The following is a 57022-nucleotide window of genomic DNA, read 5'->3' on the forward strand; positions in this document are numbered from 1 at the left end:
CTACGACCAGTGGCCCAGGCTGCTGGAGACGATGAAGGTCGACAAGAAGTCCCGCGGCGACCGGCTGCGCTTCATCGTCCTGGACGGCCTGGCCAGGCCGACCGTCCTGGAAGGACCCGACCCGGCCGTCCTCCTCGCCGCCTACGGCGAGGTCGGGCAGTGAGCCGGTCCGCGGACATGGCGCCGTCCCCGGCCGTTCACGGAACGACGGCCGGGGACGGTACGCGGCCGGTCAGGGCCGACGCCGTATCGCGATCTCGGTGAGTTCCTCTATGTCGAACTCCAGACGGCCCGGTGTGCCGTAGCGCGTTATCTTCCCGCGGGTCACCCATTTGCGGATGGTCGCCTCGGTCACGCCCACGGCAAGGGCGGCCACGTTCGTCGGCACCAGCCTGTGGCGCGGTGGTTTGTTCACGCGGCACGCTTTCGTCGGCGATCCATGAGGTGCCGTAGAGTGAGCCATTCGCGTATCTCCCACTTGTGTCCGGAAGAACAGCTGATGCTGCTCTTCTCCCCGTTTCCGGTCTTCTGCGGTGTCGCGTTGATCGTCCCGGTGCAGCCGTCCATGACGCACTCGACGAGGGGTGACCGGGGATCACTCGGTTCATGATCGATGGCGCGCTGCAACTCGCCGTGGAGGTCCTCGATCTCGGCGGCGAAGTCGGCAGCCGGAGGCTGCGTGGTGAGCCACTCCAGGTGGCGTACGAGGAAGCGTGCCAGCTGGGGAACGGAGCGCGCAGGGGCAACCGCTCCGAGCTTTTCCGCGACGAAGTCCGACCACGACTCCAGAATGGCGAGTACGTCACTCCGGGCGTCGAGGGCGGACATGTTCAGGTAATCCCGCCTGCGGCTTCCCGACACCTTTGTCGGGTTCCTCAGCCGGGTTGTCGTCAAGATGTCGTGCAGGCACTCCTGGTGGAGATCAGGAAGTGCGCGCAGACGGCGTTCCAGCTGCCTGACATCCATGGGTTCATCTCCTCGTCATGCTGCGGAGTCCGACGGGCTGCTGAATGCGGAAATCGATGAACTCGGCCGGGCGCACGGCGGCGAGGCCGACATCGAGGGTCACCGTGCCGTGTGCCGTGGCCCCGGCGGTGTCGTCGCCGGCGTCGCACACGAGCCGGAACGCCTCGTCGGCGGACCGGCCGTGCAGTGCTCCCCGGTGCCACAGGTCGGTCAGGAACGCCGTGGCGGACCGGTGCACCCTGGTCCGCACCGGGGTGCCGGCCGGCTCGGCGGCGGCCCGCCGGATCCCCTGTTCGAGGGCCGCGCGGGCGTGGTTCACCAGGCGTCGCACGCCGAGGTGCGTCCAGTCGGGCTCGGTCGACAGCGTGCGTGCGCCCACCACCCGGGTGCCCTCCCCGGGGAAGAACCGCAGACAGTTCACCCCCAGGTCGCCGAGGGCCGCCTGCTCCGCGTCGGAGAGCTCCCGCTCGTGCTGGAGGGCGGTCCGCAGCTCGCTCGCGGGCGCCGTGTGCACGCCCTGCTCGGCTTCGAGGCGGTGGCAGAGCCCGGACACGTGACCCGACGGCGGTACCGGGCGCTGTGTCCCGTCGGCGTCGGTGACGACGATCCACGGGTAGTAGACGGCGGCGAACCGGGCGGCCGGCTCGGCCAGCCGGAACGGCCTGCTCGTCACCTCGGCGGGGGCGAGGCCCTGCCGGGTGTGCAGGAGGGCGACCCGGTTGCCCAGGTGGCCGCAGTGCTCGGCGATCGCCTGGGCGATGCCGTGGGCGTCGGTCTCCACCCGCCACAGATCCGGCGCCACCACGAGGGTGATCTCCGGGATGCGCGCCAGCCCGGCGAGCGCGGACCGGTAGGCGGCGACACGGTCCGCGTCCGGGGCCGTTCCGGTGATCCAGACCCCGCCACCGCCGTTGCGGAAGTGGCCGAGCACGGCGTCGCGGACGAAGGAGGGCGCGTGTGCGGGGGTGCCTCCCGGCGGGACGGTCTCCGACAGTTCGCGCGGGTTGCGGACGAAGACCGGCTCGGCCGGAAGGCCCGGCGCGTCACCGACGAAGGCGGTCGCCGACGCACGCGGGTGGGGGATGACGGGCGGTTCGTTCAGCGGCTGGTGGGACATGCGACTCCTCGGTCACGACAGGAAGGCAGGGCTCCGGCCTCGGGCGTCAGCACCGGTGCCGGAGCCCCCATGGGCAGGGGCACCGGGCGCTCGACGCGGCACGGACCGGAGCGCGCGGCCCGTCAGGAGGGGATCCAGTCCCGCTTGATGTGCGGTGTGTCGATGCTGAGGGCGCGCATGTGCTCGATCGGGTTGGTGTACTCGCGGCTGGAGGCGATGCGCCCGTCGCTCAGCGTGAAGCCATGGATGAAGTGGTTGCGGTAGCGGCCCTCGGGGTAGCCGGGGAACCGGATCGTGCCCTCGCCGTCGCACTCGACCCAGATGACGGCCGGGTCCTGCGTCTCGTAGATGTGCACGTCGAACCACTGCCAGTCGGGCAGCACCTCCAGGGAGAGCTGGCCGTGCCGCTTCAGCTTCTCCCGGCCCTTGACCACGATGGGCCGGCCGATGTCGGTGTTGAACAGGGACGCGGTGCCGTCCTCGGTGTAGAGGGTGTACCTGCGCAGCCGGGCCTCCGCACCGGTCTCCATGTACTGCTCCACCGCGCGCCGGTTGCGCTCCCTGAGGTCGTGGTGGTCGGTGAACACGGGAGCGGGGGTTCCCGGATCGGTGAACAGGGGCGGGGTCATCAGCTCTCCGGCAGGGTGAGGGTGAGGGCGGTCACGGCTGGAGCCGGCTGATCGCCCAGCCGTCGCCGTCTCGGTCGTAGCGCAGTCGCTCGTGCAGCCGGTCGGTGCCGTTGCCCCAGAACTCGACGCTCGCGGGTTCGAGCCGGTAGGCCGCGAACGTCTCGGGGCGCGGCAGGGGCCGTTGCGGCTCGCCCAGCTGCCGGGCCCTGGCCCGCAGTTCGGCGACGTGGTCGAGGCCGTCCAGCGGCGTGCTCTGCCGGGAGGCGGCGCTCATGGCGTGGGTGAAGACGGGCCGCGCGGACCAGAGGGCGTCCGCCTCCGCGTCGGGCAGCCGGTGCACGGGGCCCGCGAGCGTGATCTGCTGGCTGGTCTCCCTCCAGTACAGGACACCGGATGCCCAGGGGTTCTCGGCCAGCTCCCGGCCCTTCTGGCTGTCGGCGTGGGTGATGAAGACGATCCCGGCGTCCGACACCGAGTTGATCGCCACGATGCGGGAGGAGGCGCGCCCCCTGGCGTCGGCGGTGGCCAGGGCCAGCGCGCGCGGCTCCCGCACCCCGTGGGCGACACTGCTGTCCAGCCACGAGGTCAGCAGCCCCATCGGCTCGGGGGGCGGTGCGAGGAACTCGGGGAAGGCCACCTCGACGGTGCCGGTGAGCGTCTCCGAACGGCGGCCGGAGCCGTGGCCGTTCAGGGTTCCGGCCGGCTGGGACGGGTCAGACATGCAGCACCCCTTCGAGCGCGACGGCACCGTGGCCGAAGACCTCCACGGAGTCGACCCGGTCGCCCTCGCCGTGCACGAGTGCGCCCATCGGCGAGGGGCGGCCGATCTCGACGCCCTGGGTGATCTCCATGTCCTGCCCGTAGGCGGCGAGGCCGTGCCGGGCCAGGTGGATCGCGATGGGTCCGGCGGCGGAGCCGGTCGCGGCGTCCTCCACGACCCCGTAGGCGGGCGAGAACATGCGGTTGCGCCAGGTCCTCCCCGATCCGGCGATGCAGTTGGTCGCCATGTCCGGGAAGCGGGCGAGAGCCCGGTGGTCGGGGTCCACCTTCGACAGGGCCTCGACGCTCTCGAAGCCGACCAGGACGTGGCGGGGGCCGTTGCGGTAGATCTCCACCGGGAGCGTCGACTCGCTGACGCCCAGTGCCTCCAGGAGTTCCTCGGCGCGGTCGAAGGGCTCCCACACGGGCACCGGCTGGCGCATGCGCGCCGAGACGGCCTTGCCGTCCTCGCGTTCCAGCTCGAACGGGATGACGCCCATGGCGGTCTCGATCTTCAGCCGGTCCGCGTCGGTGCGGCCGCCCAGCGCGATGGCGGTGCCGAGCAACGGGTGCCCCGCGAAGGGGAGTTCGTTGACCGGGGTGAAGATCCGTACGTGGTGGTCGCCGTCCTGCTCGGCGCGGCGTACGAAGGTGGTCTCCGAGAGGTTCATCTCCCGGGCGATGGACTGCATCTGCTCGGCGGTCAGGTCGTCGGCGTCGAAGAACACCGCCACCGGGTTGCCGGTCAGGGGCCGTCTCGCGAACGCGTCGACGACGACATACGTGTGCATGGTCTCTCCCACTCGTGTAGAGGGCTTCGCCGTGCCGCACTCCGGATCGGAGGGCGGGCAGGCGGGAGGAGCCGGGCCGGCGCGCGGGGGATCGCGCCGACCCGGCGGTCTTGGGGGCGGAGCCGGATCAGGCCGGGCCGGGGGTGCGGGCCGGCGCGAGCAGGCCGGCCAGGGCCGTGCCCACGATGCGGGGTCCTTCCCGGGTGAGTACGGACTCGGGGTGGAACTGCAGGGAGGCGAAGCCCGGACCGAGCAGCGCGTGCACCTCCCCGGTGGCCGGGTCCCGGCTCACCCGGACCGGGCCGATGCCGTCCGCGTCGAACGCGTCCTGCTCGCTGACGGCGGCGAAGGTGTTGTAGAAGCCGACGCGTTCGGTGGCGCCGAACAGGTCGATCTCCTTCTGCACCCCCTGGTTCGGCACCGCCCTGCGGCGCAGGGGCAGGCCGAGCCTGAGCCCGAGGACCTGGTGGCTGAGGCACACGGCGAGGAACGGCCGGCGTTCGCGCAGCAGTGTGCCGACCGCCGTGTGCAGGTGCCGCATCTTGGGGTGCGCGGTCTCCTGCGGGTCGCCCGGACCCGGCCCCATCACGACCAGGTCGTAGCCCTCGAAGTCGTACTCCTCGTCGTAGCGGCGGACCGTCGCCCGCAGTCCCAGGGACCGCAGCTGCTGGTCGATCATCGACGTGAAGGTGTCCTCGGCGTCCACGACGAGGACACTGCGGCCGGCCAGTTCCGGCAGCGACGACGTGCGTGCCTCGGCGTCGGACAGCCAGAACCCGGCGATGGACTCGTTGCGCAGTTCCAGGGCCCGGCGCACGTGCGGATGCTCCGAGAAGCGTTCCTTCGTGTCTCCGTTGAGGGCGGCGACGAGCCCGGCCGCCTTGGCGCGTGTCTCCGCGGCCTCGGAGGCGGGGTCGGAGTGGCGCACGATGGTGGCGCCCACACCGATGCCGATGTGTCCCTCGTTGGTGATGTCCGCGGTGCGGATGAGGATCGCGGAGTCCATGACCCGCTCCCCGTCGGCGTCCCGCCCGATGAGCGCGGCGACGCCGCTGTAGTAGCCACGGCCTCCCGGCTCGTACTGCCGGATGATGCGGCAGGCGCTCTCCAGCGGGCTGCCGGTGACCGTGGGGGCGAACATCGTCTCGCGGAGGATGTCGCGGACGTCGCGGTCGGTGCGTCCCTCGATGAAGTACTCGGTGTGCGCGACCCTGGCCATCTCCTTGAGGTAGGGGCCCACGACGCGGCCGCCCGCGGCGCAGATCCGGGCCATCATCTTGAGTTCCTCGTCGAGGACCATGTAGAGCTCGTCGGTCTCCTTGCGGTCGCCGAGGAACTCCAGCACGCCCGACAGTGTGGGGCCCGAGGGCGGATACCGGTACGTGCCGCTGATGGGGTTCATGACGGCCGTACCGCCCTGGAGGCTGACGTGCCTCTCGGGCGAGGCGCCGACCAGGGTCCGGGTGCCCGTGTGGATCAGGAACGTCCAGTGGGCACCCGACTCGCGCTCCAGGAGCCGGCGGAACAGCGCGGGAGCGCTGTGCGGTCCGTAGCCCGTGATGTCGGCGACGAAGGTGCGCTTGATGACGAAGTTCGCGCCCTCCCCCGTGCCGATCATCTCCTTGACGATGCGGCGCACCACGTCCTCGTACGCCTCGTCGTCGACGTCGAAGTCACCGCCCGCCAGCGGGGTCGGCACATCGGGGATGCGGGCCAGTGCCTCGCCGAGCGGCAGCCGTTGCTGGCCGGTGACGGTCATCGCCACCAGCGGCGTGCCGTCGTCGGCGCAGGCGAAGCCGCGCTCGGTGAGCTGCCGGTAGGGGACGACGACGAGGACCTCGTGGTGCGCACCGGCGCCGGGGTCCGGTGCGGGGGGCAGCGGGATGTCGGCCAGCGTGGCGGGCTGGGACACCGAGCCGGTCAGGACCTCGACGACGCCGGGGCCGGTCGTGCCCGGCCGGTGCAGCAGGGCGAACGCCTCGGGCCGGCCGTTCACGACCTGGTCGAGCAGGTCGGCGGCCATGTCGTGCCCGGGGGTTCCCGGTGGGCCGTACGTCATGAGAACAGCGCCTTGGACGTGGTGACGAGGGCGCACCGCTCGGCGGCGTAGGTGAGCGCCGAGCGGTGGTAGTCCTCCGAGAAGTCAGCCGTGGCGTCCGCGACGAAGAACGGCTGGATGTCGTGGGTGAAGGCGTCGACGGCGGTGGCCAGTACGCCGACGTGGGCGTAGACGCCGCACAGGACGAGCTGGTCGCGGCCTTCGGCACGCATCCGCTGGAGCAGGTCGGTCTTGAAGAAGGCGCTGTAGCGCCACTTGGTGAGCTGCCAGTCGTGCTCGGCCGGCGCGAGGTCGTCGACCACCTGGCGGTCCGCGGGCTCGGCCCGCATGCCGGGGCCCCAGAAGTCCTTGAGCAGTCCGCGCTCGGCGTCGGTCATGCTGCCCGGCTGGGCGGTGTAGGCGACCGGGATGCCGAGTGCGGCGCAGCGGTCACGCAGTCGTGCCGCGTTGCGGACCAGCTCCTGGCGCAGGTCGCTCGGGAAGGGCTTGAGGAAGTACCGCTGCATGTCGTGGACCAGAAGGACGGACCGGTCGGGCTCGGCGTTCCAGGGCACGACAGCCGGAGGGAGGTCCCCCTCGGCGGGCAACGGGTAGGAGGATATGGGAGGTATACCAGCCATGGCTCCAGTTCCTGGCTTGGATGCGCGTGTGCTTCGTGCGCAGAGCGGAGCGGGGAGAAAAGGGCGGCGAAGCCGTCGGATCAGCGGTTCAGGCTGTTCAGGCGCTCAGGCGGTCCAGGACGAGACCACGGAGAGGGCCTGCGACGGGTTGAGGCGGGGATCGCAGAACGATGTGTAGCGGTCCCCGACGGAGTCCAGGTCGGCCACGGTGAAGGCGCACTCGGTGACGTCGTCCGGCGTCGTCTCCAGGTGGAGTCCGCCGGGGACGCCGCCGCCGGCGCGCACGGCCTGGACGAAGCGGGAGACCTCCAGCGAGACGGTCTCCACGAGCCGTGTCTTGTAACCGCCGGGCGCGGTGACGGTGTTGCCGTGCACCGGGTCGCTGAGCCAGACGACGGGGTGACCCGCGCCGCGTACGGCGTCCACCAGGCGGGGCAGCCGGTCACCGACGGCGTCGGCTCCCATCCGTGCGATGAGGGTGAGGCGCCCGGGGTCGCGCCACGGGTCGAGCTTCTCGCACAGGGCGAGCAGCTCGTCGGGCTCCATGCCGGGGCCGACCTTGCACGCCACCGGGTTGCTCACCTCGGCGAGCAGGGCTACATGGGCGCCTTCGACCTGACGGGTGCGCTCGCCGATCCACGGCCAGTGGGTCGAACCCAGGAACATCCGGCCCTTGTCGTCCATGCGCAGCATGGGCATCTCGTAGTCGAGCAGCAGCGCCTCGTGGCTGGTCCACACCAGCGGTTCCACGACCTCACGTCCTGCGGCGCGGTCGCGCCAGCCCATGTGCTCGACGATGTCGGAGGCGGCCATGTAGCCGGTGAGGATGCGGAGGGGATCGGGACGGCGGCTTTCCGGGTCGGGCTCCGGGCCGTTGACCATGTGCCCCCGGAACACGGGGAGTTCAACGCCGTCGATCACTTCGGTGGGCTTGGATCGGGGCTTGGCGAACTGCCCCCCGATACGTCCTGCCCGCAGGACGGGTTTGCCGGTGATCAGGCCGAGGGACCCGGCGAGCAGGTCGAGCAGCGCGATCTTCCGTGCGACGTGGTGGCGTGTGCATTCCTGCGGATCTTCGGCGCAGTCCCCGGACTGCAGCACCATGGCCTCGCCGAGCGCCACCTTGCCCAGCAGAGTCCGCAGCGTGGCCAAGTCGTCGGCCTGTACGAGGGTGGGGCGTGTGGCGAGTGACTCGCCTACCCGGCTGACCTGTAAAAGGTCAGCCCAATCGGGCTGTTGTAATGCCCCGCGGATACGAATCTCCCGTTTTACGTCTTCCAAGACGTACTCCGATCCAGCGGTGTTGATTTATATGTCAGGTAGGTATTCCGGTGCGCTTGATTTCCGGGACCGGAATACCGAGCGCCCGCAATTGCTGGAACGGGTTCATAAACTCCCGCTCCCGCTTGATCTTGCCGTTCTCCAGCTCGAACGAGTGCAGGAAGTGATTCTCGTAGTATCCCTCGGGGTAGTCACCGAAGAGAATCTTTCCGCGTCCGTCGCACTCCACCCAGAAGTGATTGGGGTCCTGGGTCTCGAAGATCTGGATGTTGTACCACTCCCAGTCCGGGAAGCACTTCAGCGACCAGACGGCGTGTTCGGCCAGCCGGTCCCGGCCGTGGGTGGCGACGGGCTGACCGGTGTCGGTGGTCCACAGACCGCCGATGCCGTCCTCGGTGAAGAGTTCGTGCCGGCGCAGCCGGTCCTGGCCCCTGGTGTTCATGTAGCGCTCGACGGTGGCGCGATTGATGCGACGCAGCTCGGCCTCGTCGCTGAATCCCTGAGAATTGACGGATTCAGACACAGCATTCCCCCGGTCTCTGATTGCCATAGCGGCTGAACCAATGACATCACGATCATGGCAAAATCTTGTGCAGGATGCAAGCGGTTCCAGTGACAACCTTTGAATCATTTACGAAGCCCTGGCACCGGCAAGCGGTTCGGGTTTGGCCGAATCGCGATCAACGATCGGAAAAACTGTTGACTGCCGGGTGAAACTAACGGTGACAAGAGTGGAAAACGCACCCGACACACGACGCCCCGCCCCGCTGAGGAGCGGGACGGGAGCGTGCTCAGCCGGCGGCCACCACGGGGCCTTCCCGCCGACGCGAGAGATGGCCCTTCAGTGTGAAGTCCGGTGTGCCCGCCTCGTCGGGACTCAGGCCGATGCCCTGTTCGAGAATCCGGCGGGCCGCCAGGTGGTCCATGGAGCGGTTGACGGACTCCACCGCCTGCAGCTCCTCCCCGCGGAAGAGGAGCACCGAGAACGCGTCGGGCTCGTCCCCGACCACGATCTCCGAGTCGTGCCCCTCGTCAAGACCCGCGATCTGGACAGTCGTGGTGAACTGGTCGCTCCAGAACCACGGCAGCTCGTCGTAGGAACGGGACTCCCCGGTCAGCCGCTCGGCGACCAGCCGGGCGTGGCCGACGGCGTTCTGCACCGATTCGAGCCGCAGCCGGTTGCCGAAGCGCACATGCCGGAACGACGCGCAGTCGCCGATGGCCGAGATGCCCGGATCGCTGGTCAGCAGGCGGGAGTCGACCGTGATGCCGCCGTTGACCGGGAGGCCGGCCGCGGCGGCCAGTTCCGTGCGCGGGACGACACCGACGCCGATGAGGACCAGGTCGGCGGGCAGCCTGCGGCCGTCGGACAGTTCCACGGCCGTCACACCCCTGCGGCTGTCCCCGTGCAGGGCGACGACACCCTGGCCGAACAGCAGCTCGGTGCCCGCCCGCCGGTGCAGCCGGGTGAAGTAGTCGGCGGTGGGCGCCGAGACGACGCGTGCGAGCGGGCGGTCGAGCGCCTCCACGACCGTCACCTCGCAGCCCGACTCCCGTGCCGTCGCCGCGAACTCCAGACCGATGAACCCGGCCCCCACCACCACCGCGCGCCGGGCGGTGGCGAGCGACGCCCGCAGCGCGGCGGCGTCCTGCGCGGTGCGCAGCGTGTGCACGCCGGGCAGCCCGGCCCCCGGCACGTCGAGCACCCGCGGCTGAGCCCCGGTGGCCAGGACGAGATGGCCGTAGCCGTACCCGGAGCCGTCGGTGAGACGGACCGTGCGGGCGCTCGGGTCGATCTCCCGCACCGTGCCCCTGACCAGGTCGATCGACTGGCGGGTGTAGTACGTCACGGGCCGCAGCCACAGCTGTTCGTCGCTGAAGTGCTGCTCGCCCTTGAGGTACGCCTTGGACAGCGGCGGGCGCTCGTACGGCAGGGCGTCCTCGTCGCTGATGAGTGTGATGCGCCCCGGGTAGCCGCGTTCACGCAGGGCCGCCGCCGTCTCGTAGCCGGCCTGTCCGGCCCCCACGATGACCACGGACGCGGGCTGTGCGCCGTCCGCCATCAGTTCTGCCGTTCGGGGAGGTGGACGATCAGGCCGTCCAGGGCCTCGGTCACCTTGAGCTGGCAGCTCAGCCGGCTGGTGGGCCGCCGCGGGGAGGCGGTGAAGTCCAGCAGGTCGTCCTCGTTCTGCTGCGCCGGCTCCAGCTTGTCGAGGGTGGTCTCGTCCACGTAGACGTGGCAGGTGGCGCACTGCGCGTTGCCGCCGCACTGGGCGACGATGCCGTCGATGTCGTTGAAGACGGCGCCGCGCATGACGCTCGTGCCGAGGGGGACGTCGACCGAACGCTCGGCCCCGTCGACGGCGACGTACGTGATTTTGGGCATGGCGGAACTCCTCGATGGCGTCCGGGTCGCGCGCGAGGGCGCGCCGTGGCACGGATGCCGGTCAAGTGGGAAGCGGAAGATACGGATGGCGCCGCCGATGGTCGGTGGGGGACGCGACACCCCTGCCAACTCGCCATCGCACGCGGACCGTTCGGACACGCGACGTCCTCGGCCAGAGTTTGCGGCAGCGCGCTGGAGCGTAGCAAAGGAGCTCCCCGGCGCGCCAGACGGATCCTAGGACGGATGGCGGGTGCGGCGCCGGTCGGGCAGGCGGTGGGTCATGAACGGCTTGCTGGTGACGAACTCCCGGAATCTGCGGGCCGCTTCGGACAGGTGGGTCTCGCGGTTCCACACCAGGCTGAGCACCCGGTGGCAGTCGGGCGCGTCCACGTGCACCCACGCCAGCCGCATACGCGTACCGACCTGGCGGGACATCGCCGGGATGAGGCCGATGCCGAGGCCGGCGCTGATCAGGTCCCCGCTGGCGCCCGGTTCGTCGCCCTCGCAGGACAGCACCGGCGTCAGGCCCTCCGACGCGAACAGCCGGTCCAGCAGGGCGCGTTGCCAGCCGTGCCGGGTGGTGACGAAGGGCTCGTCGGCGACCTCGCGGACGGTCACGCTGTCGCGTCCGTCGAGCCAGTGCCCCTGCGGCACGCCGAGCAGCACCTCCTCGCGGACGAGTTCGATCGACTCCAGGTGCGTGCCGGTCAGCGGCTGCGATGCCACGCAGAAGTCGACCTCCCGGGCCCGCAGCTGGCGGTCCATCTCGTCCGCGTCCGACTGGAAGAGCCGGACGTCCGCACGGGGATAGGCGGCCCGGAAGCTGCCGAGCAGCGAACTGATCGTCAGCAGCGTCTCGGAGGCGACGCTGACCCGGCCGAGGCCGGTGTCACGCGCCTCGTTGACGGCCCTGCGGCCGTCGTCCAACTCGCTGAGGGCGCGGTCGACATGGCGCAGGAACACCTCGCCGTACTGGTTCAGCCGGATACGGCGGCCCTGCCGGTCGAAGAGCGGGGAGCCCAGCTCGGCCTCCAGGCGCGCGATGGCCCGGCTGAGCGAGGGCTGGGCGATGCGCAGCTCCTCCGCCGCGCGGCTGATGTGCTCGTAGCGGGCGACGGACTGGAAGTAACGCAGCTGCAGCAGATCCACGGTCCACCTTCGTTCATGCCTTCCGGGTTATCTACACATAGCAAAACCGGTCTTGGAATGCATAAGCGATTGTCTCTACGGTCTTCCACGGGGTCACCGCACAGGTGACGGGCAACGGCGCCCGGCATCTGCACACGCGAAGCGAGGGCCCCGCATCCGTCCGACACCCACCCGGCCACCGTCCCTCAGGAAGGTCGCAACATGAGCGCTGCGGATCTGGCCCGACTCCAGTTCGCGGCCACGACCAGCGTCCACTGGCTGTTCGTGATCCTCACCATGGGGCTCGTCCCCCTCGTGGCGATCATGCACACCTGGGCCGCGTTCACCCGTGATCCCGCCAAGAGAGCACTCCGGGAGCGCATGACCCGCTTCTGGGGCCAGCTCTACGTCATCAACTACGCGGTCGGCATCGTCACCGGCCTCGTCATGGAGTTCCAGTTCGGGCTCAGCTGGAGCGGCCTGAGCAAGTTCGCGGGCAATGTCTTCGGCGCCCCGCTGGCACTGGAAACCCTCATCGCCTTCTTCGCCGAGTCCACCTTCCTCGGCATGTGGATCTTCGGCTGGGGCCGTATGCGCCGAGGCGTGCACGTCACGCTGATCTGGCTGGTCACGCTGACCGCGTACGCCTCCGGCTTCTGGATCCTGATCGCCAACGGCTTCATGCAGCACCCCGTCGGATACCAGGTCCGCGACGGCGCCGCCTATCTGACCGACTTCGGTGCCCTGCTCACCAACCCCAACGCCCTGATAGCCCTCGGCCACCTCACCCTCGGTGCGCTCACCACGGGCGGCGTCTTCGTCGCCGGGGTCAGTGCCTTCCACTTCGCCCGGGGCACCAAGGAGACACAGCTGTTCCGCAGTTCCCTGCGGCTGGGCGTCTGGGTGGGCATGCTCGCCTCGTTCTTCGTCATCATCGTCGGCCAGCTGCAGATCCCGGTGCTGAACCGGACGCAGCCCATGAAGATGGCCGCCCTGAACAACGACGGCGTCGCCCATCTGCAGGCGCAGCTCGTCAGGGAGCACGGGCCCGGCAACTACGTACCGCCGCACGACTGGCTGCGGATCGCGATGGACACGATGACGATCATCGGCAACACCGTGTCCACCATCACGTTCGTCGCCGTCTTCCTGCTGTGGAAGGACTGGCTGGTGCGCTGGCGTCCGCTGGCGTACCTGATGACCGCCGTGATCCCGTTCCCCTTCATCGCCGCCGTGGGCGGCTGGGTCTTCCGCGAGGTCGGGCGCCAGCCCTGGCTGGTGTACGGCCAGTTGACGGTCGACGACGCGCTCTCCCACGTCAGCAGGGCCTCGCTGGCCGTGTCCTGCGTGGTGTTCATCGCCATCTTCGTCGCACTCGCGGTGACGAACTGGACCCTGATCGCCCGCTTCGCCCGCCGCGGCCCGGACGCGACCCAGCTCGGCGCCACCGAGCCGCTCGCCGACGACGTTCCCGGCAGCGGCGCCGACGGCAGGCAGGCGGTCCCGGCCTTCTGAGCCGGTCCCACCGGTCCGGCGCACAGCGAACCTCCCCGCTAAGACGGAAAGTTGAACGACATGAGTCTGGAGACCCTCTGGCTGGGCCTGCTCGGCCTGCTCCTCGCCGGATACTTCGTGCTCGGTGGCTACGACTACGGCGTACAGATGCTGCATCCCTTCCTCCGCGCCCCGGACGGCGAGAAGGCGGAGCGGACCGGCCGGAACGCCGCCCTCGACGCCATGGCACCGTTCTTCCTGGGCAACGAGGTCTGGCTGGTGGCCTTCGCCGGTGTCCTGTTCGGGGCCTTCCCGCACCTGGAGGGCACCCTGCTGTCCGGCCTGTACCCGCTGATCGTGGCGATCCTCGTCGGACTCGTCCTCGGCAACGCCGCGGTCCAGCTGCGCGGCCGTGCGCACAGCGACCGCGGCCGCCGCTGGTGGGACGCCCTGATCGTGTTCGGCGGCACGCTGCCCGCGCTGTGCTGGGGCCTCGTCCTGGGCCTGCTGCTGCACGGCGTGCCCCGGCGGGCCGACGGCAGCTTCCACATCGGGGCCGGTGAGGTGTTCTCGCCGTTCGTGCTCGGCTGCGGGGTGACCACCGCGCTGCTCTTCGCCGCGCACGGGGCCGCCTTCGTCGCCCTGCGCTCGGCGCCCGGACTCGCCGCCACGGCACGCCGGCTGGGCGCGGCGCTCGTGCGCGCGGCCGGCGCCGTCGGCCTGCTCCCGCTGCTGCTGACGTTCTTCGGAGCGGGCGCCTCGATGACGAACCGCGCGACCTCGGCGGTCATCGCCGCCCTGTTCGCGGCGGCGCTGGCCGGTGCCTGGTGGTACCTGACCCAGGGGCACCACGTCCGGGCGTTCGCGGCCACCTGCTGCGCGGCGCTGCTGCCCGTGCTGCTCGTGGGGGCGGGCCACTACCCGTACCTCCTGATCAGCTCGGCCGGGGCGGGCCTGACGATCGACCAGGCCGTCACCGACAGCGCCACCCTGAAGATCCTCTCCGTGTTCGGCGTCGCGGTGGTCCCGACGATCCTGGCGTACCAGGCCTGGAGCTGGTGGGCCTTCCGGGGGCGCACGGGCCGGCGCCATCCCAGCTACTTCTGAACCGTACCCAGCGACGAGGGGGACCCCGGGATGAAGCCGGTCGAACGCCGTCTGATGCGGGAAATCCCGGCCCTGCGGCGGCACATGACGTACTCCGCGGTGCTGGCGCTGCTGGGCGCCGGGCTGGTGGTCGGCCAGGCGGCCCTGCTGGCGAGGGTCCTCGCGGAGGGCTTCGCCGGACACCCGGTGCGGGGCGCCTCGCTCGCCGCGCCGGCCGCCGTCATGGCGCTGCGCGCGCTGCTGACCTGGGTCCGCGGGACCCTCGCCCAGCGCGCCGCGGCCGACGCCAAGGACACGCTGCGGGACCGGATCACCGGCCGGCTGCGGCACACCGGCCCGCTGCGTCTGACGGCCCGCCGCCACGGCGAGACGGCCACCCTGCTCACCCGCGGCCTCGACGCCCTGGACCCGTACGTCGTCGGCTACCTGCCCACGATGACGGCCACCGCGGTGGTCCCCCTCGTCGTCGTCGCGTGGCTGTGCTGGACCGACTGGACCTCGGCTCTGATCATCGTCGTGACGCTGCCGCTGATCCCCGTGTTCGGCGCCCTGGTCGGCATGCACACCGCCCAGCGCACCGCCCGGCAGTGGCGGTTGCTGGCCAGACTGGGCGGCCACTTCCTGGACGTGGTGGCCGGACTGCCGACGCTGCGCGCGTTCGGCCGCGAGGAGCACCAGACCCGGGTGGTGGGCGAGATGGCCGACGCCCACCGGCGGGCCACCATGCGGACGCTGCGAGTGGCGTTCCTGTCCTCCCTCGTCCTGGAGACGGTCGCCACCCTCTCCGTGGCACTGGTGGCCGTGCCGGTGGGCCTGCGGCTGCTCGGCGGCGAGCTGGACCTGCGTACGGCCCTGACCGTCCTGTTCCTCGCCCCCGAGGCGTATCTGCCGCTGCGGGCCGCGGGCGCGGCCTTCCACGACAGCGCCGAGGGCATCGCGGTGGCCGAGCGGGTCTTCGCGATCCTCGACGACGAGAGCGGCGAGGACGGCATGGGCGGCCGGCGCGTGATCACCGGGCGCACCGCCGGCCGCGCCCCGGCCCCCGACGGCCGCACGGCGCAGCTGCGACTCGACGAGGTGACGGTCCACTACCCGGACCGCCCCGCTCCGGCCCTGCGGAACGTCTCCCTCACCGTCCGGCCGGGCGAACACGTGGCCCTGGTCGGCCCGAGCGGCGCGGGGAAGTCGACGCTGCTGTCCCTGCTGCTCGGCTTCACGGCCCCCGGTTCCGGCCGGGTCACCGCCGACGGCACCGACCTCGCGGACGTCGATCCCGACGCGTGGCGCGCCCAGGTGGCGTGGGTGCCCCAGCGCCCGCACCTGTTCGCGGTGTCCGTCGCGGACAACATCCGGCTCGGCCGCCCCGACGCCGACGACGCCGCGGTGCGGGCGGCGGCCCGGGCCGCCTCGGCCGACCGCTTCATCGAGGAACTGCCGGACGGGTACGGCACCGTGCTCGGCGAACACGGTGCCGGGCTCTCCGCCGGCCAGCGCCAGCGGATCGCGCTGGCCCGCGCGTTCCTCAAGGACGCGCCCGTGCTGCTCCTCGACGAACCGACCGCCCATCTCGACCCCGAGAGCGAGGCCGCCGTCACCCGCGCCACGGTCGAGCTCATGCGCGGCCGGACCGCGGTGGTGGTCGCCCACCGCACCAGCCTGCTGCCCCACGCCGACCGGATCGTCACGGTGCGGGCGGGCAGCCTCGTCACGCCTCGACCGGCCGTCACCGAAGGGCTGTTGGCCTCATGACTCCGCACAGCCGGGCCGCCGCGCCCGTCCGTGGGCGCGGGTCCCGCCCCACCGTCCGCCTGCTGCGCCACCTCCTGCCGTACTGGCGCAGGCTGCTGCCCGCCGCGCTCGCCGCGGCCGGCAGCGAACTCGCCGCCGCCGCGCTGATGGCCACCGCCGCCTGGCTGATCACCCGCGCCGCGCAGCAGCCGCCGCTCGCCTCGGTGAGCGTCGCGATCGTCGCCGTACGGGCCCTGGCCCTGGGGCGCGGAACGCTGCGCTACACCGACCGGCTCCTCGGCCACGACGGCGTGCTGCGGGCGGTCGCCGGTTTCCGCACCCGGGTCTACGAGACACTCGTGCCGCTCGCCCCGGCGGGCACCCCCGCCTTTCGCAGCGGCGACCTGCTGACCCGCCTCGTCGACGACGTCGACGCCGCCCAGGACCTGCTGCTGCGCGTCCTGATCCCGGTCGCGGCCGCCTGCGCGGTCACCACGACCGCCACCGCGACGGCGGCCCTGCTGCTTCCGCAGGCGGGCGCGCTGCTCGGGCTGCTGCTGGCCGTGGCGGGACTCCTCGTGCCCGTCCTGGTACTCGCCCTGTCCCGCCGTGCGGGCCGCGCCGAGAAGGCGGCGCGCGCCGAACTCGCCGTAGCCACCCTGGATCTGACCCAGGGGGCCGCCGATCTCGCCGCGTACGGCGCCCGGGACCGCGCCCACGAGCGGGCCCGCGGGGCCTCCGCCCGGATCGCGTCGCTGGAGCGCCTGGGGGCCCTGACCACCTCGTCGGCCTCGGCCGTGGTGCTGCTGCTCCAGGGCGCGGCGACGGTCGGCGTCACCTGGCTCGCGCTGCGCGCGCACGCGGCCGGCACGCTGCCCGCCGTGCACCTCACCGTCCTCGCGGTCCTCGCGCTGGTCTCCTTCGAGGCTCTCGTGCCCCTGCCCGGCGCGGCCCGCCGCCTCGTCGCGGTGCGGGCCTCCGCACGCCGGCTGGCGGACCTCATGGACACACCGCCCCCGGTCGCCGACCCGCCCGCGCCGGCCCCGCTCGCCACCGACGAGCCGCTCGGGGTGGACATCACCGGCCTGCGGGTACGACACCGCCCCGGCGGTCCCCCGGCCCTGGACGGGGTGAGCCTGCGCCTGCCGCCCGGCCGCCGGGTCGTGCTCCTCGGCGCCAGCGGGTCCGGCAAGTCGACGCTGATCGCGGCGCTCATGCGGTTCGTCCCGTACGAGGCCGGCAGCATCCTGGTCGGCGGGCGCGAACTGCGTGACTGCGCCGGGGCCGACGTCCGCCGCGTGATCACCGGCATGACCCAGGACGCGCACGTCTTCCACACCACGATCCGCGCCAACCTGCTCCTGGCCCGCCCCGACGCCACGGACGCCGACCTGCGCGAAGCGGCCCGCAGGGCCCGGCTCCTGGACTGGATCGAGTCGCTGCCCGACCGCTGGGACACCCTCGTCGGCGGGGACGGCGCCACCATGTCGGGCGGCCAGCGCAGGCGCCTGCTCCTGGCCCGCGCGCTGCTCGCCGACCCGCCCGTCCTCGTGCTGGACGAACCCACCGAGGGACTCGACCCCGACACCGCCGCCGCCGTACTCGCCGACATCCTCGACGCCACCCGCGGCCGCACCACGCTCCTGGTCACCCACGAGCGGTCGGGCCTCGCCGCGGCCGACGAGATCGTCACCCTCGACCGCGGCCGCGTCCGCCCCGTCCCCCGGGACGGCCTCGCCGCCCTGGCGCTCTGACGGCGCTCGACGACGGACGCGACGGACCGGCGAGCCCTGCCCCTCCTTTCGGCCGGGCAGGGCCGGATCCGCTCAGTGCACGGGACCGCAGCACGCGGTGCGCAGCTTGTGGCCGGTCCGCGCCCAGTGCTTCCGCTCCGCCGCCACCGCCGCCACCGCCGGCACGGACGAGACCAGCTCCGCCTGCTGGTACAGGACTCCGCCGCGCATCATGGACACGGTCCGCACCAGCGAGTCGAAGTCCTCGAACGGGTCACCGTCGATCACCACCAGGTCGGCCAGCTTGCCCGTCTCCAGGGTGCCCAGGTCGCGCTCCACGCCGAAGATCCGGGCGGGCAGCGCGGTCGCCGTGCGCAGGGCCTGCGCGGCGGTGAAGCCGCCGCGCCGCAGGGCGCGCAGGCCGAGGTGGATGCCGAGGCCGGTCGGGATGATCGGCGCGTCCGTGCCGAGCGCGAGCAGCCCGTTCGCGGCCGCCACCCGGCGGTAGATCGCGATCTCCCGGTCCAGTGTGGCCAGTTGCGGCGCGGTGGGCGGCGTCCCCGCGACCCGGCGCACCTCGTCCGTCTCCCACGGGGGCATCAGCCGGGTGACCCGCTCGTCCTGCGCCAGCTCCGGATCGGCGCCGAGCAGGGGGCCGGCCGAGAAGGGCGTGATGAGCAGGTGGAAGTCGCCCGTGGCGGTGTAGATCTCCGTCACGTCCTGGTAGGCGAGTTCACCGGCGGTGGTGGCATGCCCGTACTCCGCGCGCTGCGTCGCCTGCAGGTGCGTGGTCATGTCCTGGCCCACCTGGATGCCGGGAGACAGGTTGTGACTGCCCGAGCGCACGCCCAGCTCCTCGTGGGCGAAGCGCGTCGCCTCGCTCATCAGCCAGCCCGGCGCCCGTACGTACGTCTTGACGAAGTCCCAGTCGAGCGCCTTCGCCCGGGACAGGGTGCGCCGAAGCCCCTCGGACGTCGTGTGGACGCGGTTGTCCCAGGCCACGCGTGTTCCGTCGAGGACCTCGCCGGAGGTGATCAGCCGGGGCCCGGTCAGTTCCCCGGCGGCCGTCGCCTCGCGCAGCCGGGCGCCCTCGTAGGCGTAGCCGCCCATCGACACGGCGGTGGTGATGCCGTAGGAGAGCAGGATCGCCGCCTGCCGCCCGCCGTAGAGGGCGGACTGCGGGTGCATGTGCGCGTCCCACAGCCCCGGGATCACGGTCTGGGCCGAGGCGTCGACGCGGCGGCCGGCCGGGCGCCGTGCGCTGTGCGCCTCGACCGCGACGACGCGCCCGCCGCGGATGGTGATGTCGACGTCCTCCCGGACGGTGTCGTCGCCTCCGGTGCCGTCCCAGAAGCGGCCGGCGTGCACAACCGTGTCCTCGGGGGCCGGCCTGCGGTAGTCGAGCGGCATGGCGACCGTGCGCGCGGTGCCGCCGGCGACGTCGAGGAGCCTGAGCCGGCCCGCGGACAGGTACAGGATCCGGCTTCCGTCCCCCGACCAGGTGGGGTGGTCGGCGGCCTCGTCGGACACGCGGCGCGGTGCGCCGTCGGGGCTGCCGTCGGCCCGTACCGGCAGCAGCCACAGCGCGGACTCGACGACGACGGCCATGTACCGGCCGTCGGGGGACCAGACCGGTCCGTTGCTGTTCCGGTCGGATATCGACGTGTGGGGTGCGACGGCGTAGGTGCGCGCCGTACCGTCGGCGGTGTCGATCACCCGGATCAGGTTGTAGCCCTCGCGGAAGCGCTGGTTGATCCGGTTGCGGAAGCTGACGGCCACATGACGCCCGTCGGGGGACCAGCTGGGCCGGCCCGACAGCTCCCCGCCGGCCGGGCTGGCGGCGAGGACCTTCTCCTGGCCGGTGCCCAGGTCGCGGACGAGCAGGTTGGCGGACAGGTCGAAGCAGGCCAGCCGGCTGCCGTCGGGCGAGAGCACCGGCTGGATCCGCCCTCCCGAGGCGAGCACGCTCTCCTCGCCCGTGGCCAGGTCCCGCCGGCGGACGGCGGGCAGTCCGTCGCGGTCGTCGCTGTACAGCAGCGCCTTCCCGTCGGGCGTCCACGCGGGGGCGTACACATAGCCGGTGCTCTTCGCCCGGGCGATCCGGCGCGGCGCCCTTCCTCCCGAGACGTCGCCGGTCCACACGGAGTTGAGCGCCATGAACGCCACCTGCGTGCCGTCGGGCGACAGCGCGGGCAGGTCCAGCGCCCGTACCGACCGGGTGTCGGTGCCGTCCAGGTCGAACGTCTTGACCTGGTAGTCGGGCCGGTCGACCGGCAGCGGCGCGGTGAAGGGGATCTCCTGCCGGGTTCCGGGCGCGTCGACGGCCACGACGGTGAAGCGGCCGTCGATGGTCAGCAGCAGTTCCTTGGCGGACACCCAGCGCGGCGGTACGGGCGCGACGTCACCCTTGACCGCCACCGGTTCGCCGGCCACGACGAGGGTGCACGAGGCCTGGGGCGCGGGGGTGGTGCGCAGGTAGGCCAGTGTTCCGGTGGTGGAGACGGCGGGCACGAGGAGCTGGGCACCGCTGGAGTCGGTGTGCTCCGTGGTGACGGCACCGCTGCCGTCGGCCGCGACGGACGCGATCGTGTGTGCCGTGAAGACACCCTTCTGCACAGCGGCCCGGACGAACAGCACGCGCTTGCCGTCCGGCGACCAGACGGGGTCGAAGTCCTCCCACATCTCCTCCTGGGCCGGCCCGCTCTGGCCCGGCAGCCCGGTCAGCCGGGTGAGCTTGCCGGTGCTCAGCTCCAGCACCCAGATGCGGTAGGAGGCGCCCGCCACCGGGTCGCCGTCGCGCTCGGAGGCGAACGCGATGTACCGGCCGTCCGGCGACCAGGCCGGGCCGCGGTCGTCCCACGGCCCGTCGGTGCGCTGGGTCAGCTCCGTGCCGTCCGGCTTCAGCGTCCAGATGTGATAGCAGCCCGAACGGTAGGCGGAGACCGCGATCAGCCTGCCGTCGGGCGCGTGCACGGGCCGCGTCGCCTCCAGATCCGCCGGAGTGAGCGGTACGGCTGCGCCACCCCCGCGCGGCACAGACCACAGCACGTCCTGCACGTCGGCCACCAGCCGGTCACCGGCGGGCGCGAGAGAGGCGGCGCCGTTGGTGGCGGCGGTGAAGGTCAGTGTCTGTCTGCCGGCCGGCTGCGCGCGGGTGCCGGCGGCCCCCGCCCGGGTGCCGGTCCCGGCGGCGTGGGCACCGGTGCCGGTGGCGAGGCCGCCCGCCGCAGCCGCGCCCGCCGTCGCCGCGGTCTGCAGCAGCCGGCGGCGCGATATGTGAGGGTTGGTCATCTGTCCTCCTGTACATGCCTGGTGGCCTCCTGCGGGCAGGAAGCCACGCGTGATCTTCATGCGAACGCCGCCGCTGGCAGCACTCCGTGCAGGATCCGGTCCGCGCTGGGCATTTCTTTGCAGGAACGCGCGCTGAGGAAGGTGTGGAGACCAACATCGACAACCTGGACCGGCAGATCGTCAACGCCCTGCAGATCGAGCCACGCGCCTCATGGGCAAAGGTCGCCGCCGTGCTCGGGGTGGACGCGGCCACCGTCTCACGCCGCTGGAACCGGTTGCGCGAGGCGGGTCTGGCCTGGGTGACCGCATACCAGCCAGGGCCCGGCGAGTGGCGCACGGCCGCCGTGGAGGTGGAGTGCGCCGGCAATCCGCTCGAAGCGGCCGCGGCCGTGGCGGGTGACCGGGAGTGCTTCGCCCTGGACGTCACCTCGGGCGCACGCGACCTGCTGCTGTGGGTCCGATGCGACAGCGAGGTCGCCCTCGGCGACTACCTCCTGGCGCGCCTGGGCGCCCGGCCGCAGATCCGGGCGGTCCGCGCCCACCTGGTCACGTCCTTCCTGAGCGAGGCCAGCGACTGGCGCCTGGGAGCCCTCAGCCCGGCCCGGGCCGAACGCTTCACCGGCCGCACCCGCCACACCGTCTCCCCGGCTCCCGCGCTCTCCGCACTGGACCGCGCCGTCCTCGCGGCCCTGCACGAGGACGGGCGCATGCCGTCCACCGAGATTGCCTCCCGCACCGGCATCTCGGTACGCCGGGCCCGGGACACCGTGCAGCGCCTCCTCGCCGACCGGCGCACCGTGCTGCGCACGGACGTGGCCGTGCCGGTGTCCGGCCGCCCTGTCCAGGCCTGGTACTTCATGCGCGTGCCGGCCGGCCGGGTGGCGGCGGCAGCCGCGCAGCTGACCCGCCTGGCACAGACCCGCCTGGTGATCACCACGGTCGGCACCTACAACCTGATCATGGGCGTCTGGCTGCGGGAACTGTCCGACGTCAGCCGCCTGGAGGCCCGGATCGAGGACCGCCTGGAGGGCGTACGCATCCCGGACCGCTGCGTCACCCTGCGCACCGTCAAGCGCGCGGGCCACCTCCTCGACCCGCACAGCAGACACCTCACGTTCCTACCCTGACCTGCGGTCCCCACCGGGCCAGCCGTGACCTGCGGTCCCCATCCGGCCTGGCCTGACCTGCGGTCCCCACCCGGCCAGCCCTTACCTGCGCTCCCCACCCGGCCAGCCCTTACCTGCGCTCCCCACCCGGCCAGCCCTTGCCTGCGCTCCCCATCCGGCCAGCCCTTACCTGCGCTCCCCATCCGGCCTGGCCTGACCTGCGCTCCCCACTCGGCCTGCCTGACCGGCATCCCCGGACAGCCTGCCGATCCGGCTTGCCTGGCCGGCCCTCATTGGGCCTGGCCGTCTGGCCTTCATCCGGCCTGCCTGTCTGGCCTGTGCAGCTGGCCCCAGCCGCCCTGCCCGGGTGACCAGCCCAGCCAGTTCCCCATCCAGCCTGCCCAGCCGAACTGCCCGTCTGACCTGCCCAGCCGACCGCCCATCCGGCCTGCCGAGTCGGCCGCCCCATCCGGCCCGCCGGGTCCCCCCGGCCGGTCTCCCTAGCCGACGTCCCCGCCGATGTCCCGCCGATCTCCCCAGCCGGTCCGCCCTGCATGCCTCCCCAGGCAGCGGCCACCGCACCGGGGCGGCGTGCCCGAACCCCTCCTGCCGCCGTGGCCTCCTGCCCCGGCATGGCGATTCATCGGCTTCTCAAGTGGCGACCGCGCGCGTGCCTACGCCCAGTCTCGCGCTTCACCAGGCCCACCCACACCAGCGCGTCTTCCCGCCCACGCCACCGACGCCGGCCTGCTGATTCCCCTCGGCGACCTGCCGCCCGGCAGCCAAAACGACCAACCCTCCAGCCGCCACAGCGCCAGCCGCTACACTGTGGGCGGTGGCACAGCTGCACGCCAGCTCTGTCACCGCAGCACTGCCGGAGACACGTTTTCCGACAGATCCCCGCCTTCGTAGCTCAGGGGATAGAGCACCGCTCTCCTAAAGCGGGTGTCGCAGGTTCGAATCCTGCCGGGGGCACCAGGTCAAAGGGCCTTCTCCCACGGATTTCCGTAGGTGAAGGCCCTTTGACGTCTACTTCTGACATCAACGGTGGCGGTCACTGACGGCCGGGGCGCCTCCGTAGCAGGCGGTCCATGTGGCTCATGGCCTCGCGCTGAGTGTCCTGTTCACCACCCACACCGGCCGCCCCCGTGTCATTCAGTGTCCGTCGTCGGGATCACCACACGCGAGGACAACGGGATCCTCGCCATCCGCAGAGCAGACAGCGACACCTGGGAAGCACCTGGCGGCGCCGTGGAGCTGCACGAGGACCCCCAGACCGATGTCATCCGCGAGGTCTTCGAGGAAACCGGCATCACGGTGCGCGTACGCCAACTGACCGGCGTCTACAAGAAGATGAAGCTGGGCGTCGTGGCCCTGGTCTTCCGCTGTGAGCCAGTGGCCGGCACGGGGTGCACTTCCATTGAGACAACGGCCGTCGACTGGCTCACGCTCCACGAGGTCCAAGAGCGCATGTCCGAGGTCTTCGCGATCAGAGTCCTGGATGCCCTGGACGACCACGGCCCCCACGTTCGGAGCCACGACGGCAAGCACCTCATCCCAGCGGGACAAGACTTTCCCCACTTCATCAGGGCGGCTCGCTCCGCTCCCCGCGCGCGGCACGGCGATCAGACGCCTGCCCCCAGAGAAGGGGTACGTCGTGGCTGGGGCGGTCGGCTCCACGGCTTTAGGCAGCCCCTTTGGTGCGAGCCTTGAAGATCATGGCCCCAACGTCGTGTTTTACCGGGCAGGTCCACAGACTGCCCGACGCGCCGGAAGCTTACGGGACCATGATCACTAGCGCCAAAGCAGCTCCAGCCCAAAGCCCGCTCCACCGACCTTTCGAAAAAAGGCCCTCCGGCTTTCGCCACCTAGCTAGTCTCTTCTCATGCCTTGGGACGAACGATACTCATTCCGAGACTGCCCGTGGTGTGGTCTCACGAATACCCGGTTGACAACCATCAACGTCGACCAGCAAGTGGTTGACAAGTGGGGCGAGCGTAAGTTTTGGGCGACTCTCGGATGCCCAGCATGCGGAAACGCCGTTCTGGTGCGTCACGGCGCCCCCGGCAGTGACGACACCAAAGTGTACGAGGTAGTGCCGACCTCCTCTCACGCCAAGACAGACATCAGCCACCTACCAGAGGACGTGGCACGCTACTACAATGATGCCCTACTCGTGCTTCGCGTAGGCGTGCCAGACGCCGCCGCCGTTCAACTCAGGCGCACGCTGGAAGCCGCCGCGGCTCACTACGAGATCAGAGAAAAGATCCTCATGAAGAGTATCGAAAAGCTGATCGCCGACGGTCACGTCACGCAATCGTTCGGGCCGCTCCTGCATCACATCGGATCCATCGGCAATGTGGGCGCCCATGCGAGCGATGAACGAGTGGACCAAGAAACGGCAGAGCGGGCGCTTCGCTTCACAACCCAACTTCTCCGAAACCTCTTCGAGGTGCCGGGTGAACTTGACGAGCTGACGAAGAACGGCACCACAGTCGCGAAGTAAGGGCGACTCGGCTACAAAGGCGTGGATTACGGCCCCTGTTGCGCTATGCGGCAGCAGGGGCCGATTCACTCGCGCAATGGCGACGACTTGAACTCGGAAACTGTCACCCTTTTCGCGACGCGAATTCGACGAGCCTCTGACTGACAGCTACTACGGCCCCCGACATTTCAAGCTCCCGGAGCTGAGGTCGTGAAATCCCCAGCTTGGCGAACTCCGCGAGGTCGAGCAGATACATGCTGTTTCGTACCTCCACGCAGCCAATGCTTTGCAAAAAGTCCAGCGCAGTTCGTGCCCGCCGATTCTCGCCGATAATAAGGTTGTCAACGAATGGCTGAAAGAGGGCAGCTTCCCCCTTCTTTGCGTCTTTGAATCGCAACACAATGCGCCGCAATTCCAGATACAGGGCTGACGCCTCGCGGGCATTTGAATGCAGCTTGGAAGGGCTCAGCTTCTTCTGATATTGCGTCCAGGGGTAATACAAGTCATCACAGAGCACGTGAAGCTGTGCGGACTCGACCCGGATCTTCACGTTCTCGCTGATGAGATTGGCAACATTCAGCAGGACCGGCATTTCGGCCTCATCCCCCGCGCCGAACACCTGGACGTCTTTAGCCACGACGAGCAGGTCGTGGCAAGCTACGTAAACACTCGGCCCGAATTTGAAGGAGCTTCCTTCGCCTCCGAGCATCACCTCTGGCACCTCGTAAATCTCCGCGTTGCTCAACTCGCGCGGAAACGTCAGAGTCAGGCTGCCCTCGTACGACGCAAAGCCGAGCGGCCCCATAGTAAGAACCATCTCACCTCGCGGCTTTGACGATACGGCGTAAGACGCCAACAGCCTGTTACCAGTCCTCCCTACAGTGAAGTGCAGGGTGTCACCTGCGAGGCACATCGACTTGAAGGATTCGTAGAGGGCTCCGAATAGCTCAGAGTGGCAAGTACTGACAGACACCCCCTTCACTCGCGTGAGAGCATGTGTGAAATACGCAAACATCGGCGAATGCTTCCACTCAGAAGAGAGCAGTCGACTCCGAATTGATGCCCCAGCGTCACCTGCGGTAGTAACGCTAGCCAGAGATCGCGCCGTCACGTAATCGCGAAAGATTACGTTGAACCATTCAGAACCACGCAAGAAGGGGTGGTTTACCAGCTGTGCCGTAACGGCCACTTCGTAGGGCTCCCGCAGGCGCTCAGGCAGATGGGCTGGCAGCTCTACCGATGTTGGAATGTTCTCTACGTAGTCAAGGAGGCGTGTGCACTGCTCCTCGGGGGCGTACAGGGCAGCCGACAGCCGGCGATCCCCGAACGATTCGAACTCCATAGTTTCAATGAACTGAGTTACAAACTTGTCTTGTTCTCGAACTAGGAGATGATCAATTACCTGCGCGACCAGGTGCCAATGCGCTGTTCCCTCTGCCGCTTCGGATGACGAGAAGTCTCGATGCAGCGTTGTGAAGTTATCCACCGCCAGAAATTCCGCAGCAACATCCAAGACCGGTGCATATCCGAGGAAATCTCGGACAGATGGATCTTCCCAGATATCCGAGCTTCGGTTAGAGATGACAGAAGCCAATAGGGAGAACAGGGTATCGCGAGCTTTTTCGTAGGGAACGAGGTAGCGACGGTGCACAGCTTCTTTCCCCGAAGCCGCGTACACTTCGGCCATGCGAGCATCCAAGTATGTTTCAGCTTGAGCGCGCCCGAAGGGAAGAATCTCGAAGTGGGAGTATTGGAGATTCCGCTTTTTGAATAGTTCGGTCAAGGACCGCGCGCTCTCAGCTCGGGAGAGCATGATCATGGCAGGGTTGCCCGACATGTCGGATGCAGTCTCGGCCACGTCTCGAAGAAAGGCCTGGAAGTTCGCTTGGCCGGATCGGATCTCCGCCTCGTCGAGAGCATCAATAATCAGGGTCGCGCGCCCACCCCTCATTTCTTCGACAAAGTTCCCAGCTTTTCCTGGGCTCATTGATTTCCACAACGCCCCTTCGAGTGCGTTGCTTCCTACATGAAGAGTCGAAAGGTCGACGATAGGCGCCCTGAGTGTGTTACTCAGGTAGCGTGCTGCTGTCGTTTTCCCTACGGCAGCTGGCGCCGTAATAAGGATCAGCGAGGGAGTCACCGGGTCGCTGACATGCGTAATACGAATCTCAGGAATGACATAGTTTTCCTTCGGTTCGCGTTCCTCTCGTACACCCTTTGAGTCTGAAATCAAACCGACCCAGGACGCTTGCACGCCGCAAAGCTTGGCCAGATCGCTAAGAAGCACGCCTTCTCCCCACCCGCAGATCACGTGAACTCACATGCATAACATGACAAGCCACCCCCTGTCCTCGGATCCGTTCTTTTGCCTGCCTGGCTTGACTACGCAGGCGATATGTGACTGAGGCGTCCTCTAACCAACGGCTGCTAGCGGCGTGCCAGACCCGTGATGAAACCCAGGTCAGCGGCCTGGGGTTTGTTTTGTTCCGGTCACTCGGCGCCCCGTCGTTCCCTGAACCGGGCGGCGGCCGCGGCGAGGTCCACGATCGGGGCGGGGTAGTCCAGGCCCGTGCGGCCGGCTGCGTCGAGGTGGGGGACGCGGTGGACCGCGGTGGCGTCGAGGTGGCGGAGCTCGGGGAGCCAGCGGCGTACGTACTCCCCGCCGGGGTCGTACCGCCGTGCCTGGACGAGTGGGTTGAGGAGCCGGTTCGGGCGGGTGTCCGTGCCGGTCCCGGCGACCCACTGCCAGTTGAGCTGGTTGTTGGCCACATCGCCGTCGACGAGGAGGTCCAGGAAGTGGCGGGCTCCCGTCCGCCAGTCCACGTACAGCGTCTTGGTGAGGAAGCTCGCCGCGAGCAGGCGGGCCCGGCCCGGCATCCAGCCCTCGTGGCGGAGCTGTCGCAGGGCGGCGTCGACGACGGGGTAGCCCGTGCGGCCGTCCTGCCAGGCCTCGAACTCCTGTGGCGCGTGACGCCAGCGGTCGTGCCGGGGGCGGTAGTCGTGGTCGGCCGCGTCGGGGCGGGCCGCCAGGACCTGGTGGTGGAAGTCCCGCCAGGCGAGCTGGCGGACGAAGGCACGCGCACCGGGATCGTCCCGGGCGCGGACCCGGTGCAGCAGTTCGGTGGGTGAGAGGCAGCCGAAGTGCAGGTAGGGGGAGAGCCGGGAGGTCGCGTCGGCGGCCAGGTCGTCGTGCCGGTCGTCGTATGCGGACAGCGGACCCGCCAGCCATGACCGCAGCCTGCGGCGGGCCTCGGATTCCCCGCCGGCGGGCAGGTCCGGCGACGCGGAGCCCGACGCGAGGGACTCGGCGCGGGGAAGGCCTGCCGAGCCCACGTCCGGCAGCCGTACGGCGTGCGGTGCCGGCAGGACCCCGCGCACGGAGAAGCCCTCCCACCGGCGGAAGTACGGGGTGAAGACGGCGAAGTGGTCCGTGTCCTTGCCCGCGGGTGTCAGCGCCCCCGGCGGGACGACCGTCAACGAGGCTTCGTGGACGCGTAGTTCGCGCCGGTCGCCGGCCAGCTCCGCGCGCAGCCGGTCCTCGCGCCGGGCCGCGTAGCGGCTCACCCCGCCCGCGATGTGCACCACGGCCGCCCCGGTCTCCGCCGCCACCCGGCAGGTCTCCTCGACCACGTCCCCGACGCGCACCACCAGCCGGCCGCCCCGAGCCCGCAGGGCCGCGTCGAGGTCGGCCAGGCTGCCGGCGAGGAACGCCGCGCGGTTGGGTACGGCGAAGCCGGTGCGGCGGATGCCGCTGTCGACGACGAAGAGCGGGACCACACGTTCCGCGTCCTTCAGCGCGGCCTGGAGGACCGGGTTGTCGTGCACCCGCAGGTCGGCGGTGAACAGGGCGACCGAGACGCGCACGGTTCCCCGAGCCCCCTCAGCGGGCACGGGCCGGTTCGGGGGCGGCCGATTCGGCCGCGGCGGCGATGTTGCGGACCATGCCGCCGAAGACCGCGGCATGAAAGGGGGCCACGCCCCACCAGTAGGCGTGCCCGGCCAGGCCGTGCGGATGGAACAGCGCCCGCTGCCGGTACACCGTGCGCCCCTGTGGGTCCTGGTCGACGGCCATCTCCAGCCAGGCCAGGCCCGGCAGCCGCATCTCGGCGCGCAACCGGAGCAGCCGGCCCGGCTCGATCTCCTCCACTCGCCAGAAGTCCAGGCTGTCGCCGGCCCGCAGCCGGGTCGCGTCCCGGCGGCCCCGGCGCAGGCCGACACCGCCCACCAGGGTGTCCAGCCAGCCCCGCAGGGACCAGGCCAGCGGCGAGGAGTACCAGCCGTTCTCGCCGCCGATCGCCTCCACCACCCGCCACAGCGCCTGCGGCGACGCCGCGACCGTGCGCTCGCGGTGATCCGTGTAGAGGCTCCCGCCCGCCCAGTCGGGGTCGGTGGGCAGCGGGTCGCTGGGGGCGCGGGGAGTCGAGGCGGAGGACCACCTGGTGGCCACCTCCGCGTCCTGCACGCGCCTCAGAGCCAGCCGGATCGCCCGGTCGAGACCGACCGGTCCCTCCGGCGGTTCTGGCACGTAACGGACGATGTCCCGCTCGGCGCAGACCACCTCGTGCTTCAGCGACTCGACCAGTGGGCGCGCGAGAGCACCCGGAACCGGGGTGACCAGGCCGACCCACAGGCTGGACAGCCGTGGGGTGAGCAGCGGAACAGGGACGATGACGCGTTTCGGCAGCCCGGCGACGACGGCGTACCGCCGCATCATCTCCTCGTACGTGACGATGTCCGGTCCGCCGATGTCGAAGGCGCGGTTCACGTCGTACGGCAGCGTCGCGCATCCCACGAGGAAGCGGAGCACGTCGCGGACGGCGATCGGCTGGATACGGGTGCGCACCCAGCTCGGGGTCACCATCACGGGCAGCCGCTCGGTCAGATACCGCAGCATCTCGAACGAGGCCGAGCCCGACCCGATGATCACGGCTGCCCGCAGTACGGCGGTGGGCACGCCCGAGCTCAGGAAGATGCGGCCCACTTCTGCCCGGGACCGCAGGTGGGGCGAGAGCGCGTGCTGGGGTACTCCGGAAGGGCTCAGACCGCCGAGGTAGACGATCCGACGGATTCCGGCGGCCCGCGCCTGCTCACCGAAGACCCTGGCCGCACGCCGATCGGTCTCCTCGAAGCCCCGACCGGTGCCCAGCGCGTGCACCAGGTAGTACGCGACGTCCATGCCCTCCATGGCCGCGCGCACGGCCCCCTGGTCCGTCACATCCCCGCGCACGGCCTCCACCTGCCCAGACCACGGATGGTCCCGCAGTTTGCCGGGCGAGCGGGCCAGGCAGCGCACGGAATGCCCGGCGGCCAGCAACTCCGGCACCAGTCTTCCGCCCAGGTAACCGGTGGCGCCGGTGACCAGACAGCGCAGCGGCCGGTCGTCGTCGGTCATGCCGGTCGCACGCATGCCCGTCGAGTGCGCCTTGTCCGGCGACGGCCGGCGGACCGGGGGGCAGGAATCGTCATGGCTCTCATGTCCTCCTGGGAGGTGCCTTCTGATGTGCCCTATCGCTGTTCCCTGACCCCCATGCTTGGGGGCGCGGACGAACACCGCAACCTCGCCGTCCCCGGCCGGAGGGTGGTGACAACGGGTTCGGCGCACGCCTGGGTGCCAACCCGTCCCGGGGCACGCCGGTATCGCGTGCCCTGTCCGTGCCCGTAAGCGCGGACAACCACGGTCGACTACGGGCGCCCGGCACCTGTACAGGGCAAGCGAGGCGTTTGGGAGAGCCGGACCGACGCCAAGGTGCCGGCGCCGGTGGACATCGCTGCGGGGCTCGGGATCGCCGAAGGAGACCTGTGCGTCCGGACGACGTACGAGTTCCTGGCCGACGGCAAGCGTGTGCAACGGTCTACGAGTTGGGAGCCGTACGACCTCACCGCCGGTACTCCCGCCGCGCACTGCGAAATCGGGTACGAGATCCCGATCAACCGCCAGGATGTGTGCCCGTTTTGACACCCCTTGCCCTCGGAGAGACGCTGAAGGGCAGGGCCGAAGGGGGGCGAGCCACGTAGGAGGCTTCCCGTGAACGGTCGATGCGTACGCCTGGCGGTGCTGGTTCCCCTGGTGGTGTCGTCGTTGACAGCGGGGGCAGTGGAGCTTGCCGCCTCGCCGGCCGCGGCGGCGTCGCCCACCTGCGGTGTCTCGCGGGCCGACGGTCCGGCGAGCCTGGCGGTCGTCGGCGAGGGCTTCGAGCCGGACAAGGCCGTCTTCATCGAGTCCGCGCACGGGGCCCAGGGCACCGAGCGGACGGACGTCGGCGGAAACTTCTCCGCGACGATCACTCATGCCCGCGGCACCATCACTGCCCGGCAGGTCGGCGGCCCCGAGGTCAGGTGCGGCACGGCCGAGCAAGGGGCACGCCAGAACGCCCAGGAGCAGTACGCGGCAGGCTACAAGGCGGGTTACGCGGCCATGAAGAGCGACTGCGACGTGCGGGGGCTGCAGCGCGTCACGGTCAACGAGAACTTCCGGAGAGGGTTCAGCGACGGCGCGGCCGCGGCGGCGAAGTTCTGCGGGGGCTAGATGTATTGACCCGTTCGGACAGCTCACGGGCGCAGATCATCCGTGCCGCTGGTGCGTGCGCTGTGGACAGTCGCATCGTCACGCCTTTCACTGGTGCGTACCCGGTCGTCGAAGGTGGGTGACGGCCGCGCCGAGGCGGCGGCGCGGGCCGGAGGAGTCGTACGGGCGGCAGGCGAGCAGGACGGCGGCCGTGACCAGGGACGTGACCAGCCCCGCGCCGAGTGTGAGGGCGGCCAGAGCCGGTACGGACGTCAGCGCGCCCGTCCCGAACACGGGCCACAGGGCGTCACGGAACGCCGTCGCCGCACTGATCGCGACGCATCCCGTGACCACCGACGCCTCGGCGATGCGGCGGGGCCGGGTGCGCGGCGGCCGGGCGATGAATCCCGCGACCGTGTTGCTGATCACGCAGAACGCGAGGTGGGAGGTCGCGACGACGATCAGCATCCAGGCGGTGAGCAGCGGGTCCGTCCAGCCTTCGCCGATGGCCTGTGCGCCGGTGATGGCCGCCGCGTCCAGCGTGCTCAGCGTGACGAACAGCGTCATCGCGCGGCGGCGCACCGTCGTCACGGCGTCCGGACCGGCCCAGGCCCTCAGTACGGGTATCCGCCGGCAGACGAAGACGGCATCGCCGAGCCAGTCATGCCGCCGGCCGCCGGACGGGCCGCACCCTCGGTGGCATCGCACGAGCAGCACCGCGATCGCCGCGGCGAGTACGGAGTTGACGACCAGTCCGCCGATCAGCACCGGTCTCCACGCCCCCGAGGACGCGGCAGGTGCGCCGGCGACGACCGCGGCCCACTCGGACACCACCGTGAGTCCGACCAGCGTGACCATCGCCGCCGCCGCACGCACCGTCTGCCGCACCCGGTCCGCGCCTCCCGGCGCCCGCCACGCGAGCAGCCGTAACGCGATCACCAGCGCGAGTACGGGCACGGTGAACTGGGTCAGGGACACCACCACGTCGTACGGGTCGTCCTGCCACGGGCTGGCCGCCCGGACCGTCTTGTCCTGGGTCTCCAGCACCGTCAACGCCTCGAACACACCGGCCGCGCCGAGGCTCGCCCACACCACGGCCGAGGAGGCCCGGCCGTTCTCCTTCACGTGTTCCATGGCCGTCATAGTACGCGCCTCGTACTACGTGACAAGTAGTATCGCGGCTCGTACCATGTGGGACTGGAGGCAAGGAGACCCATGCACAGCAACGACGCCCAGATGCTCGTGCTCACCGTCCTCGCGGACGGGCCGCGGCACGGATACGCCATCAACACCGCGATCGAAGAGCTCACCGGCCGCCGGCTCGGCCCCGGCAGCCTCTACGGCGCACTGTCCCGGCTGGAGGGGCGCGGGCTGATCCAGCCCGCGGACGACGCGGCCGGAGACCGGGAACGCCACCGCACCATGCGGATCACCGACGCGGGCCGCGGCCAACTGCGCGCCGAGCTCCAGCAGATGGCCCGGATCTCCGCCGCCGGCCTGCGCGCGCTCGGGGTCAACCCGGCATGAACGCGGCCACGCTCCTGACCCGCCTCTACCCGCCGGCCGTGCGCGAGCGATGGGGCGAGGACATCAGGCACGAGGTGTCCGCCTCCGGAATCCGCTCCTGGCCCGACACCCTGGCAGGGGCCGCGCGGCTCTGGTTGCACCCCGGCGACTGGCCCGAGACCTTCAGCGGCCAGACCCGCCGGGTGCTGACCGTCGCCCTGTTCGCGCTCACCGCGGCCACCGGGCTGCTGCTGCGCTCCACCGAACCCTCCACCACCCTCACGGCCGATATCCACCACCCCGCCACCAGCCTGTGGCTCGCGCCGCTCCTGCTCGGCACCGGTCTCGCCGCACCGCTTCCCCCGCTGAACGGCGCGGCGCTCCGCAGCCTGACCGCCGCGGCGTTCCGCACCCTGGCAGCCCCGGTCGCCGCGGTCGCCGCCCTGTGCCTGACGGCCTGGAGCGGCCTGGGCGAACACCTCACGGGCTGGGCCGACGCCGCGATGGTCCTCTCCTACTGGCTCACGCTCGGATTCGTCGCGCTCCGCCTGTGTGTCCTCGTCGCCCGCGCCTCCCGGACCGCCGCCCTGCCGACCACACGCCGGCTGTCCACGGCTCTGCTGCACATCGGCGCAGGGCTGGCCCTCGCCGCGGGCCAGAGCCTCCTCGGCGTCGTCCGTACCGCTCCCCTCCCCGGCTCCCTCACCGAAACCGTGGCGCTGGGGCTCCTGGCCGCCACGGCCCTCAGCACCGGCCACGATCTGCGGCGGAAGAGGGCATAGGCCCCGGCAAGCGCGCCGCAGCGGGACTGCCCGATCGGCGAGACGGCGGTCACGGTCACCGCCGAGTACCCGGGCCTCACCCTGCGCCGTGACCCGATCACCAAGTGCGCGGACATCAGGCAGTGGGCGGTCACCTTCACCGACCGCGGTCACCACCAGGGGGCGCTGGACCCCGCCGCCGGTCTCGCCGGCCTCGGCCGCGACGCCCCTTTCGGCTCCAGGCAAGTGAAAGATCATCGTCCGCTAGGATCGCCCCCCGTCATGTCATGAACACGGGGGAGTTGATCCGTGAACCACAGGAGCGGGACGCGTCCGCGGGCGCGCGGCGCGGTCGTCGGGATATCGGCCGCCGGGATGTCGCTGTCCCTGGCGCTGCTGACCGGATGCGGCGGCGGTGGCGGTCACGGGACGGCCGGCGGTGGCAGGGCGACGGCCGCCGGACCGGCCGCCGCGGACACCGTGAAGGGCCCCGCCTACCGGGGGCCCGCGCTGCCCGGCTTCGCCGCCCGGCCCGCCTGGAGCCTGCCCGCCGGAGGCAGCTCGGCACCCGGCGTCCTCGACCTCGGTTCCACCCTCCTGCTGGCGAAGGACGCGCAGGGCGGCTACACGAATACGTCGGCCGAGGGCATGCTGTCCGACTACGACGAGGCCGAGCCGCTCACGCTGGAGTTCCGCGATGTGAAGACCGGCGCCGTCCGCAAGGCGCTGAAGGTGAAGGCCAAGACGGTCGAGGCGGTCACCTGGCGCGGCGGCGCCCCCGCTGTGGCCGTGACCTCCTCCACGACCAGCGCGTCCGACGGCCTCACCGAGGCGAAGACCACCACCACGGCCACCCTGTACGGCGCCGACGGCGGCGAGCTCGCCAAGGTCCCCTCCTACGAGCGGGGCACCCTGCTGGACGGCTACCGCGTCGAGAAGAGCGGCGACACCCTCCGCCTCACGCCCGTCGGCGGCGGCCCGTCCCGCACGGTCACCTGCACCGGCACCGCCGCCAGCTGCACCTACGACGCCGAGACCGGCACGGCGGACGCCTCCGTCGCCCATGCCCCGCTCATCAGCGGCGGCTACTACGCGGGCTTCCTCAACGCCAGCAACTACCAGACCGAGCCCGAGCAGATCACGCTCAGCGAACTCGCCACCGGCAAGCAGGTGTGGAGCACCGCCGACGCGAAGATCCCCAAGGGCGTGGCCCTGGACGACAAGGGCCATCCCAAGAGCGAGGAGAAGCGCATCCTGCGGATCGCCGGCGGCAAGGTCCTCGTCGGCTGGAAGGCCGGCCTCTCCCTCTCCTCCGGCAGCTGGATCCACGCCTGGTACGACCTGAAGAGCGGCGCGCTCCTCACCTCGTACCAGGGCCCGGCGGAGGTGCTGTTCTCGCCCTCCGGGGACCTCGCCGCCCGGGACGTGGTCAAGTTCGAGGACTTCCCCGGCACCGCCGTGTGGCAGACCGCCGACGGCAAGCGGCTGTGGGAGCAGCAGGACGGCGAACACGCCCTCGACCCGGTCCGTTTCACGGCCGACGGGTCGGTGCTGTACGGGACGACGGACGACAAGAGCGCCACCGACACCGGCATCGCGGTGGACACCCGGACGAAGAAGGTGCTGGCGAAGAACCTGCCCGAGGACGGCATCCCGTCCGTCGACACGGCCACCGGTTACGGCTACGTCGGCACGCAGGCGGGCCTGTTCGTCTTCGCGCCCGCGTGACATGGCGTGCCCCGGCCGGGCCGGGGCACGCCACGGGAGAAGCGGCGACGGGTGTTCAGAGCACCTGCTCCCCCGGCGCCAGCTCCCGTTCCAGGGCGCGTTCGTACGCGGTCAGGGGGACGTCGGGGCGCAGGCGCTCGGGGTGGAGAGGCGGCGGGTCGCAGGGGCCGGGGATCGGGTCCGCCGGCGGGAGCCAGACGTACATGCGGCCCGCCGCCACCAGGGTGCCGTAGATCGCCTTCAGGACGCGCAGCGCCTTCGTCGCCGTGCCGCGGCTCATCCGGTCGCCGCGGCGAGCTGGGGAGCGGCGGCGGGCCTGGCACCCGGGTGCGGGGCGGCGCTCCAGGTCCAGAGGGCGGACAGCGCCACCGGGGAGGGGGCGTGGCCCTCGGTCCACAGCCTGGCCGCCGCGGTGAGGACCGACTGGCGGTCGGCCTCCGCCGTGCCGGGGCGGCCCGGGAGCAGCGGTACGGCGGCGCTGGCGCCGAGGCGTACCGCGCGGTGGCGGCGCGCGAAGGCGGTGAGGGTCTGCCGGGGGCCCGCCTCGATCAGGAGCATGTCGTCGGCGGCGAGCAGGGACTCCAGGGCCTGTTTGAAGTACACCGTGTCGGTGATCTGGCGGGCCCAGAAGCGGGGGCTGAGCGCCTCCTCGGGGCGCAGCAGCTCGCCCGTGTAGCCGGAGTACAGCGGCAGCGTCGGCGGGCGGAGCGGGATGTCCCGGTAGGCCGCCTCCACGGCCTCGGACGCGGGGGCCATCGCCGGGGAGTGGAAGGGGCTGGTCGCCGGTACGGTGACCACGGTCAGGCCGTCGGCGCGGAGGGCCTGGGCGATCTCGGCGAGCGGCTCGGCCGGACCCGCCAGCATGGTCTGCTGGTTGGCGTTGACGGCGGCTATGGCCACGTCGTCGCGCAGGTAGGGGCGCAGGCGGTGTTCTTCCGCGGCGACCGCGAGCATGCCGCCGGGCGGGATCCTCACCGCCTCGCGGACGCGTGCCATGACCATGGCGACCGCGTCGGGCAGGGCGACGGCACCGGCGATGGTCGCGGCGACGAGTTCGCCCGCGCTGTGGCCCAGCACCGCGGTGGGGCGCACCCCCCAGCCGATCACCATACGGCCGAGCGCGTAGTCGACGGCGAACAGCAGCGGCTGGGCACGGCGTACGTCGTCGACGGGGATCAGCGGGCGGCCGTCGGTGAGCCAGTCCGCGCGGATCCGCGGGCCCTCGTCGCCCATGTGGGACAGGGCCGCGTCGAAGGCGGCGGTGAACACCGGCTCCCGCCCGTACAGGCCGGCCGCCATGGCGTGGTGCTGGGAGCCCTGGCCCGGGAAGAGCAGGGCGACGGGCCGGGGTCTGGCGGCGGTGACCGCCTTCGCCTTGTGCACCGTGGCGGCGGACAGCGCGGCGACGGTGACGGCGGCGCCGCGCACCGGTCCGGGCTCGGTGCCGCACGGCACCACGGTGGGCAGGGCGGGGAACGCCTCGTGGTGCAGACCCGAGAGCAGGGGCAGCAGTTCGCCGCGCACCCGCTGCTCGTCCCGCTCGTCCCGGCCCGACCACAGCAGCAGCCGGTGCCGGCCCGGGTCGGTGGCGCGGTGGCCGTGGATCAGGGCGTTCAGCTCCGGCGCGGTGTCGGGGTCCGCGGCGGTGACGTCGAGGACGCCGAGGACGGTGTCGCCGTCGGCGACCGCCTCCGCGGCGCGTTTGACGGCGTAGACCGTGATGGTCCCGGCCTCGGGCTCGTCGAATCCGGCGACGAGCGCGAAGTCCGCGGTGCCGTCGTGGAGTTCCTGGTGCGCGAGGCGCAGGGCGCGGCCGGGCGCCGAGGCGGTCCGCACCGCGAAGCCCTCGTGCTCGGGGGCGAGGGCGGGGTCGGGTGCGTGCGCACCGACGTAGACGACGGTTCGTACGGGCAGGTCGCGCGGGGAGCGGCCGAAGGCCCGCAGCACCGCGGAGACCGCGGCGGCCGACGCCGGCACGGGTGCCCTGTCCTCTCCCGCGGGGCCCGGACGGACCATCAGCCTCCGGATCACCGCGCTGTCAGCCGTCAGCGGCATGGGTACCTCCTCGTGGGCCGCGGACCGCCGCGGCCGGTGGGGCAAGGATCGACAGGAACCAGGGGGTGGGGGGAGGGGTCGGGCAGGGGGTGGGGGGAGTGCGGGCCGGCCCTTGCGGCGGGGGATCCGGGATCGGGGCGGCCCGCACTCCGGCTCAGGCCGCGTCGGCGCCGGCGGAGTTGATGAGTTCGAGCAGCGCGCGGGGGGTCTCGGCGTCGACGACCGCGTCGTCCGGGACGCTGATGCCGTAGGTGCGCTGGACCTCGCCTATGACCTGGAGCAGGGCCAGCGAGTCGTAGCCGAGTTCCAGGAAGGGGGTGTCGAGGACGTCGCCGTCCAGGTCGACGCCCTCCTCCTCACCGGCGCTCTCCCGCAGCATCCGGGTCAGGTCGGCCAGGGTGACGGTGGTGCTCGTGGTGGTGGTCACGGTGGGTCCTCCGTTGGGTGTTGGGTGTGGTGCCCGGCTCAGGGTGGTGTGCGGGCGGTTCAGGCCGCGCGGCGTACGACGAGTGCCGCGTTGAAGCCGCCGTGGCCGCGGGCGAGAACCAGTGCGGTGCGCAGGTCCGCCTCCCGGGGCGCCCCGGTGACCAGGTCGATCGGGTGGCCGGCGGCGGGGGCGTCGACGCCCGCGGTGTGCGGGATGACCCCGTCGCGCAGGGCGAGCAGGGCGGTGGCCGCGTCGAGGGCCGCGCCGCCGGCGAGCAGCCGCCCGGTCAGCGACTTGGGGGCGGTCACCGGTACGGCGTTCGGGCCGAACACCTCCGCGAGGGCCTCGGCCTCGGCCCGGTCCAGCTCCGGGACACCGGCGGCGTCCGCGAAGACGACGTCGATGCCGGCGGGGGCGAGTCCGGCGTCGGCGAGGGCGGTGCGGACGGCCCTGGCCAGGCCCGGCGGGCGCCCCGAGCCGGGGGCGGGGTCGAGCGTGGCGGCGTACCCGGCGATCTCGCCGTAGACGTGGGACGCGCCGCGCTCGCGGGCCGCCGCGAGGTCCTCGGCCACCAGGATGGCGCCGCCCTCCCCCACCACGTATCCGCTCGCGTCGGCGGAGAAGGGCAGGTAGGCGCGGGCCGGGTCCTGCTCGGTGCTCATCAGGCCGGTGGCGAGCTGCGGGACCCAGCCCCAGGGGCAGATGCCCGCGTCGACGCCGCCGGAGACGACCGCCTGGAATCCCTTGCGGACGTGGCGGCGGGCCTGGCCGATCGCGTCGATGCCGCCGGCCTGCTCGGTCAGCAGGACGCCGCTGGGGCCGCGCAGCTTGTGCCGGATGGAGATCTGCCCGGTGTTGACGGCGTAGAACCAGGCGAAGGACTGGTAGGCGCTGACGTGCTCCTTGCCCTTGCTCCACAGGTTCTGCAGCTCGCGCTGGCCGAACTCGACGGCGCCGCCGGACGCCGAGGTGACTGTGCCCATGCCGTACTCGGGCACCTCCCCGGTGTCGATGCCGGCGTCCTCAAGGGCCCATTCCGCGGTGGCCAGGGCGAGGCGGGTCATGTGGTCGGTCTGCGGCATGAGCCGGCTGGGGATGTGCTCCTCGGCGACGAACCCGGGCACCTCGCCGGCCAGCCGGGACGGGTAGCGCGTGGCGTCGAACCGGGTGACCGGACCGATGCCCGACTCGCCGGCCAGTGTGGCCTTCCAGTAGTCCTCGGTGCCCAGGCCGTTGGGCGCGGCGATGCCGAGGCCGGTCACCACGGTGGTCGTGGTCATGCGATGCTCCTCTCCGGTCGCGCGAGGACCATCGCGCTCTGGAAGCCGCCGAAGCCGCTGCCCACGCTGAGAACGACGTCCGTCTGCTTCTCGCGGGCGGTCAACGGGATGTAGTCGAGGTCGAGTTCGGGGTCCGGCTCGTGCAGGTTGGCGGTGGGCGGCAGCACCCCGTGCTCCATGGCGAGGGCACAGGCGGCGATCTCCAGCGAGCCGATCGCGCCGAGCGAGTGCCCGATCATCGACTTGATGGAGCTGACCGGGGTCCGGTAGGCGTGCTCGCCCAGGCTGCGCTTGAACGCGCCCGTCTCGTGGCGGTCGTTCATCTTGGTGCCGGACCCGTGCGCGTTGATGTAGTCGATCGCGGCCGGGTCGAGCCGGGCCTCGGCGAGGGCGGCGTCGATGGCCTCGGACATCTCGCGGCCGTCCGGCTTGAGCCCGGTCATGTGGTAGGCGTTGCAGCGCTGGGCGAAGCCGGCGATCTCGGCGTAGATGTGCGCGCCCCGGGCGCGGGCGCTCTCCAGCTCCTCCAGGACCAGCACGGCCGCGCCCTCGCCGAGGACCAGGCCGCTGCGGGTCCGGTCGAAGGGCCGGCAGGCGCTCTCGGGGGTGTCGTTGCGCGGGGTGGTGGCGAGGATGGCGTCGAAGCAGGCGGAGGTGATCGGGGAGATCGGGGCCTCGGTCGCGCCGGCGATCATCACGTCGCAGGTGCCCTCGCGGATCAGCTCCACCGCGTGGCCGAGCGAGTCCAGGCCCGAGGTGCAGCCGGTGGAGACCACGGCCGCCGGTCCCTCGGCGCCGGCCGCCTGCCCCACCTCGGCGGCCATCGAGCTGGGCACGAAGTGCCGGTAGAGCTGGGGAATGGCGTAGGTGTGGTCGACGACCCATTCCCGGCCGCCGTCGCTGACCACCGCGTACTCGCGTTCCAGGCTGGTGGTGCAGCCGACCGCGCTGCCGAGCGAGGTGCCGATCCGGCCCGGGTCGAGGGCGGAGGTGTCCAGGCCGCTGTCGGCGAGCGCCTCCCGGGTGGAGACGACCGCGAACTGCGCGGCCCGGTCCAGGCGCCGGGTCTCCTGCTGGGAGAGGCCGGCGGCCAGCGGGTCGAAGTCGCACTCGGCGGCGACCCGGGAGCGGAACGGGGAGGGGTCGTAGAAGGAGATGGTGCGGGTGGCGGTACGGCCGGCGGTGAGCAGGTCCCAGTACTCCTTGACGCCGATCCCGCCAGGGGCCACGACGCCCAGTCCGGTGATGGCAACTCGACGCATCATCTACCTCGCCTTCGACGGGGCGGGGTGCTTCGGGCACTCCCTGCCGGATGGAACTGTGCGGGCCACTGTCGATCCCTTCGTCCGGAGCACTGCGGTGTCGCGGCGGCCGGGGCTGCCATGGATGGGTCTCGCCCCGGCCGGCCGGCCCGGACGGCCGCCCGCTCGTGACGTGCCGCCGTATCCGGTGCATCCCATGGAACGTGCCGGTGCTCGACGGCCGCTCGCGTCCGCGTGGACGCCGCATCCGCGCAGGTCAGGTGGGCAGATTGCCATGCTTGCGGGCCGGTACTTCGGCCTTTTTGCCGCGCAGCACCGCCAGGGAACGGATCAGTACGGAGCGGGTCTCGGCCGGCTCGATGACGTCGTCCACCAGGCCGCGTTCGGCGGCGTAGTAGGGGTGCATCAGCTCGGTCCTGTACTCCTTGATGCGCTGGGCGCGTACCGCCTCCGGGTCGTCGGAGGCGTTGATCTCCCGGCGGAAGATGACGTTCGCGGCGCCCTCGGCGCCCATCACGGCGATCTCGTTGGTGGGCCAGGCGAAGGACAGGTCGCAGCCGATGGACCGGGAGTCCATGACGATGTAGGCGCCGCCGTACGCCTTGCGCAGCACCACGGAGATCCGGGGCACGGTGGCGTTGCAGTACGCGTACAGCAGCTTCGCGCCGTGCCGGATGATGCCGTTGTGCTCCTGGTCGACGCCCGGCAGGAAGCCCGGCACGTCGACGAGGGTGACCAGCGGGACGTTGAACGCGTCGCAGGTGGAGACGAAGCGGGCGGCCTTCTCGCTGGCGTGGATGTCGAGGACGCCGGCGAGCACGGCGGGCTGGTTGGCGACGATGCCGACGGTGTGCCCGTCCAGGCGGGCCAGCGCGCACACCACGTTGCGCGCCCAGCCCTCGTGGACCTCGAAGTACTCGCCGTCGTCGACGAGTTCTGCGATGACGTCACGGACGTCGTACGAGCGTCCCGGCTCGGCCGGTACGAGGTCGCACAGGGCCTCGGTGCGCCGGTCGGCGGGGTCGGCGCTCGGCGCGGCGGGCGGCAGCTCGCGGTTGTTGGACGGCAGCAGCGAGATGAGGAAGCGGACGTCCTCCAGGCACTCGGTCTCGTCGTCGTACGCGAAGTGGCAGACGCCGGAGGCCGTCGCGTGCGGTTCCGCGCCGCCCAGGCCGTTGTGGGTGATCTTCTCGCCGGTGACGGCCTGGACGACGTCGGGTCCGGTGATGAACATCTGCGCGGTCTCGCGCACCATGAACACGAAGTCGGTGAGCGCGGGCGAGTACGCGGCGCCGCCGGCGCACGGGCCGAGCATCACGCTGATCTGCGGGATGACGCCGGAGGCGGCGACGTTGCGGCGGAAGATGCCGCCATAGCCGGCGAGCGCGGTGACGCCTTCCTGGATGCGGGCGCCGGCCCCGTCGTTGAGCGACACCAGCGGGGCTCCCGCCGCCTCGGCCAGGTCCATCACCTTGTGCACCTTGGCGGCGTGGGCCTCGCCGAGCGCTCCGGCGAAGACCCGGAAGTCATGGGCGTACGCGAAGACGGTACGGCCGTGGACCAGGCCCCAGCCGATCACCACTCCGTCGCCGTGCGGCTTCCTGTCCTCCAGGCCGAATCCGGTGGCGCGGTGCCTGCGCAGCGGCTCGATCTCGGTGAAGGTGCCCTCGTCGAAGAGGACCGCCAGCCGTTCGTGCGCGGTGAGCTTGTTCTTCGCGTGCTGCCGCCGGGTGGCCTCGGGATCCGGGCCGCGGCTCACTTCCTCCTTGAGGCGCCGCAGTTCCGCGGCGGCGCGACGCAGGTCGGGGGCGACTGTGGGGACCGTGAGGTCGTCGAGGATCGTCATCGGCCGAACGTAGGCCCGCCGCCTAGAACCCGCCTTGAGACGGGGGCCGCGGCCGGTTCAAGGGGAATACCCATGGCGGGCGGCCGGGGACCGCTGGCATGATCCCCCGTATGTCATCCCCGTCACGGGTTCGGGTTCCGCCGCGCTACGCACGGGTCAACGCCTGGGTGATCAGCCGCGACACCGATGCGGAAGTGCGGTTCCTGGAGTCGGCGTTCGGAGCGGTCGAGACCCCGGGTTCCCGGATGCTCGACGCCGACGGCGACATCGGTCATGTCGAGGTCGAGGTGGGCGACAGCGTCATCATGCTCTTCGACGCCAAGCCCGGCTGGCCGTCGATCCCCGCCCACCTGCGCGTCTATGTCGATGACGTCGTGGCGGCCGTGGACCGGGCCACCGCGGCCGGCGCCCGGGTGGTGACCCGTCCGACCCTGCTCGCCTTCGGTGAGCGGGTCGCCCGTGTCCGCGACTGCCAGGGACATCTGTGGTGGGTGCACGAGCGGGTGGAGGACGTCGCACCCGATGAGCTGGCCGCCCGCTTCGCCGATCCGGCCGCCCAGGAGGCCATGGCCTACGTCCGGCGAACGCTGCGGGAGGAACTGGGGACGGCGCACACGGACCGGCCGTAACCGGTCCCGGGCCGCGGACTCAGCCGACCACGGCGTCCAGGGCCGGGTCCGCCGAGAGGATCGACTGGTGCAGCCGCTGCAGCCGGGCCGACGGTTCGAGGCCGAGTTCCTCGACCAGCGAGCCGCGCAGCCGCTGGTAGGCCTCCAGGGCCCGCCAGGCCTTGTTCGAGCGGTGCAGCGCGGTCATCAGATGGGCGCAGAAGTTCTCGTGCATGGGGTGCTTGGCCACCAGCACCCGCAGCTCGGGCACGATCTCGGCGTGCCGCCCGAGACGCAGATCGGCCTCGACGCGCAGCTCCAGTGCCGCCATGCGGTCCTCTTCGAGCCGCAGCGCCTCCAGTTCGAGGACGCTGCCGACGGGCACGTCCACGAGCGCGGGGCCCTGCCACAGGTCCAGGGCCCTGCGCAGCAGCTCCGCGGAGGTCCGGTAGTCGGCCGCCTCATGGGCGTCCCGGCCGGAGGCGCACAGCTGCTCGAACTCCTGGACGTCGATCTGTCCCGGCTGCACCTCCAGCAGGTAGCCGCCGTGCTGGGTGACCAGGATGTCCTTGGGCTGCCGGCTCGGATCGCCCTCCAGGGCGGCCGCTATCTTGCGCCTCAGCTGGAGGATGTAGGTCTGCAGGGTGGTCGCGGCGCTGCGGGGTATCTCCTCGCCCCAGATCTCCTCCATCAGCGTCGGCACGGTGACGACGCGTCCGGTCTGCAGGGCGAGCAGGGCGAGAATCTGCCGCGGCTTGGCGGCACTCGGAACCACCGACACGCCGTTGAGTTCCGCCGTGAGCCGACCCAGTACCTTGATGTCCATGTGATCACTCTCCCGTCTCGCGCGGGCGGTGCCCGCCCCCGTCCTACGCGGGCGGTGCCACCGGCCGAGGGACCGGCGGTCACCGCCTCCCGAGCAAGGCAAAAGCTTCGCAGCAGCCGGGTTCGAGCCACAGTGCCCAGGTCATGAAGAGGCCTGTGAAAATGTCATACCGCGATGGTGACGGCCGCACTGTGCGGCTTGAAACGACGCCCCCCAGAATTCGAGTCGCGGGACACGCCGAACGGATTCCCGATTCGCAGCGCCTCTCAACACTCATGACTCTGGAGGGTTCCATGAGCACGTTGACCATCCCCGCGCCGGCCCGCCCGGCGGGAACGCCCCCGCAGTACCTCGACATCGCGCTCCTCACGGCCCGCGCCGGCCTCGAACCGGAGCTGGCCGCGCGCTACGTCACCGACCCGGTGTCGGTGCTCGCCGAGTTCGGGCTCGTGGCGGCGGAGCCGGTCTATCCGGTGGGGGCCGGCCGGGAGACGCTGGTGATCGAGGAGCTGGACAGGACGGACGCCCACCTCGTCTCCGCCTGCGGCTCGCCCTACTGCACCCAGGACGCGCCGTACGACACCGCCGTGTCCGTCGCATGAGCAGACCCTCCGCGCCCGCCGCCGCACCGCAGGTGGGGTTCAAGCCCCACCTGCGCGTCGAAGTCGTCGGCGGTGAGGCCGTGTACCTGTTGTCGGAGCGTGGCACGACCGCCCTGCACGGACCGCACGTCGAGGCCGTCGCCCCCCTGCTCGACGGAACCCGGACCCTGGAGGCCGTGCTCCAGGAGGCCGCGACCGTGGTGGACGTGGCCGCGGCGGGCCGGACGATCGCCGCGCTCGCCCAGGCGCAGCTCATCGGCTATCGCGCTCCGTCGGCGGATTCCGCGGCCGAGGCGTACTGGGAACTCGCCGGTCTGAGCGGCACAGGCGCCCAGGCTGCGCTGAGCGGCACGCCGGTCCACGTGCTGGCGCTCGGCCGGACGGACCCCGGGCTCGTCCGCGAGGAGTGCCTCGCCTCGGGCCTCACGCTGGCCGGCGAGGAACGGTCCGCCGCGTTCACGCTGGTCGTGTGCGACGACTACCTGGACCCGGCGCTGGCCGACGTGGACGCCCGGCACCGAGCCGCGGGGCGCCCCTGGCTGCTGGCCAAGCCGTGCGGTGTCGAGGCCTGGGTGGGCCCGGTGTTCGGCGTACCCGAACGTGCCTGCTGGTGCTGCCTCGCACACCGGCTGCGCGGCCACCGCGCCACCCAGGCGCCGGTGCAGCGGGTGCTCGGGCTGCCCGGACCGGTGCCGCTTCCGCGGGCCTACCTGGCATCCGTCCGCGCGCTGGGGCTGCAGAGTGCCGTCCTGGAGACGATGAAGTGGGTCGCCGGGATGCGCTACGACGAGCAGGCCGCCCTGTGCACCCTGGACACCCGGACCCTGCGCACCCGCCATCACCCGGTGACCCGGCGGCCCCAGTGCCCCGAGTGCGGCGACCCCGGTCTGCTGGCGGCGCGCGTACGGCGCCCGGTGTCCTTCGTCCCTCGTCTGAAATCGGCCACGGACGGCGGCGGTCACCGGGCCCAGTCCGCCGAAACGGTCCTGCGCCGCTACCGGCACCTCGTCGACCCGCTGACCGGCGTCGTGCCGGAGCTGCGGCCGGCCCCGGACACCCCGCCCGGCCTCAACCGCTATGTCTCCGGGCGCAATCCCGCGCTGCGCGCCGACTCGCTCGCGGGGCTGCGGCACGGGCTGCGCAGTTGCAGCGGCGGCAAGGGAACCACACCGTTGGAAGCCGAGGTCGGCGCGCTGTGCGAAGCGGTCGAACGCTACAGCGCGACCCGCCAGGGGGACGAGCCGGTCGTCGTCGACACGCTCGCCGGACTCGGTGAGAGCGCACTGCACCCCAACACCTGCCAGCTGTACGCAGACCGGCAGTTCGCCCAGCGAGACCGCTGGAACCGCTCCGCCACCGCGTTCCAGCGGGTTCCGCCGCCCTTCGATCCCGGCGCGCCCACGGAATGGACTCCCGTGTGGTCGGTGACCGCGGGCACCCACCGTCTGGTGCCCACGTCGATGCTCTACTTCGGGGCCGCTCCGGGCGGACGGCTGTCGGCGCCATGGGCCGATTCCAACGGCAACGCGGCCGGCAGCAGTCTGGAGGACGCGACGCTGCAGGGCTTCCTCGAAGTGGTCGAGCGTGACGCGGTGGGCCTGTGGTGGTACAGCCGCACCCGGCAGCCCGCGGTCGACCTGGACGCCTTCGACGAGCCCTGGCTCACCGATGTCCGCAGGGCGTACGGCAGGTTGCGGCGCGATCTGTGGGTGCTGGACCTGACCGCGGACTTCGGCATACCCGTCATGGCTGCCGTCTCCTGCCGCAATGACACACCGGTCCAGCGCATTTGTCTGGGGTTCGGCGCCCATTTCGATCCGCGTACGGCGCTGCGTCGGGCGGTGACCGAGATGGCACAGCTGCTGCCGCCGCCGGCCGTGGAAGCGGAAGTGGGCCCCGAGGTCGCCCCCGTCCACCCGGAGCTGGCCTCCTGGTGGCAGAAGGCGACTACCCGGAATCAGCCATATCTCGTACCGGACCCGGCCGAGTCGCCCCGTACGCCCGCAAGTTACGTGTGCGAGCCACGAAATGACCTGCTCGATGACCTCACCATGGCCGAGGGCCTGGTGCGGGAGCGGGGCATGGAGCTGCTGGTCCTCGATCAGACTCGGCCTGACGTGGGGCTTCCCGTGGTGAAGGTGATCGTTCCCGGGATGCGTCACTTCTGGGCCAGGTTCGCGCCCGGCCGCCTCTTCGACGTCCCGGTGACACTCGGTCGCCTCACGCGCGCGACACGTTACGAGGATCTCAACCCGATTCCGTTGTTCGTGTGAAACCGGCTAGTTACAGCCATCACTGGCCGCGATCCAGTCGTGCCCATACCATGCCTTGCGCCATGTCCCCGGGCGAGGAGGTCGCGATGCTGGGCGCTTTCCGAAGAACGGAAGGTCCTGCGGATACCGAGGGTTCCCCCCACACCTCGGTCCACCCGGCCCTGGCGCCCCGTCTCGCCCACGCGATCACGATCGTCGTCCTGTGCTGCTACTGCTCCATCGTCATCATCAATGTGCTGACGTACGGGTCGGCGAGCACCGCCAAGCTCGCCGTCTGCGTCGGGGTCGTCCTGGTCGAGTTCGGCGTGCAGTTCGCCCTGGCCTCGCCCTCCGCACGCGGCTGGCCGCTGCGGCGACGCCTGATCGCGTTGACGGTCCAAACCGTCCTGACCTACCTGCCGATGGTCTGGTTCGGCCTCAACTGGGGCAGCATGCAGGGCCCGCTCGCGGCAACCGTCCTGCTCACCCTGCCGAACCGGGTCGCGTGGCCCGCGTTCGGGCTGGTGATCCTCGGCGCACCGGTGTACCCCTCCCTCGTGCAGGGACCGCTCTACGGCGTGTACGTCTTCATCTCCGTCTTCCTCGCCGGCCTGGTCATCTACGGCCTGACCCGGCTCACCGACCTGGTCCGCCAACTGCACGAGACCCGCGAACAGCTGGCCCGCATGGCCGTCACCCAGGAACGCCTCCGCTTCGCCCGGGACCTGCACGACCTGCTCGGCTACAGCCTGTCCACCATCACGCTCAAGGGCGAGCTGGTCAGCCGGCTGATTCCCACCCGGCCGGAGGTCGCCGCCGAGGAGACCACGTCCCTGCTGCTCGTCGCGCGGCAGGCCCTGGCCGACGTACGGCTCGTCTCGCGCGGCTACCGGGACATGTCGCTGCGGGAGGAGGCGGAGTCGGCGGCGCGGGTGCTGATGTCGGCCGATGTGCGCACGGAGGTCGACGTACAGGTCGGCCGGCTGCATCCTGTGGTCGACACGGTTCTCGCGACCGCGCTGCGGGAAGGAGTCACCAACATCCTCCGGCACAGCAAGGCCGAGGTATGTACCATCAGGGCCACCAGCGGGACTGAAACGGTTCTCCTCACCCTGGTGAACGACGGTGTGGAGAACGGGGGGGTGCCCGGCACGCGTTCCGCGGGCGGAAGCGGTCTGGGCAATCTGCGGACCCGGCTCACCGACATCGGCGGCGAACTGACCGCCGGCGTCGACGAGGAGGGTATGTTCCGCCTGGTGGCACGGGCCCCGCTCCAGCCGCACAAGGGGGAGGCACCCGCGGGCACGGCCACCGGCGCACCGGACGCCGAGAGGTCCGCAGCCTGAACGGGGCTGATCAGACGAGACACCGCTGCCTGGGGGAGGTAACAGGTGCTGTCCATCACCGTCCTGCTCGCCGAGGACGTGCACATGATCCGCGGCGCTCTGGTCGCCCTGCTGGAACTCGAACCCGACCTCAAGGTCATCGCCACCGTGGACCGGGGCGACACGATCGTCAGCACCGCGCTGGAGGTCCGGCCCGACGTGGCGGTCATCGATGTCGACCTGCCGGGCATGGACGGCCTGACGGCCGCCGCCGACCTGCATGTACAGCTCCCCAGCTGCCGCTCCCTGATCCTCACCAGCCTGGGCAAGCCCGGCATCCTGCGCCGCGCCATGTCGGCCCATGTGTCCGGCTTCCTGCTGAAGGACTCCCCTCCGGACCAGCTCGCCTGCGCCGTGCGCTCCGTGGCCAGGGGCGGACGGGTCGTCGACCCCCAACTCGCGCTGACCGCCTGGGACTACCCGGACAATCCGCTGTCCCGCCGGGAGATGGAGGTGCTACGACTGGCGGCCCGGGGAGCCGACGCCGCCGAGATCGCCGGCTGCCTCTACCTCACCAAGGGCACCGTGCGCAACTACCTCACCTCGATCGTCGGCAAGCTCGGCGCCCGCAACCGCGTCGACGCCATCCGCATCGCCGAGGACGCCGGCTGGATCCCCTGAGCCCGCGGGGCCGGGCGGCTGCCGCTCCCCACCGGTCGTCCCGTACAGCGCGTCCAGCAGCCCCTCGTGCAGCGTCGTCCCCACCGACACGTCCGACAGCTCCCCGAACCCGTCGTCGAACACCGCGACGCTCACCACATGGCTGCCGCCGACGGCGAAGGTCCCGAACGTCCAGCCGCCGTCGTCCGTGGCGGAACCGTCGGGACGGACCAGCCGGGCGCCGGACGCGCCGTGCAGGGCGAAGCCGAACTCGGTGAAACGGAACCGCAGGCCCTGGCCGAGCGCCTTGCTGTAGGCCTCCTTCAGGGTCCACAGCCGCACCATCGTGTCGTTGCGGGCGCTCTGCGCACCCCGGTCGAGGTTCCGCTTCTCGAACGGCGTGCAGGCCTGCGCCTCGGAACCGGTGTGCGCGAGCCGCCGGTCGGCGCGTTCCACGTCGACGCCGATCCGGCCCCGGCGGGTGACGCCGACGACCATCGTCTCGTCGGTGTGGCTGAGACTGATGTCGATCTGGTCCAGGCCCCGCACATAGGGGCGGCCACCCGGCAGATACGCCACGTCCACCAGGTGCGGCAGCGTCTGCACGGCCGCGGCGGCGGTGTACCGCAGGAACAGGCGGGAGGCGAGGAAGCGCTCTCTCATACCGGCCCGGGCGAGCTTCTCGTAGCGGGCCCAGTCACGGCCGAGGAGCAGGCGCAGGTCCGCCGCGTCCGGGTCCGGCTGCCAGCCGGGCATCCTGCCGTGCACCACGACGCTGCCGGTGCGCACCAGCTCCTCGTGCACCCGCTCCCAGGGCGATTCCGGTCCCGGCGCGGACAGCGGCCTGCCGATCGTCGTCATCGGCTCACGCCCCGGCCAGCGCCGCCGCCAGCGGTCCCGCGTCGAGCGCCGAGATCACCCCGGCCAGGTCCACCGCGTCGCTCTCCGGCCCGCGGCACACCACCAGGCAGGCCGGCCCCTCGCTGCCGCCCATCCGGCGCAGGAACGGAGTGAGCACCACGCGCGGCCCGATCTCCACCACATGGGTGGGGGTCTGCTGGGCGAGCATCGCCCGGGCGGCGTCGGCGAAGCGGACGGGGGAGGTGATCTGCTCGCTCCAGTACGCACCGTAGAGCGGTTCGGTGGTCAGCCGGCCGTACAGCGTGGAGTAGAACGGCACCCGGGCGGCGCCGCCCGCGACCCGGCGGGCCACGGCGTCGAACTTCGGCACCATGGGCGCCATCAGCGGCGAGTGGAAGGGGTGGGTCACCGTCAGGTGACGGCAGGCGATGCCCCGGCTCTCCAGCTGCTCCTGGATGCGCTCCAGTCCCGCCCGGTCACCGGAGAGCACGGTGGCCTTGGCGGCGTTGATGGCGCTGATGCCGACGCCGGGCTCGGACGCGACCAGCTCGGCCGCCTCGAACGGGGCCGCGCAGGTGGCCATCATGCCGCCGTCGGAGGGCAGGTACTGCATGAAGGCGCCGCGCAGCGCGACCAGCTTGGCCGCGTCGGGCAGCGACAGGGCGCCCGCGACGGCGGCCGCCGCGAACTCCCCGATGCCGTGGCCCAGGACGGCGACCGGGGTCACGCCCTCGTCCCGCAGGGTCTGGGCCAGGGCGTACTCGACGGCGAACAGGGCGGGCTGGGTGAACGCGGTCTGGTGGATCCGCGGGTCGTTGCCGAGGATCAGCTCCACCACGGACATGCCGGTGTAGGGCAGCAGCTCGGCGGCGGCCTCGTCGAGATGGGTGCGGTAGCCGGTGCAGTTCCAGTACAGGCCGGAGGTCATGCCGGGGTGCTGCGAGCCCTGTCCGGTGAACACGAACGCCGCCCGCACCAGGCCGCCGCCCGCCGGACGGGGGTCGCGCTGGGCCATGTACCGGGCCAGTTCGCGCACGGTGGGGTACGCCTCGATGTCGGCGGGGTCGAGCACCGGGCCGAACTCCTCCTCGATGTCGCCGTACAGGCTGAGCGCGGCCACCGAGTCGAAGCCTCCGTACTGGTGGAACGGCACGTTCTCGTCCACCGGCACCCCGAGGTAGTGGGTGAGCCGCTCCGTGAGCCATTCGCGCTGGGCCGCGCCGAACGAGTCGTCGTGTGCGTCGTCGTGCTGGGGTTCAGACATGGTCGGTGCTCCATCTCGGGCTCGGGTGGATACCTCCGCCGGCGGATCAGGCCAGCGCGGAGCCGTACAGGTCGTAGCTGCGGCGGCCGTGCAGGCGGTCCAGCGCCTCGGCGAGCACCCGCTGCTCGCAGGCGGCGACGGGACCGGCCCCGCCCGTCCGCTCCGGGGGCAGGCCGGGCACGGCCAGGCCGAGGCGCCGGGCGAGGCGGTGGAGCACCGCGGACGCCCAGGCGGGATCGGCCAGGAACGCGTCGGACGGAGCGCCGGTCTGGGCGCGCCAGGTCCCCAGGCAGGCCGCCGCCGCCAGGACCAGGGTGTAGCGGTCGGCGAGCGCGAAGGTGCGCGGGCTGGCCAGCGCGGCCCGGTCGCCGGGGTCGATCTCGCCGAACGCCCTGGCCAGCTCGCGCAGTTCACCGGTGAAGGCCCGGGCGAGCGCGCGCAGCAGCGGCCAGTCCTCGCGTCCGGGCACGGTGAGGTCGGCCGACTCCAGCCACGCGGTGCAGGCCACCAGGGTCGCGGCGAGCGGGTCGCCGTCGGCGAGCAGGGACAGCCGCGGCAGGTCCAGCGGCGGCAGGTCCTCGTGCGGCCGGAACAGCGCGGCGGGCGCCTCCGCCTCGGTGAACCAGGCGGTGCGGGCCAGGTGCGGCAGCTGCGGCAGGATGCTGACCTGGCGGCCCGCGCTGCCGGCGTGGCCGAGCGAGGTGACGGGCAGGTCGCGCAACTGCTTCTGGAACATCCCGTACGTGCCGCTCACCGCGAAGCTCTCCTCGCCGAGCACCGCCGCCATCTCGTCCATCGTCTCGGCGGCGAGCCGCGGCGCGAGGTAGGCGGCGGAGGCCGCGTACACGCTCATCTGCCGCGGCAGCAGGTGCAGCGACCGGGTGGCGACCAGGGCCAGGCAGTCGATGAGCAGCAGGTCGAGGAAGGCGCCGGTGAGTACGTCGCGCACGTGCCGCACGTCGAGCGAGGAACGGCCGTCGGCGCGGCGCCGGGTGGCGAACGCGGCCACCGTGCGCAGCGCGGTGTCGACGCCGGCCAGCACGATCGACGGGATGAGTCCGCGGATCAGCAGCGAGGAGCGCAGCGACAGTTCGTAGCCGTCGCCGATGCGGCCGAGCACCGCGCTGCCGGGCACGGTGCAGTCGGTGAAGGTGAGGGCGCCGAACTCGGCGCCGCGCATCCCGGTGGTGGAGTGCCGCCCGGTGTCGGTGATCCGGTCGGCGGGATGGCCGGCGCGGTCCAGGAGCAGTACCGAGTGGCTGCGGCCCCCTTCCCGGGCGTCCGAGGTGCGGACGAAGACGACCAGGCCGCGGGAGCGGGCCGCGTTGGCGATCGCGGTCTTGCTGCCGCTCACCGAGAGACCCCCGCCGCCGTCGGCGGCGGGACGGGCGGTCAGCTCGTCGCGGACGAAGTCGTTGCCGTGCGCCACCTCGTGCCGGGCGACGGCGACGCGGTCGCCGCCCAGCAGCAGCCGGGCGACGAAACGGCGCTGTGCCTCACTGCCCGCGGTCCACACCGGTACGGCGGCGAAGAAGCAGCTCAGGCCGTATCCGAAGCCGAGGGATGCGTCGCGGCGGAACAGGGGGCGCAGGAGCCGGCCGAGGACGTCCATACGGCTCAGCCGGCCGCCGAGCTCCACCGGAACGAACTCCGCGTTCAGGCCGAACACGTCGAGCACCCGCTCGGCACCGGGGACGGGTTCGCCCGCGGCGTCGGCGGCGAGCAGGGCGGCGGCGCCGAGCGGGTTCTCGGGGTCGTCCATGGGGCCCAGGGCGGCCTCCAGGGCGTCTATGCGGGTCTGCTCCCTCACGTTCGCGGTCCGGGGTGCCGTGACAGGTTCGTGGGCGGCTGCGGGTGCGTCGTGGCCGGTCGCGCCGTTCCCCGCGCCCCTTTGGGGCGTTGTCGTCATCGGCGTTCCTTTCGCGGGGCCGTGTGTCGCATCAGGCGCTCCACCTCCGGGTCGACCCACTGGTGCAGGGCGGTGAGTTCGCCGTTGAGGAACATGCGGCGCATCGCGGCGCGCTCCAGCTTGCCGCTGGTGGTGCGCCGGACCGTGCCGGGACGGACCAGGAGGACACCGCCCGGGGCCACGTCGTACTGCTCGCTCAGCCGCCGCTGCACGCCCGCGGTGAGTTCGGCCAGGTCGACGCCGTAGCGGCTGCGGGCCCGCAGTTCCTGGACCACGACGACGTGCTCACGGTCGCCGGGCACCCCGAACGCGGTGCCGGAGCCGAACAGGGCGCTGACCTCGCGCACCGTGCGCTCCAGGTCCTGCGGATACAGGTTGCGCCCCGCGACCACGATCACGTCCTTGATCCGGCCGGTCACGCACAGCCGCCCGTCGACGAGGGCGCCGAGGTCGCCCGTGCGCAGATAGCCGCCCTCGCCGTGCTTGATCCGCCCGTCGAAGGTGCCGGCGCTGTCCCTGGGGCTGCCCCAGTAGCCGGGCGCGACCGACTCGCCGCGCACCCATATCTCGCCGACCCGGCCGTCCGGGAGCGCCCGGCGGGAGTCGGGGTCGACGATGCGCACCTCGACGCCCGCGGGCCGGCCGCAGGCCACGGCCTCCCGCTCCGGCGCGACGGCACCCGGCGGCGCGGGCAGCGCGTGGGTGCCGAACGCGCAGGTGGTGCGGTCGCCGCTGACCAGCAGCGTCGCCTCGGCCAGGCCGTAGGCGGGCACCAGCGCCTCGGCGCGCAGGCCCGCGGCGGCGAACCGGTCGGCGAAGGCCCGCATGGTGGCCGAGTTGACGGGTTCGCCGCCGCTCACGGCGACCTGCCAGCCGGACAGGTCGAGCCCGGCGAGCTGGCTGTCGTTGACGCGGCGCACGCACAGGTCGTAGGCGAAGTCGGGGGCGCCGCTCACGGTCAGGCCGTAGCGCGAGATGGTCTCCAGCCAGTGCGCCGGGCGCTTGACGAAGGCCACCGGGGAGAGCAGGACGGCGGTGCCGCCGAGCCACAGGGCGTGCAGCAGCTGGCCGATCAGGCCCATGTCGTGGTGCAGCGGCAGCCAGCCGCCGATCCTGCCGCCCGGTACGGTGCCCAGGGCCGCGTGGATCGCCCGGTGGTTGGCGAGCAGCGCGCGGTGGGTCACGATCACCCCGCGGGGCTCGCGGGTCGAACCGGAGGTGTACTGCAGGAAGGCCACGTCGTCGGGTTCCCGCCGCGGCGGCTGCCACGGTTCGCCGCCGTCCGCCGGGGACGTGACGTCGGCGTCGGTGGGGATGCAGGTGACCTGCCCGTGTCCGGTACGGGCCAGCAGCTGGGTGACGTCGAGGGCCTCGGCGAGCGAGGTGAGCACGCAGCCGGCGCCGGAGTCCTTGACGATGCCCGCGATGCGTTCCCCGGGCCGGCCGAGCGCACCGAGGGGCGCGGCGGGCACCGCGATCACGCCCGCGTAGAGGCAGGCGAGGAAGCCGATGCCGAACAGGGCGGGCGACTCGTGCAGGATCAGCACCCGGTCCCCGGGGGCCGCGTGGCGTCCGATCCGGGCCGCCACGGTGCGGGCGGCCAGGTCGAGTTCGGCGTAGGAGAGCGTCCGAGGCCGCAGCGCTCCGTCCCGCTCGGTGAGGACGATCAGCGCCTCACGGTCGGGTGCCGCGGCGACTCTGCTCCGCACGATGTCGGTGAAGGTCCGGTGGCCGGTCAACGCCCTCCCCTTTCGGTGTCGTGGTGTCGCTCGCGTGCGCCGGGGCGACAGGTGGTGGTGGTCCGCCGGTCATCTCCCCGGCCAGGACGGCGTCCGGTGACCCGCGCTCTTGACGGTCCAGTCCGCGTACGCCGCCTTCGCCTCCTGGTCCGGCTCGCGGTCGCGGCGGGTCAGGGCGAGCAGCACGGCGGTGACGGCGGCCAGTTCGGCGGCGTCGGGACGGCCGCGCACCACGGTGATGTGCGTCTCGTCGGTCATGGCACCAGCGTGCACGCGGCGGCTAGAGCCGTCCTCGCGTCCCGAACGCGACCGAGCCGAGGACCAGGAGGTCCTCGGCTCGGTCACCGCTGGGCTCGCACGCCCCGGAACGGTTCAGTCGATCACGCGTTCGTAGGCCACGTGCCGGGTCCGCTCCAGCACGACCTCGGTGCCTCGCTCCAGCTCCTGCCGGGCCGCCCGGACCGGCTCGCTGTCCAGCGCCCGCTCCAGCGACTCGGCGTCCCGCCACCACAGCACGCCGGTGTACAGGGCGGGGCGCAGCAGGGAGCGCAGCAGGTCGCTGCCGCCGAAGCCGCCCGCTTCGCCGAGGCGGTCGGCGAGGCCGGCGAACCGCCGCTCGAAGGCGCGCCAGTCCCCGCCGACCCGGGCGCGCAGCAGGGCGACGCTCTCGGTGCCGGGCCGCGCGCTGTCCCGCAGCACCCGGCCGACGCTGACGGCCTGGTCGACCTCCGTCTCGACGAGCGGTTCCAGACGTTCGACATGGCCCAGGAACGTCTCGTCGTGCACGGTGTCGCGGAAGGCGCGCAGGGTGCGCCAGTGCCCCAGGTGGACGTACACGTGCGGATGGTCCGTGAGGCGTACGGTCACCAGGAAGTCGAAGTCGGTGCGGCGGCGCAGGAACTGGGAGTGTTCCCGGAACAGCCGCTCGAACCTGTCGGTGTCGCCCTTGACCTCGAATCGGTTGATGATCGTGACGGGTCCGGTGAGATCACGTCCCGGCATGCACGTCCTCCGCGTAGTGCTTGGCATGGCGCAAGGTGGTCGAGCTGTTGGTACCCAGGGCCTTGCGGACCAGGGCCCGGGCCTCGGCGAGCGTGGCGTCGGGGCCGAGCGCGGAGCGTACTCCCTCGGGGTCGAGCACCACCGTGTGCCAGGAGGTGACGGTGAGGGTCTCCCCGTCGCCCGACGGTTCGATGGTCCAGCGTCCGGTGTGCACGCGCATGGCCACCGGTACCCGCAGCTGCTTGTACACGATCTCCCCGCGGTCCTCGAAGCACACCCGGACCGAGGTGGTGTTGTGCAGGGAGCCGTCCGGGCTGCGGGTGTCCATGTCCATGTGCTGGATGCCCGGTTCGTCCTCGGTGAGCGCGAGCCGCGCCACGTGGGGCAGCCGTTCGGGCCACAGGTCGGCACGGTCCAGGAAGGCGTACACGTCGCCCGCGGCACCCGCGACCGTCACGGAGTCGCTGAAGGTGAACCGGAGTTCGTCCGCGGACTCGCCGAGTTCCGCCGCGTTCTTCAGGGCGGCGAGTTCGGCGACGCTGTTGCGGTCGACGGCGCGTTCGATGAGCTGCTCGGCCTCCGGGTCGTCGTGGACCGCGCGGTAGTCGTGCAGCAGCACCACCCGGGTCGTGCCGTCCTCCAGGGACTCGATGCGCCAGGTGCCGCCCATCGAGGCGACGGGGGCCGCCGGGACCACCTGGCGGAAGGTGACGGTACGGGAGTGCGGATCGAGGGTGCGGCGGGAGGTCCAGGTGCGGACCTGCTCGTTGGCGATCGCCCAGATGCGCAGCAGCTGCTCGCCGGCGCCGCTGTCGTCCCGGCTCTCCTCCAGCACCTCGACGTGGACGGTGGGCCCGAAGACCTGGGGCCAGGAGGCGACGTCGGCCACCAGCGCGTAGCAGGTCTCCGGGGGCGCCGCCACGGTGACGGCGTGTTCCGTCAGATGCGTTCCGGTGACGGGGGCGGTGTCCGGTGTCTCGCTCGTAACGGTCGTCGCCACGGCGGGTCCTTCCTTCGGGTCGTGCCGTCCGGGACGGCGATCAGCAGAGTGGCACAGCCGCCTGGAGCGCTCCTCGACGGCGGGTGGAGACCGGCCACATCGGGCCGGGTACGGCGTCAGGCCCCCTCGGCGCCCGCCCAGTCGGGGCGTTCGGTGATCTCGACGACGGCGCAGCCCCAGCTGTAGCCCGCTCCGACACTCACGAGGACGCAGCGGTCGCCGGGGGCCGCCCGGCCCGAGACCAGCAGGTGGTCGAGGCTCGCGAACTGGTCTCCGGCGCCGAGGTGGCCGACGGTCCGGCTGAACTCCCAGGTGGTGCGCTCCGGTTCGATGCCGAACGGGGTGTAGTAGATGGACTGCAGCCGCCGCCGCCCGAAGTGCGGAAGCACCACCCACCGGGCGTCTCCGAGTTCCATGCCGGCGTCGGCGAGCGCCTGCTTGAGCACGGTCTGCTGTCCGGCGTGCGCCCGGGTGATGGCGTACGACATCCCCACCCGGCCGACGAAGGCGCGCTTGGCCTCCTCGAAGTCGACGGGTGTCCGGCTGCTGAACGGGGCTCTGGTGAACGGTTCGTCGCCGCGGTGCAGGGGTTCCAGTGACGGGTCGGCGTGCAGGGCGAGGGAGAGCAGGCGGGCGAAGCCGCCGCGCCGGGACAGGACGAGCGCCGACGCGCCGTCGGCGTAGGGCGTGCCGGGGTCGGTCTGCCAGCGGTCGATGCCCGGGGTGCAGAAGCGGTCGGCGCAGGTGAGCAGGGCGTCGCCGTGGCCGTGGCCGGCCGTGAGGTAGGCGGTGGCCAGGTCGAGGGCGGCGAGGCCCCCGTTCGACATCTGCCGGATCTCCAGGGCGGGGCAGTTGTTGCCGAGGGCCTCCCGCTGGATGTACGAGGCCACGGGCCACAGGTCCTGGCCCTGGTGGTAGGTGTCC

Annotated in this window: 47 protein-coding genes, 1 tRNA gene and 4 pseudogenes (1 of these 52 cut by a window edge); 19 read left to right on the forward strand and 33 right to left on the reverse strand. The window is 71.7% G+C overall.

The annotated features are described in order from the left end of the window. Positions 1 to 163: pseudogene (locus ABT171_RS02975) on the forward strand (3-dehydroquinate synthase); the annotation flags it as partial. Between the two features lie 69 nt (positions 164 to 232). Here ABT171_RS02975 and ABT171_RS02980 read toward each other — a convergent pair. From ABT171_RS02980 to ABT171_RS03040, 13 genes are all read right to left on the reverse strand, one after another. Beyond that, positions 233 to 415, reverse strand: coding sequence for a hypothetical protein (locus ABT171_RS02980; RefSeq protein WP_351239147.1), 183 nt, complete (start codon positions 413 to 415; stop codon positions 233 to 235). Further along, positions 412 to 966, reverse strand: coding sequence for a hypothetical protein (locus tag ABT171_RS02985; RefSeq protein WP_351239149.1), 555 nt, complete (start codon positions 964 to 966; stop codon positions 412 to 414). The genes ABT171_RS02980 and ABT171_RS02985 overlap by 4 nt, the downstream gene beginning before the upstream one ends. 4 nt (positions 967 to 970) lie before the next feature. Continuing rightward, positions 971 to 2083, reverse strand: coding sequence for a phage tail sheath family protein (locus ABT171_RS02990; protein ID WP_351239151.1), 1113 nt, complete (start codon positions 2081 to 2083; stop codon positions 971 to 973). Positions 2084 to 2205: 122 nt separating this feature from the next. After that, complete coding sequence (locus ABT171_RS02995) at positions 2206 to 2712, reverse strand: PhzA/PhzB family protein (protein ID WP_351239153.1); 507 nt, start codon at positions 2710 to 2712, stop codon at positions 2206 to 2208. Positions 2713 to 2743: 31 nt separating this feature from the next. Further along, positions 2744 to 3433, reverse strand: a complete 690-nt coding sequence (gene phzG, locus ABT171_RS03000; protein ID WP_351239155.1) for a phenazine biosynthesis FMN-dependent oxidase PhzG — start codon at positions 3431 to 3433, stop codon at positions 2744 to 2746. Beyond that, entirely contained in the window at positions 3426 to 4262 is an 837-nt protein-coding gene (locus tag ABT171_RS03005) for a PhzF family phenazine biosynthesis protein (protein WP_351239157.1), read from the reverse strand. Before ABT171_RS03005 ends, phzG begins: the two co-directional genes overlap by 8 nt. Positions 4263 to 4389: 127 nt before the next feature. Then, on the reverse strand, positions 4390 to 6321 hold the full coding sequence (locus tag ABT171_RS03010; protein WP_351239159.1) for an anthranilate synthase family protein: 1932 nt from the start codon (positions 6319 to 6321) through the stop codon (positions 4390 to 4392). Then, positions 6318 to 6941, reverse strand: coding sequence for an isochorismatase family protein (locus tag ABT171_RS03015; RefSeq protein WP_351239161.1), 624 nt, complete (start codon positions 6939 to 6941; stop codon positions 6318 to 6320). The genes ABT171_RS03010 and ABT171_RS03015 overlap by 4 nt, the downstream gene beginning before the upstream one ends. A gap of 105 nt (positions 6942 to 7046) precedes the next feature. Further along, positions 7047 to 8222 carry a 3-deoxy-7-phosphoheptulonate synthase gene (locus ABT171_RS03020; protein ID WP_351239163.1) on the reverse strand — a complete coding sequence of 392 codons (1176 nt, stop codon included), beginning with the start codon at positions 8220 to 8222 and terminating at the stop codon, positions 7047 to 7049. A gap of 34 nt (positions 8223 to 8256) precedes the next feature. After that, entirely contained in the window at positions 8257 to 8745 is a 489-nt protein-coding gene (locus tag ABT171_RS03025; protein ID WP_351239165.1) for a PhzA/PhzB family protein, read from the reverse strand. Positions 8746 to 9013: 268 nt separating this feature from the next. Next, positions 9014 to 10285: an NAD(P)/FAD-dependent oxidoreductase gene (locus ABT171_RS03030; RefSeq protein WP_351239167.1), complete on the reverse strand. Its 1272-nt coding sequence runs from the start codon at positions 10283 to 10285 to the stop codon at positions 9014 to 9016. After that, positions 10285 to 10608, reverse strand: coding sequence for a 2Fe-2S iron-sulfur cluster-binding protein (locus ABT171_RS03035; protein ID WP_351239169.1), 324 nt, complete (start codon positions 10606 to 10608; stop codon positions 10285 to 10287). Before ABT171_RS03035 ends, ABT171_RS03030 begins: the two co-directional genes overlap by 1 nt. 234 nt (positions 10609 to 10842) lie before the next feature. Next, the gene (locus tag ABT171_RS03040) at positions 10843 to 11757 is read right to left on the reverse strand and encodes a LysR family transcriptional regulator (RefSeq protein ID WP_351239171.1); all 915 of its coding nucleotides are present in this window, start codon (positions 11755 to 11757) and stop codon (positions 10843 to 10845) included. 201 nt (positions 11758 to 11958) lie between these two features. Here ABT171_RS03040 and ABT171_RS03045 point away from each other — a divergent pair, with 201 nt between their 5' ends. Genes ABT171_RS03045 through cydC form a run of 4 tightly spaced genes read left to right on the forward strand, consistent with a single transcriptional unit; the run spans position 11959 to position 17819 of the window. Beyond that, a complete protein-coding gene (locus ABT171_RS03045; RefSeq protein ID WP_351239173.1) occupies positions 11959 to 13251 on the forward strand; it encodes a cytochrome ubiquinol oxidase subunit I in 1293 nt (430 codons plus the stop codon). Between the two features lie 60 nt (positions 13252 to 13311). Beyond that, complete coding sequence (cydB, locus tag ABT171_RS03050) at positions 13312 to 14337, forward strand: cytochrome d ubiquinol oxidase subunit II (protein ID WP_351239175.1); 1026 nt, start codon at positions 13312 to 13314, stop codon at positions 14335 to 14337. A 30-nt stretch (positions 14338 to 14367) separates the two neighbouring features. Then, positions 14368 to 16086 carry a thiol reductant ABC exporter subunit CydD gene (gene cydD / locus ABT171_RS03055; protein WP_351239177.1) on the forward strand — a complete coding sequence of 573 codons (1719 nt, stop codon included), beginning with the start codon at positions 14368 to 14370 and terminating at the stop codon, positions 16084 to 16086. Further along, complete coding sequence (gene cydC / locus ABT171_RS03060) at positions 16083 to 17819, forward strand: thiol reductant ABC exporter subunit CydC (protein WP_351239179.1); 1737 nt, start codon at positions 16083 to 16085, stop codon at positions 17817 to 17819. Before cydD ends, cydC begins: the two co-directional genes overlap by 4 nt. Positions 17820 to 17891: 72 nt before the next feature. On the opposite strand, the gene ABT171_RS03065 is transcribed toward cydC, so the two are convergent. Further along, a complete protein-coding gene (locus ABT171_RS03065) occupies positions 17892 to 21089 on the reverse strand; it encodes an amidohydrolase family protein (protein ID WP_351239181.1) in 3198 nt (1065 codons plus the stop codon). Positions 21090 to 21232: 143 nt separating this feature from the next. On the opposite strand from ABT171_RS03065, the gene ABT171_RS03070 reads away from it, so the two are divergent. The 4 genes and pseudogenes from ABT171_RS03070 to ABT171_RS03085 all read left to right on the forward strand — a co-directional run bounded on the left by ABT171_RS03070 (position 21233) and on the right by ABT171_RS03085 (position 24701). Further along, positions 21233 to 22216, forward strand: coding sequence for an Lrp/AsnC family transcriptional regulator (locus ABT171_RS03070; protein WP_351239183.1), 984 nt, complete (start codon positions 21233 to 21235; stop codon positions 22214 to 22216). An 881-nt stretch (positions 22217 to 23097) separates the two neighbouring features. Then, a tRNA-Arg gene (locus tag ABT171_RS03075) sits at positions 23098 to 23173 on the forward strand. A gap of 180 nt (positions 23174 to 23353) precedes the next feature. After that, a pseudogene (locus ABT171_RS03080) lies at positions 23354 to 23761 on the forward strand (NUDIX domain-containing protein); the annotation flags it as partial. Between the two features lie 382 nt (positions 23762 to 24143). After that, complete coding sequence (locus ABT171_RS03085) at positions 24144 to 24701, forward strand: DUF4145 domain-containing protein (RefSeq protein ID WP_351239185.1); 558 nt, start codon at positions 24144 to 24146, stop codon at positions 24699 to 24701. Between the two features lie 103 nt (positions 24702 to 24804). Here the strand turns inward: ABT171_RS03085 and ABT171_RS03090 are convergent, their stop codons facing one another. The 3 genes from ABT171_RS03090 to ABT171_RS03100 all read right to left on the reverse strand — a co-directional run bounded on the left by ABT171_RS03090 (position 24805) and on the right by ABT171_RS03100 (position 30087). Then, positions 24805 to 26967, reverse strand: a complete 2163-nt coding sequence (locus tag ABT171_RS03090; RefSeq protein WP_351239187.1) for a hypothetical protein — start codon at positions 26965 to 26967, stop codon at positions 24805 to 24807. A 203-nt stretch (positions 26968 to 27170) separates the two neighbouring features. Continuing rightward, a complete protein-coding gene (locus ABT171_RS03095) occupies positions 27171 to 28544 on the reverse strand; it encodes a cryptochrome/photolyase family protein (protein ID WP_351239189.1) in 1374 nt (457 codons plus the stop codon). A 16-nt stretch (positions 28545 to 28560) separates the two neighbouring features. Next, positions 28561 to 30087 (reverse strand): SDR family oxidoreductase, encoded by a 1527-nt coding sequence (locus tag ABT171_RS03100; protein WP_351239191.1) that lies wholly within the window; start codon positions 30085 to 30087, stop codon positions 28561 to 28563. Between the two features lie 300 nt (positions 30088 to 30387). Between ABT171_RS03100 and ABT171_RS03105 the strand changes: the two are divergent. Next, a pseudogene (locus tag ABT171_RS03105) lies at positions 30388 to 30570 on the forward strand (GntR family transcriptional regulator); the annotation flags it as partial. 135 nt (positions 30571 to 30705) lie between these two features. Further along, complete coding sequence (locus ABT171_RS03110) at positions 30706 to 31206, forward strand: hypothetical protein (protein ID WP_351239193.1); 501 nt, start codon at positions 30706 to 30708, stop codon at positions 31204 to 31206. 87 nt (positions 31207 to 31293) lie between these two features. Here ABT171_RS03110 and ABT171_RS03115 read toward each other — a convergent pair whose 3' ends face one another. Continuing rightward, positions 31294 to 32319 (reverse strand): hypothetical protein, encoded by a 1026-nt coding sequence (locus tag ABT171_RS03115; RefSeq protein ID WP_351239195.1) that lies wholly within the window; start codon positions 32317 to 32319, stop codon positions 31294 to 31296. An 81-nt stretch (positions 32320 to 32400) separates the two neighbouring features. On the opposite strand from ABT171_RS03115, the gene ABT171_RS03120 reads away from it, so the two are divergent. The 3 genes from ABT171_RS03120 (at position 32401) to ABT171_RS03130 (ending at position 35180) form a co-directional block, all read left to right on the forward strand. Continuing rightward, the gene (locus tag ABT171_RS03120; RefSeq protein WP_351239197.1) at positions 32401 to 32712 is read left to right on the forward strand and encodes a PadR family transcriptional regulator; all 312 of its coding nucleotides are present in this window, start codon (positions 32401 to 32403) and stop codon (positions 32710 to 32712) included. After that, positions 32709 to 33473: a hypothetical protein gene (locus ABT171_RS03125; RefSeq protein ID WP_351239199.1), complete on the forward strand. Its 765-nt coding sequence runs from the start codon at positions 32709 to 32711 to the stop codon at positions 33471 to 33473. The genes ABT171_RS03120 and ABT171_RS03125 overlap by 4 nt, the downstream gene beginning before the upstream one ends. A gap of 288 nt (positions 33474 to 33761) precedes the next feature. After that, positions 33762 to 35180: a hypothetical protein gene (locus ABT171_RS03130; RefSeq protein ID WP_351239201.1), complete on the forward strand. Its 1419-nt coding sequence runs from the start codon at positions 33762 to 33764 to the stop codon at positions 35178 to 35180. 55 nt (positions 35181 to 35235) lie between these two features. Here ABT171_RS03130 and ABT171_RS03135 read toward each other — a convergent pair whose 3' ends face one another. The 6 genes from ABT171_RS03135 to ABT171_RS03160 all read right to left on the reverse strand — a co-directional run bounded on the left by ABT171_RS03135 (position 35236) and on the right by ABT171_RS03160 (position 42050). Further along, entirely contained in the window at positions 35236 to 35460 is a 225-nt protein-coding gene (locus ABT171_RS03135; protein ID WP_351239203.1) for a DUF6059 family protein, read from the reverse strand. Then, a complete protein-coding gene (locus tag ABT171_RS03140; RefSeq protein WP_351239205.1) occupies positions 35457 to 37235 on the reverse strand; it encodes an acyltransferase domain-containing protein in 1779 nt (592 codons plus the stop codon). Before ABT171_RS03140 ends, ABT171_RS03135 begins: the two co-directional genes overlap by 4 nt. Positions 37236 to 37389: 154 nt before the next feature. Next, positions 37390 to 37614: an acyl carrier protein gene (locus tag ABT171_RS03145; RefSeq protein ID WP_351239904.1), complete on the reverse strand. Its 225-nt coding sequence runs from the start codon at positions 37612 to 37614 to the stop codon at positions 37390 to 37392. Between the two features lie 107 nt (positions 37615 to 37721). After that, positions 37722 to 38942 carry a ketosynthase chain-length factor gene (locus tag ABT171_RS03150; protein ID WP_351239207.1) on the reverse strand — a complete coding sequence of 407 codons (1221 nt, stop codon included), beginning with the start codon at positions 38940 to 38942 and terminating at the stop codon, positions 37722 to 37724. Further along, positions 38939 to 40204 carry a beta-ketoacyl-[acyl-carrier-protein] synthase family protein gene (locus ABT171_RS03155; RefSeq protein WP_351239906.1) on the reverse strand — a complete coding sequence of 422 codons (1266 nt, stop codon included), beginning with the start codon at positions 40202 to 40204 and terminating at the stop codon, positions 38939 to 38941. The genes ABT171_RS03150 and ABT171_RS03155 overlap by 4 nt, the downstream gene beginning before the upstream one ends. Positions 40205 to 40460: 256 nt before the next feature. Beyond that, positions 40461 to 42050 (reverse strand): acyl-CoA carboxylase subunit beta, encoded by a 1590-nt coding sequence (locus tag ABT171_RS03160; protein ID WP_351239209.1) that lies wholly within the window; start codon positions 42048 to 42050, stop codon positions 40461 to 40463. A gap of 110 nt (positions 42051 to 42160) precedes the next feature. On the opposite strand from ABT171_RS03160, the gene ABT171_RS03165 reads away from it, so the two are divergent. Continuing rightward, positions 42161 to 42679, forward strand: a complete 519-nt coding sequence (locus tag ABT171_RS03165) for a VOC family protein (protein WP_351239211.1) — start codon at positions 42161 to 42163, stop codon at positions 42677 to 42679. Positions 42680 to 42698: 19 nt separating this feature from the next. Here ABT171_RS03165 and ABT171_RS03170 read toward each other — a convergent pair whose 3' ends face one another. Beyond that, positions 42699 to 43484 (reverse strand): AfsR/SARP family transcriptional regulator, encoded by a 786-nt coding sequence (locus tag ABT171_RS03170; protein WP_351239213.1) that lies wholly within the window; start codon positions 43482 to 43484, stop codon positions 42699 to 42701. Positions 43485 to 43777: 293 nt separating this feature from the next. Here ABT171_RS03170 and ABT171_RS03175 point away from each other — a divergent pair, with 293 nt between their 5' ends. The 4 genes and pseudogenes from ABT171_RS03175 to ABT171_RS03190 form a co-directional block, all read left to right on the forward strand. After that, complete coding sequence (locus ABT171_RS03175) at positions 43778 to 44086, forward strand: hypothetical protein (protein ID WP_351239215.1); 309 nt, start codon at positions 43778 to 43780, stop codon at positions 44084 to 44086. Then, positions 44083 to 46359 (forward strand): TOMM precursor leader peptide-binding protein, encoded by a 2277-nt coding sequence (locus tag ABT171_RS03180; RefSeq protein WP_351239217.1) that lies wholly within the window; start codon positions 44083 to 44085, stop codon positions 46357 to 46359. The genes ABT171_RS03175 and ABT171_RS03180 overlap by 4 nt, the downstream gene beginning before the upstream one ends. A gap of 62 nt (positions 46360 to 46421) precedes the next feature. Continuing rightward, complete coding sequence (locus ABT171_RS03185) at positions 46422 to 47684, forward strand: sensor histidine kinase (protein WP_351239219.1); 1263 nt, start codon at positions 46422 to 46424, stop codon at positions 47682 to 47684. A 45-nt stretch (positions 47685 to 47729) separates the two neighbouring features. Beyond that, positions 47730 to 48260, forward strand: a pseudogene (locus ABT171_RS03190) (response regulator transcription factor); the annotation flags it as partial. Here the strand turns inward: ABT171_RS03190 and ABT171_RS41840 are convergent. The 8 genes from ABT171_RS41840 to ABT171_RS03230 all read right to left on the reverse strand — a co-directional run. Next, a complete protein-coding gene (locus ABT171_RS41840; RefSeq protein WP_503073167.1) occupies positions 48180 to 49184 on the reverse strand; it encodes a 4'-phosphopantetheinyl transferase family protein in 1005 nt (334 codons plus the stop codon). The pseudogene ABT171_RS03190 and the gene ABT171_RS41840 overlap by 81 nt on opposite strands. Before the next feature lie 4 nt (positions 49185 to 49188). After that, positions 49189 to 50448 (reverse strand): acyltransferase domain-containing protein, encoded by a 1260-nt coding sequence (locus ABT171_RS03200; RefSeq protein WP_351239221.1) that lies wholly within the window; start codon positions 50446 to 50448, stop codon positions 49189 to 49191. Positions 50449 to 50494: 46 nt separating this feature from the next. Beyond that, complete coding sequence (locus tag ABT171_RS03205) at positions 50495 to 52357, reverse strand: acyl-CoA dehydrogenase family protein (protein WP_351239223.1); 1863 nt, start codon at positions 52355 to 52357, stop codon at positions 50495 to 50497. Continuing rightward, on the reverse strand, positions 52354 to 54096 hold the full coding sequence (locus tag ABT171_RS03210; RefSeq protein WP_351239225.1) for a fatty acyl-AMP ligase: 1743 nt from the start codon (positions 54094 to 54096) through the stop codon (positions 52354 to 52356). The genes ABT171_RS03205 and ABT171_RS03210 overlap by 4 nt, the downstream gene beginning before the upstream one ends. Before the next feature lie 69 nt (positions 54097 to 54165). Continuing rightward, positions 54166 to 54354: an acyl-CoA carboxylase subunit epsilon gene (locus tag ABT171_RS03215; protein ID WP_351239227.1), complete on the reverse strand. Its 189-nt coding sequence runs from the start codon at positions 54352 to 54354 to the stop codon at positions 54166 to 54168. A 114-nt stretch (positions 54355 to 54468) separates the two neighbouring features. Continuing rightward, on the reverse strand, positions 54469 to 55098 hold the full coding sequence (locus ABT171_RS03220) for an antibiotic biosynthesis monooxygenase family protein (RefSeq protein ID WP_351239229.1): 630 nt from the start codon (positions 55096 to 55098) through the stop codon (positions 54469 to 54471). After that, positions 55085 to 56098 (reverse strand): aromatase/cyclase, encoded by a 1014-nt coding sequence (locus ABT171_RS03225; RefSeq protein ID WP_351239231.1) that lies wholly within the window; start codon positions 56096 to 56098, stop codon positions 55085 to 55087. The genes ABT171_RS03220 and ABT171_RS03225 overlap by 14 nt, the downstream gene beginning before the upstream one ends. Positions 56099 to 56214: 116 nt before the next feature. Beyond that, a protein-coding gene (locus ABT171_RS03230) for a ketoacyl-ACP synthase III family protein (protein WP_351239233.1) crosses the window boundary here: on the reverse strand, positions 56215 to 57022 show its 3' portion. It continues 236 nt past the right edge of the window; only the last 808 of its 1044 coding nucleotides appear in the window; its start codon lies off the right edge, out of view; its stop codon occupies positions 56215 to 56217.

Origin of the sequence: Streptomyces sp. NPDC001851 (genome assembly GCF_040297165.1) — a bacterium.
Classification (GTDB): Bacteria; Actinomycetota; Actinomycetes; order Streptomycetales; family Streptomycetaceae; genus Streptomyces.

Coding starts and splice junctions, on each gene's coding strand:
- ABT171_RS02985 (WP_351239149.1), bottom strand. CDS start 966: ATGGATGTCAGGCAGCTGGAACGCCGTCTGCGCGCACTTCCTGATCTC.
- ABT171_RS02990 (WP_351239151.1), bottom strand. CDS start 2,083: ATGTCCCACCAGCCGCTGAACGAACCGCCCGTCATCCCCCACCCGCGT.
- ABT171_RS02995 (WP_351239153.1), bottom strand. CDS start 2,712: ATGACCCCGCCCCTGTTCACCGATCCGGGAACCCCCGCTCCCGTGTTC.
- phzG (WP_351239155.1), bottom strand. CDS start 3,433: ATGTCTGACCCGTCCCAGCCGGCCGGAACCCTGAACGGCCACGGCTCC.
- ABT171_RS03005 (WP_351239157.1), bottom strand. CDS start 4,262: ATGCACACGTATGTCGTCGTCGACGCGTTCGCGAGACGGCCCCTGACC.
- ABT171_RS03010 (WP_351239159.1), bottom strand. CDS start 6,321: ATGACGTACGGCCCACCGGGAACCCCCGGGCACGACATGGCCGCCGAC.
- ABT171_RS03015 (WP_351239161.1), bottom strand. CDS start 6,941: ATGGCTGGTATACCTCCCATATCCTCCTACCCGTTGCCCGCCGAGGGG.
- ABT171_RS03030 (WP_351239167.1), bottom strand. CDS start 10,285: ATGGCGGACGGCGCACAGCCCGCGTCCGTGGTCATCGTGGGGGCCGGA.
- ABT171_RS03035 (WP_351239169.1), bottom strand. CDS start 10,608: ATGCCCAAAATCACGTACGTCGCCGTCGACGGGGCCGAGCGTTCGGTC.
- ABT171_RS03045 (WP_351239173.1), top strand. CDS start 11,959: ATGAGCGCTGCGGATCTGGCCCGACTCCAGTTCGCGGCCACGACCAGC.
- cydB (WP_351239175.1), top strand. CDS start 13,312: ATGAGTCTGGAGACCCTCTGGCTGGGCCTGCTCGGCCTGCTCCTCGCC.
- cydD (WP_351239177.1), top strand. CDS start 14,368: ATGAAGCCGGTCGAACGCCGTCTGATGCGGGAAATCCCGGCCCTGCGG.
- cydC (WP_351239179.1), top strand. CDS start 16,083: ATGACTCCGCACAGCCGGGCCGCCGCGCCCGTCCGTGGGCGCGGGTCC.
- ABT171_RS03065 (WP_351239181.1), bottom strand. CDS start 21,089: ATGACCAACCCTCACATATCGCGCCGCCGGCTGCTGCAGACCGCGGCG.
- ABT171_RS03100 (WP_351239191.1), bottom strand. CDS start 30,087: ATGCGTGCGACCGGCATGACCGACGACGACCGGCCGCTGCGCTGTCTG.
- ABT171_RS03115 (WP_351239195.1), bottom strand. CDS start 32,319: ATGGAACACGTGAAGGAGAACGGCCGGGCCTCCTCGGCCGTGGTGTGG.
- ABT171_RS03120 (WP_351239197.1), top strand. CDS start 32,401: ATGCACAGCAACGACGCCCAGATGCTCGTGCTCACCGTCCTCGCGGAC.
- ABT171_RS03125 (WP_351239199.1), top strand. CDS start 32,709: ATGAACGCGGCCACGCTCCTGACCCGCCTCTACCCGCCGGCCGTGCGC.
- ABT171_RS03135 (WP_351239203.1), bottom strand. CDS start 35,460: ATGAGCCGCGGCACGGCGACGAAGGCGCTGCGCGTCCTGAAGGCGATC.
- ABT171_RS03140 (WP_351239205.1), bottom strand. CDS start 37,235: ATGCCGCTGACGGCTGACAGCGCGGTGATCCGGAGGCTGATGGTCCGT.
- ABT171_RS03145 (WP_351239904.1), bottom strand. CDS start 37,614: ATGCTGCGGGAGAGCGCCGGTGAGGAGGAGGGCGTCGACCTGGACGGC.
- ABT171_RS03150 (WP_351239207.1), bottom strand. CDS start 38,942: ATGACCACGACCACCGTGGTGACCGGCCTCGGCATCGCCGCGCCCAAC.
- ABT171_RS03155 (WP_351239906.1), bottom strand. CDS start 40,204: ATGCGTCGAGTTGCCATCACCGGACTGGGCGTCGTGGCCCCTGGCGGG.
- ABT171_RS03160 (WP_351239209.1), bottom strand. CDS start 42,050: ATGACGATCCTCGACGACCTCACGGTCCCCACAGTCGCCCCCGACCTG.
- ABT171_RS03165 (WP_351239211.1), top strand. CDS start 42,161: ATGTCATCCCCGTCACGGGTTCGGGTTCCGCCGCGCTACGCACGGGTC.
- ABT171_RS03170 (WP_351239213.1), bottom strand. CDS start 43,484: ATGGACATCAAGGTACTGGGTCGGCTCACGGCGGAACTCAACGGCGTG.
- ABT171_RS03175 (WP_351239215.1), top strand. CDS start 43,778: ATGAGCACGTTGACCATCCCCGCGCCGGCCCGCCCGGCGGGAACGCCC.
- ABT171_RS03180 (WP_351239217.1), top strand. CDS start 44,083: ATGAGCAGACCCTCCGCGCCCGCCGCCGCACCGCAGGTGGGGTTCAAG.
- ABT171_RS03185 (WP_351239219.1), top strand. CDS start 46,422: ATGTCCCCGGGCGAGGAGGTCGCGATGCTGGGCGCTTTCCGAAGAACG.
- ABT171_RS41840 (WP_503073167.1), bottom strand. CDS start 49,184: ATGACGACGATCGGCAGGCCGCTGTCCGCGCCGGGACCGGAATCGCCC.
- ABT171_RS03200 (WP_351239221.1), bottom strand. CDS start 50,448: ATGTCTGAACCCCAGCACGACGACGCACACGACGACTCGTTCGGCGCG.
- ABT171_RS03205 (WP_351239223.1), bottom strand. CDS start 52,357: ATGACGACAACGCCCCAAAGGGGCGCGGGGAACGGCGCGACCGGCCAC.
- ABT171_RS03215 (WP_351239227.1), bottom strand. CDS start 54,354: ATGACCGACGAGACGCACATCACCGTGGTGCGCGGCCGTCCCGACGCC.
- ABT171_RS03220 (WP_351239229.1), bottom strand. CDS start 55,098: ATGCCGGGACGTGATCTCACCGGACCCGTCACGATCATCAACCGATTC.